This is a genomic window from Mogibacterium timidum ATCC 33093 (genome assembly GCF_000525775.1).
Taxonomy (GTDB): domain Bacteria; phylum Bacillota; class Clostridia; order Peptostreptococcales; family Anaerovoracaceae; genus Mogibacterium; species Mogibacterium timidum.
Map to the genome: position 1 here is coordinate 57,672 of NZ_JALU01000024.1, position 57,671 is coordinate 115,342.

The 57,671-nt window shown below is 41.3% G+C and carries 59 protein-coding genes and 1 pseudogene (2 of these 60 cut by a window edge); 7 read left to right on the top strand and 53 right to left on the bottom strand.

Features of this window, described 5'->3' with window-relative positions; genetic code table 11:
* The 7 genes from mutL to HMPREF0581_RS06580 form a co-directional block, all read left to right on the top strand.
* A protein-coding gene (gene mutL, locus HMPREF0581_RS06550; protein WP_009644809.1) for a DNA mismatch repair endonuclease MutL crosses the window boundary here: on the top strand, positions 1 to 1,471 show its 3' portion. It extends 473 nt beyond the left edge of the window; the window shows 1,471 of its 1,944 coding nt (coding positions 474–1,944); the start codon falls outside the window, past its left edge; the stop codon is at positions 1,469 to 1,471.
* 26 nt (positions 1,472 to 1,497) lie between these two features.
* Positions 1,498 to 2,427, top strand: coding sequence for a tRNA (adenosine(37)-N6)-dimethylallyltransferase MiaA (gene miaA, locus HMPREF0581_RS06555; protein ID WP_009644775.1), 930 nt, complete (start codon positions 1,498 to 1,500; stop codon positions 2,425 to 2,427).
* A gap of 11 nt (positions 2,428 to 2,438) precedes the next feature.
* On the top strand, positions 2,439 to 3,602 hold the full coding sequence (locus tag HMPREF0581_RS06560) for a tyrosine-type recombinase/integrase (RefSeq protein WP_009644671.1): 1,164 nt from the start codon (positions 2,439 to 2,441) through the stop codon (positions 3,600 to 3,602).
* Complete coding sequence (locus tag HMPREF0581_RS06565; protein ID WP_036381526.1) at positions 3,602 to 4,915, top strand: methionine gamma-lyase family protein; 1,314 nt, start codon at positions 3,602 to 3,604, stop codon at positions 4,913 to 4,915. Before HMPREF0581_RS06560 ends, HMPREF0581_RS06565 begins: the two co-directional genes overlap by 1 nt.
* A complete protein-coding gene (locus HMPREF0581_RS06570) occupies positions 4,887 to 5,699 on the top strand; it encodes a TVP38/TMEM64 family protein (protein ID WP_036381529.1) in 813 nt (270 codons plus the stop codon). Before HMPREF0581_RS06565 ends, HMPREF0581_RS06570 begins: the two co-directional genes overlap by 29 nt.
* Before the next feature lie 90 nt (positions 5,700 to 5,789).
* On the top strand, positions 5,790 to 6,278 hold the full coding sequence (ybaK, locus tag HMPREF0581_RS06575; protein WP_009644759.1) for a Cys-tRNA(Pro) deacylase: 489 nt from the start codon (positions 5,790 to 5,792) through the stop codon (positions 6,276 to 6,278).
* Between the two features lie 228 nt (positions 6,279 to 6,506).
* A complete protein-coding gene (locus HMPREF0581_RS06580; RefSeq protein WP_009644686.1) occupies positions 6,507 to 6,809 on the top strand; it encodes a LysM peptidoglycan-binding domain-containing protein in 303 nt (100 codons plus the stop codon).
* A 327-nt stretch (positions 6,810 to 7,136) separates the two neighbouring features.
* Here HMPREF0581_RS06580 and HMPREF0581_RS06585 read toward each other — a convergent pair whose 3' ends face one another.
* The 53 genes and pseudogenes from HMPREF0581_RS06585 to HMPREF0581_RS06835 all read right to left on the bottom strand — a co-directional run.
* Positions 7,137 to 7,319: a hypothetical protein gene (locus HMPREF0581_RS06585; protein WP_036381532.1), complete on the bottom strand. Its 183-nt coding sequence runs from the start codon at positions 7,317 to 7,319 to the stop codon at positions 7,137 to 7,139.
* A gap of 19 nt (positions 7,320 to 7,338) precedes the next feature.
* Positions 7,339 to 8,211, bottom strand: coding sequence for a hypothetical protein (locus HMPREF0581_RS06590; RefSeq protein WP_009644653.1), 873 nt, complete (start codon positions 8,209 to 8,211; stop codon positions 7,339 to 7,341).
* A 168-nt stretch (positions 8,212 to 8,379) separates the two neighbouring features.
* Positions 8,380 to 8,829, bottom strand: a complete 450-nt coding sequence (locus tag HMPREF0581_RS06595) for a hypothetical protein (protein ID WP_009644724.1) — start codon at positions 8,827 to 8,829, stop codon at positions 8,380 to 8,382.
* Positions 8,830 to 9,010: 181 nt separating this feature from the next.
* Positions 9,011 to 9,895 carry a LysR family transcriptional regulator gene (locus HMPREF0581_RS06600; RefSeq protein WP_169731150.1) on the bottom strand — a complete coding sequence of 295 codons (885 nt, stop codon included), beginning with the start codon at positions 9,893 to 9,895 and terminating at the stop codon, positions 9,011 to 9,013.
* Positions 9,896 to 10,000: 105 nt separating this feature from the next.
* A complete protein-coding gene (locus HMPREF0581_RS06605; RefSeq protein WP_009644629.1) occupies positions 10,001 to 11,188 on the bottom strand; it encodes a phosphoribosylaminoimidazolecarboxamide formyltransferase in 1,188 nt (395 codons plus the stop codon).
* 33 nt (positions 11,189 to 11,221) lie between these two features.
* Positions 11,222 to 12,658 (bottom strand): adenylosuccinate lyase, encoded by a 1,437-nt coding sequence (gene purB / locus HMPREF0581_RS06610; RefSeq protein WP_009644702.1) that lies wholly within the window; start codon positions 12,656 to 12,658, stop codon positions 11,222 to 11,224.
* The gene (locus tag HMPREF0581_RS06615; RefSeq protein WP_009644667.1) at positions 12,658 to 13,368 is read right to left on the bottom strand and encodes an IMP cyclohydrolase; all 711 of its coding nucleotides are present in this window, start codon (positions 13,366 to 13,368) and stop codon (positions 12,658 to 12,660) included. The genes purB and HMPREF0581_RS06615 overlap by 1 nt, the downstream gene beginning before the upstream one ends.
* Entirely contained in the window at positions 13,349 to 13,795 is a 447-nt protein-coding gene (gene ruvX / locus HMPREF0581_RS06620) for a Holliday junction resolvase RuvX (protein ID WP_009644727.1), read from the bottom strand. Before ruvX ends, HMPREF0581_RS06615 begins: the two co-directional genes overlap by 20 nt.
* A gap of 8 nt (positions 13,796 to 13,803) precedes the next feature.
* Complete coding sequence (locus tag HMPREF0581_RS06625) at positions 13,804 to 14,055, bottom strand: IreB family regulatory phosphoprotein (RefSeq protein ID WP_009644620.1); 252 nt, start codon at positions 14,053 to 14,055, stop codon at positions 13,804 to 13,806.
* 92 nt (positions 14,056 to 14,147) lie between these two features.
* Positions 14,148 to 16,748, bottom strand: coding sequence for an alanine--tRNA ligase (gene alaS, locus HMPREF0581_RS06630; RefSeq protein WP_009644799.1), 2,601 nt, complete (start codon positions 16,746 to 16,748; stop codon positions 14,148 to 14,150).
* A gap of 86 nt (positions 16,749 to 16,834) precedes the next feature.
* Positions 16,835 to 17,002 carry a DUF896 domain-containing protein gene (locus tag HMPREF0581_RS08610; RefSeq protein WP_009644681.1) on the bottom strand — a complete coding sequence of 56 codons (168 nt, stop codon included), beginning with the start codon at positions 17,000 to 17,002 and terminating at the stop codon, positions 16,835 to 16,837.
* 83 nt (positions 17,003 to 17,085) lie between these two features.
* A complete protein-coding gene (gene nifJ / locus HMPREF0581_RS06635; protein WP_036381543.1) occupies positions 17,086 to 20,622 on the bottom strand; it encodes a pyruvate:ferredoxin (flavodoxin) oxidoreductase in 3,537 nt (1,178 codons plus the stop codon).
* 94 nt (positions 20,623 to 20,716) lie between these two features.
* Positions 20,717 to 21,310, bottom strand: a complete 594-nt coding sequence (locus HMPREF0581_RS06640; RefSeq protein ID WP_009644655.1) for a sporulation initiation factor Spo0A — start codon at positions 21,308 to 21,310, stop codon at positions 20,717 to 20,719.
* Between the two features lie 48 nt (positions 21,311 to 21,358).
* Positions 21,359 to 22,006 carry a helix-hairpin-helix domain-containing protein gene (locus HMPREF0581_RS06645; RefSeq protein WP_050992655.1) on the bottom strand — a complete coding sequence of 216 codons (648 nt, stop codon included), beginning with the start codon at positions 22,004 to 22,006 and terminating at the stop codon, positions 21,359 to 21,361.
* Positions 22,007 to 22,376: 370 nt separating this feature from the next.
* Positions 22,377 to 23,660 (bottom strand): GTPase ObgE, encoded by a 1,284-nt coding sequence (gene obgE, locus HMPREF0581_RS06650; protein ID WP_009644854.1) that lies wholly within the window; start codon positions 23,658 to 23,660, stop codon positions 22,377 to 22,379.
* 50 nt (positions 23,661 to 23,710) lie between these two features.
* Positions 23,711 to 23,971 (bottom strand): 50S ribosomal protein L27, encoded by a 261-nt coding sequence (gene rpmA, locus HMPREF0581_RS06655; RefSeq protein ID WP_009644673.1) that lies wholly within the window; start codon positions 23,969 to 23,971, stop codon positions 23,711 to 23,713.
* 191 nt (positions 23,972 to 24,162) lie between these two features.
* Positions 24,163 to 24,468 (bottom strand): annotated as a pseudogene (gene rplU / locus HMPREF0581_RS06660) (50S ribosomal protein L21); the annotation flags it as partial.
* Between the two features lie 132 nt (positions 24,469 to 24,600).
* Positions 24,601 to 25,677 carry a recombinase RecA gene (gene recA, locus HMPREF0581_RS06665; protein ID WP_009644645.1) on the bottom strand — a complete coding sequence of 359 codons (1,077 nt, stop codon included), beginning with the start codon at positions 25,675 to 25,677 and terminating at the stop codon, positions 24,601 to 24,603.
* Positions 25,678 to 25,926: 249 nt separating this feature from the next.
* Positions 25,927 to 27,177, bottom strand: coding sequence for a competence/damage-inducible protein A (locus HMPREF0581_RS06670; RefSeq protein WP_009644670.1), 1,251 nt, complete (start codon positions 27,175 to 27,177; stop codon positions 25,927 to 25,929).
* 99 nt (positions 27,178 to 27,276) lie between these two features.
* A complete protein-coding gene (pgsA, locus tag HMPREF0581_RS06675) occupies positions 27,277 to 27,807 on the bottom strand; it encodes a CDP-diacylglycerol--glycerol-3-phosphate 3-phosphatidyltransferase (RefSeq protein WP_009644814.1) in 531 nt (176 codons plus the stop codon).
* Positions 27,808 to 29,130 carry a 30S ribosomal protein S12 methylthiotransferase RimO gene (gene rimO / locus HMPREF0581_RS06680; protein ID WP_009644741.1) on the bottom strand — a complete coding sequence of 441 codons (1,323 nt, stop codon included), beginning with the start codon at positions 29,128 to 29,130 and terminating at the stop codon, positions 27,808 to 27,810.
* A gap of 22 nt (positions 29,131 to 29,152) precedes the next feature.
* Entirely contained in the window at positions 29,153 to 32,416 is a 3,264-nt protein-coding gene (locus HMPREF0581_RS08380; RefSeq protein ID WP_009644680.1) for an FtsK/SpoIIIE family DNA translocase, read from the bottom strand.
* A gap of 120 nt (positions 32,417 to 32,536) precedes the next feature.
* Entirely contained in the window at positions 32,537 to 32,716 is a 180-nt protein-coding gene (gene rpmF, locus HMPREF0581_RS06690) for a 50S ribosomal protein L32 (RefSeq protein ID WP_009644811.1), read from the bottom strand.
* A 105-nt stretch (positions 32,717 to 32,821) separates the two neighbouring features.
* A complete protein-coding gene (locus HMPREF0581_RS06695; RefSeq protein ID WP_036381549.1) occupies positions 32,822 to 34,039 on the bottom strand; it encodes a tRNA(Met) cytidine acetate ligase in 1,218 nt (405 codons plus the stop codon).
* A gap of 10 nt (positions 34,040 to 34,049) precedes the next feature.
* Entirely contained in the window at positions 34,050 to 34,643 is a 594-nt protein-coding gene (locus HMPREF0581_RS08385) for an ATP synthase subunit B family protein (protein ID WP_009644712.1), read from the bottom strand.
* A gap of 17 nt (positions 34,644 to 34,660) precedes the next feature.
* Positions 34,661 to 35,149: a pantetheine-phosphate adenylyltransferase gene (gene coaD / locus HMPREF0581_RS06705; RefSeq protein ID WP_009644644.1), complete on the bottom strand. Its 489-nt coding sequence runs from the start codon at positions 35,147 to 35,149 to the stop codon at positions 34,661 to 34,663.
* A 56-nt stretch (positions 35,150 to 35,205) separates the two neighbouring features.
* Entirely contained in the window at positions 35,206 to 35,745 is a 540-nt protein-coding gene (rsmD, locus tag HMPREF0581_RS06710) for a 16S rRNA (guanine(966)-N(2))-methyltransferase RsmD (protein WP_051426963.1), read from the bottom strand.
* A 70-nt stretch (positions 35,746 to 35,815) separates the two neighbouring features.
* Positions 35,816 to 37,861 (bottom strand): ATP-dependent DNA helicase RecG, encoded by a 2,046-nt coding sequence (recG, locus tag HMPREF0581_RS06715; RefSeq protein ID WP_051426964.1) that lies wholly within the window; start codon positions 37,859 to 37,861, stop codon positions 35,816 to 35,818.
* A 3-nt stretch (positions 37,862 to 37,864) separates the two neighbouring features.
* On the bottom strand, positions 37,865 to 38,263 hold the full coding sequence (locus tag HMPREF0581_RS06720; protein ID WP_009644649.1) for an Asp23/Gls24 family envelope stress response protein: 399 nt from the start codon (positions 38,261 to 38,263) through the stop codon (positions 37,865 to 37,867).
* Positions 38,264 to 38,441: 178 nt separating this feature from the next.
* Positions 38,442 to 38,633 (bottom strand): 50S ribosomal protein L28, encoded by a 192-nt coding sequence (gene rpmB / locus HMPREF0581_RS06725; protein ID WP_036381550.1) that lies wholly within the window; start codon positions 38,631 to 38,633, stop codon positions 38,442 to 38,444.
* Positions 38,634 to 38,976: 343 nt separating this feature from the next.
* Complete coding sequence (locus HMPREF0581_RS06730) at positions 38,977 to 40,023, bottom strand: IS30 family transposase (protein ID WP_036381553.1); 1,047 nt, start codon at positions 40,021 to 40,023, stop codon at positions 38,977 to 38,979.
* Positions 40,024 to 40,163: 140 nt separating this feature from the next.
* Positions 40,164 to 40,592: a hypothetical protein gene (locus tag HMPREF0581_RS06735; protein ID WP_036381556.1), complete on the bottom strand. Its 429-nt coding sequence runs from the start codon at positions 40,590 to 40,592 to the stop codon at positions 40,164 to 40,166.
* Positions 40,592 to 40,894: a hypothetical protein gene (locus HMPREF0581_RS06740; RefSeq protein ID WP_036381559.1), complete on the bottom strand. Its 303-nt coding sequence runs from the start codon at positions 40,892 to 40,894 to the stop codon at positions 40,592 to 40,594. The genes HMPREF0581_RS06735 and HMPREF0581_RS06740 overlap by 1 nt, the downstream gene beginning before the upstream one ends.
* A gap of 76 nt (positions 40,895 to 40,970) precedes the next feature.
* Complete coding sequence (locus HMPREF0581_RS06745; protein WP_051426965.1) at positions 40,971 to 41,894, bottom strand: DUF3991 and TOPRIM domain-containing protein; 924 nt, start codon at positions 41,892 to 41,894, stop codon at positions 40,971 to 40,973.
* 16 nt (positions 41,895 to 41,910) lie between these two features.
* Positions 41,911 to 42,303, bottom strand: coding sequence for a hypothetical protein (locus tag HMPREF0581_RS06750; protein ID WP_036381562.1), 393 nt, complete (start codon positions 42,301 to 42,303; stop codon positions 41,911 to 41,913).
* Between the two features lie 26 nt (positions 42,304 to 42,329).
* Positions 42,330 to 43,682: a type IV secretory system conjugative DNA transfer family protein gene (locus HMPREF0581_RS06755; protein WP_036381564.1), complete on the bottom strand. Its 1,353-nt coding sequence runs from the start codon at positions 43,680 to 43,682 to the stop codon at positions 42,330 to 42,332.
* A gap of 12 nt (positions 43,683 to 43,694) precedes the next feature.
* Entirely contained in the window at positions 43,695 to 44,396 is a 702-nt protein-coding gene (locus HMPREF0581_RS06760) for a hypothetical protein (RefSeq protein WP_036381567.1), read from the bottom strand.
* 94 nt (positions 44,397 to 44,490) lie between these two features.
* A complete protein-coding gene (locus tag HMPREF0581_RS06765) occupies positions 44,491 to 45,306 on the bottom strand; it encodes a hypothetical protein (protein WP_169731151.1) in 816 nt (271 codons plus the stop codon).
* Positions 45,299 to 45,601: a DUF5592 family protein gene (locus HMPREF0581_RS06770; RefSeq protein ID WP_036381573.1), complete on the bottom strand. Its 303-nt coding sequence runs from the start codon at positions 45,599 to 45,601 to the stop codon at positions 45,299 to 45,301. Before HMPREF0581_RS06770 ends, HMPREF0581_RS06765 begins: the two co-directional genes overlap by 8 nt.
* Positions 45,602 to 45,679: 78 nt before the next feature.
* The gene (locus HMPREF0581_RS06775) at positions 45,680 to 45,862 is read right to left on the bottom strand and encodes a hypothetical protein (protein WP_036381574.1); all 183 of its coding nucleotides are present in this window, start codon (positions 45,860 to 45,862) and stop codon (positions 45,680 to 45,682) included.
* Entirely contained in the window at positions 45,862 to 47,727 is a 1,866-nt protein-coding gene (locus HMPREF0581_RS06780; protein WP_036381577.1) for a pLS20_p028 family conjugation system transmembrane protein, read from the bottom strand. The genes HMPREF0581_RS06775 and HMPREF0581_RS06780 overlap by 1 nt, the downstream gene beginning before the upstream one ends.
* A 9-nt stretch (positions 47,728 to 47,736) precedes the next feature.
* Positions 47,737 to 48,207, bottom strand: a complete 471-nt coding sequence (locus HMPREF0581_RS06785) for a hypothetical protein (protein WP_036381580.1) — start codon at positions 48,205 to 48,207, stop codon at positions 47,737 to 47,739.
* A gap of 20 nt (positions 48,208 to 48,227) precedes the next feature.
* Complete coding sequence (locus tag HMPREF0581_RS06790) at positions 48,228 to 48,908, bottom strand: CHAP domain-containing protein (RefSeq protein WP_036381583.1); 681 nt, start codon at positions 48,906 to 48,908, stop codon at positions 48,228 to 48,230.
* Positions 48,908 to 51,427, bottom strand: coding sequence for a VirB4 family type IV secretion system protein (locus HMPREF0581_RS06795; RefSeq protein WP_051426966.1), 2,520 nt, complete (start codon positions 51,425 to 51,427; stop codon positions 48,908 to 48,910). The genes HMPREF0581_RS06790 and HMPREF0581_RS06795 overlap by 1 nt, the downstream gene beginning before the upstream one ends.
* Positions 51,428 to 51,480: 53 nt before the next feature.
* Complete coding sequence (locus HMPREF0581_RS06800) at positions 51,481 to 51,705, bottom strand: hypothetical protein (protein ID WP_036381586.1); 225 nt, start codon at positions 51,703 to 51,705, stop codon at positions 51,481 to 51,483.
* Between the two features lie 11 nt (positions 51,706 to 51,716).
* The gene (locus HMPREF0581_RS06805; protein WP_036381589.1) at positions 51,717 to 52,028 is read right to left on the bottom strand and encodes a hypothetical protein; all 312 of its coding nucleotides are present in this window, start codon (positions 52,026 to 52,028) and stop codon (positions 51,717 to 51,719) included.
* A gap of 18 nt (positions 52,029 to 52,046) precedes the next feature.
* Entirely contained in the window at positions 52,047 to 52,742 is a 696-nt protein-coding gene (locus tag HMPREF0581_RS08390) for an LPD11 domain-containing protein (protein ID WP_051426967.1), read from the bottom strand.
* Positions 52,743 to 52,763: 21 nt separating this feature from the next.
* Positions 52,764 to 53,363 carry a DUF6036 family nucleotidyltransferase gene (locus HMPREF0581_RS06815; protein WP_036381591.1) on the bottom strand — a complete coding sequence of 200 codons (600 nt, stop codon included), beginning with the start codon at positions 53,361 to 53,363 and terminating at the stop codon, positions 52,764 to 52,766.
* A gap of 74 nt (positions 53,364 to 53,437) precedes the next feature.
* Positions 53,438 to 53,839, bottom strand: coding sequence for a hypothetical protein (locus HMPREF0581_RS06820; protein ID WP_036381594.1), 402 nt, complete (start codon positions 53,837 to 53,839; stop codon positions 53,438 to 53,440).
* 15 nt (positions 53,840 to 53,854) lie between these two features.
* On the bottom strand, positions 53,855 to 54,808 hold the full coding sequence (locus HMPREF0581_RS06825; RefSeq protein WP_051426968.1) for an ArdC family protein: 954 nt from the start codon (positions 54,806 to 54,808) through the stop codon (positions 53,855 to 53,857).
* Positions 54,798 to 54,923, bottom strand: a complete 126-nt coding sequence (locus HMPREF0581_RS08985; protein ID WP_276324513.1) for a hypothetical protein — start codon at positions 54,921 to 54,923, stop codon at positions 54,798 to 54,800. The genes HMPREF0581_RS06825 and HMPREF0581_RS08985 overlap by 11 nt, the downstream gene beginning before the upstream one ends.
* A 3-nt stretch (positions 54,924 to 54,926) precedes the next feature.
* The gene (locus HMPREF0581_RS06830) at positions 54,927 to 55,895 is read right to left on the bottom strand and encodes a hypothetical protein (RefSeq protein WP_036381597.1); all 969 of its coding nucleotides are present in this window, start codon (positions 55,893 to 55,895) and stop codon (positions 54,927 to 54,929) included.
* 60 nt (positions 55,896 to 55,955) lie between these two features.
* Positions 55,956 to 57,671 carry the 3' portion of a VaFE repeat-containing surface-anchored protein gene (locus tag HMPREF0581_RS06835; protein ID WP_036381600.1) on the bottom strand. It continues 1,389 nt past the right edge of the window, so the window shows 1,716 of its 3,105 coding nt (coding positions 1,390–3,105); its start codon lies off the right edge, out of view; its stop codon occupies positions 55,956 to 55,958.

A 57,671-nucleotide genomic window follows, 5' to 3' on the forward strand; every position in this document is an offset into this window, starting at 1 on the left:
CATGAAGAGCGATGCTGCTGAAGCTACTGTAATCATAGATATGATACAGAAGCTGGCTATATACTATTCTCACATAGCTTTTAGACTCATTAACAACAAGCAAACAGTAATATCGACTCCTGGAAATGGCGATAAACTCACTACCATACAGTCGATTTATCCGACTTACCGAGAATTGATCGAAATACAGGGGGAATATACCCATGGCTTTATATCTGATCCGGGCAGTACGAAGAGCAATAAACGCGGTCAGATATTTTTTGTCAACGGCAGGTATATCAACAGTCCCACAATCGAAAAGGGTATAGCAAAAGGATATGGTGATAGAGTGTTTTCGGGTCATCCGACTGCAATCCTCTTCATTGAGGTTAACCCGGAAGATATAGACGTCAATATCCATCCAAACAAAAAAGAGGTAAAATTTCTGCACGAGGATGAAATTGTCAGGGATATAGCAGCTGCAATCTTAAGAGTTATCAGCTCTGAAAATGCAATTCCCGCAGCAATCGGCTCCAGGTCGGAGGATAAGGCTACAGCCAGTGCTGCTTTTACGTCAACCTACCTTGATGATGACCGGAAAAAAGTAACGGAAGGCGAAAGCACCCAGGTCGACATTCGGTCATTTCTTGCGAATAGAACTCGGGTCGCAGATAATGATGATAATTGCAAGTCTTACGGAGCAGACAAGAGCATGATTATTGACTCTTCGGAATATTCAAAGGTATCGGAAGCAGCCGAATCAAACAATATAAACGAAGAAATCATCTCCTCTGTTTCAGCTGATACTGTCGGTTCAAAAAACAACTCGCCCGAGGTATCAAAATCCAATGACACTGCTTCCGATAATGATATAATTAGTAAACGTATATCACTTAAGACTCCATCGGTAAGAGCCTTTGAATTCGATCAGCTTATTTACAAAGGGTACCTTTTCGATACATACATCATCATGCAATCGTCTGATGTCGCTTATCTGCTCGATCAGCACGCTGCACATGAACGAATTATGTACGAGAGATTTATCAATATGTACAACGAGGCGGAACACATCTCTCAGCCGATGCTGGTGCCATTCTCGATAGAGACATCCAGCGACGTGTATTCTGATGAACGCTTCTGGATGGATGATTTAACCAAGCTTGGATTTGATATCGACGACTTTGGAAATAATACTTTTATTATCAGAGGTATTCCGACATACATGGATAGAGGAGAGGCTGAGACGTTCCTGCGCACCTACATTGAGGACCCGGAATCACGATCTGAGAGGGGCAACACTGTTGTGGTTGATAAACTGATCATGAGGTCATGCAAAGCGGCTGTAAAGGGCAATAATCGCCTCAGTACACGAGAGATCAATGAGCTGCTCGAGCAGCTTTCAGGCTGTGTCAATCCATTCAGTTGCCCACACGGCCGACCTACCTTTATAAGGTTCACTCTATCTGAAATTTCACGCGCATTTAAGCGATAATGCGTTTACATAGAAGGGAAAGAAATATGACGACACTTAATGCGAAAAAGGTGTATATAATAGGGGGTCCGACAGCCGCCGGTAAGAGCGTGGTTGCTCTGTATCTCGCCAAGAGAATTCAGGGCGAAATCGTTAATTGCGATTCGGTTCAGCTGTATAAACACATGGATATCGGAAGTGCAAAGCCCTCCCTGAAGGATATGGCGGCAGCTCCACATCACCTTTACGGATTTGTAGATCCGGCACATGACATCACTGTCGCACAGTATCAGAAGCTGGCGTTCGAGCAGATTGATGAAATTATCTCGCGCGGCAAGACGCCGATAGTTGTAGGTGGAACGGGTTTATACCTCAATTCATTGATTTACAAGATGTCATTTGCTGCGAAGCCAATTAATCTCAAGAGACGTAGTGAACTCGAGCATCTGGCAGCTGAGCGAGGCAACGAATATCTGTTCGAACTGCTATCAGCAGTTGATCCTGAGGCAGCCGCACGGATTCATCCCAACAACCTGCGCAAGATTATCAGAGCGATAGAAGCTTACGAGCTTGGCTCAAAGCTGGAATCTATGGACAAGCTGGAGCCTAACACCGAGTATGACTTCAACATCAATATAATAAGCATGGACCGTAAATGGCTGTATACCCGCATCAACCGGCGCGTCGACAAGCTGATGGATGAAGGTCTTCTCAAGGAGGTCGAGCACCTGCTCGAGATGGGCTACAATCAGGATACGCCTGCTATGAAGGGAATCGGATATAAGGAGCTGATTTCATACCTGAACGGGGATATAACGCTGGATGAAGCCGTTAAAAACATCAAGACAAACACCAGGCACTATGCAAAACGTCAGCTAACTTGGTTCAAACGTTATCAAAACGCTCACTGGATAGAGATTCAGAGGGGTCAGACGGTCGGCAACATCGTCGACAACATCCTTGAGACTGGTAAATAACTGGGGAAGATATGGCTATCAATAAGACTACCGGGGACACCGTTCAAGGTGCCAAGCGGCTCAAAATTCACAACAAAAGCGACAAGCCTGACAATGTGATTGAGCGTGAAAATGAAATATACATGCAATGCGAGACCGTTGAACGGGAGCTGCCGAGTTTTCTGCGTTCATATTTTGTTTATTTGAAAGGCAATGTTCTCCCTATGTCGAGACTCGCATACCTCCACGATGTGCGATTTTTCTTTGATTATCTCATTGCAAACACATCGCTCACTGACGCCGACGTGCCAAAGGGAATTAAGCTCGAAGAGATTCAGCAGATTACCGCCATGGATGTAAATCTCTACATCGATTACTGCCGCAAGTACACGGTCGATGACGGAGACAAAATAATAATTTACGAGAACAACAACAAGACACTGGCTCGCAAGAAGTCCTCGATTTCCGTGATGTTCAAGCAGCTATACCGAGACGGATTCCTCGAAGCCAATATTACAGATGGATTCGACCCCATAAGAGTTCCCAAGCCGGGCGAGCGTGAAATCAAGGCTCTGCAAGATGATGAGGTAATGGTCATGCTCGATGCAGTAACTACAGGTTCGCATCTCACGCCACATGAACGCAAATACTGGGAGAAGACAAGGCTAAGAGACAAGGCGATTTTAATGCTTTTTCTGACCTACGGACTCAGGCTTTCCGAGCTGCAGCAGCTCAACATATCTTCATTCAACTTTTCGCGTGGCGAATTTACCATTTATCGCAAGCGAGGTAAGGAATCCAAGATGCCGATCAACAGCTCGATCCAGCTGACACTTCAGGATTACCTAGGCAACGAGCGAAGTACCATAGCCGAGGAGTCCGAAGTGGACGAAGACGCGCTATTCCTGTCTTTGCAGGGAAGACGTATGACCGCGAGAGCAATACGTGAGCTTGTAAAAAAATATACGGCTATTGCGCTTAACACGACTAAACACAACGGCTACAGTCCACACAAGCTTCGTGCAACTGCAGCTACCAGCCTTATCGGACGCGGCAATTCAATCTACGACGTGCAGGCGCTGCTTGATCACGAACAGGTTACCACTACACAGCTCTACGCTTCCCACAAAATGAATGTCAAGCGAGAGCTGGTCAAGGATATGGAATGGGAACTGGAGAGAAAGGACAACGACTGATGACAAGCTATAACAAGCATCTAATTAAAGACTTTGGCATTAAGCCGGAGGTTCTGGAATTGATAGACAAGGCGGAAGCCAAGCTAAAGGACAAGTTCGATACACTTGAGGATATATGCGCTATTAACCAGCTTAAGGTGCTGAACGCATTTCAGGAGAATAACATCAGCGACACTCACTTTAGTTGGAACACCGGCTACGGATATGATGACGCCGGCCGTAATGCTGTAGAAAATGTATATGCGAGCATTTTCAACACGGAGTCAGCTCTTGTAAGACCTAACATCGTAAATGGGACACACGCTCTGTCGACGACTCTTTTTGGACTTCTCAAGCCCGGCGAAGAGCTGATATATGTAACCGGCAGGCCATATGATACTTTGCAAACCGTAATCGGTATTAACGAACACGAATACATGGGCACTCTGACCGACTATAGTATCCAATACAGCGAAGTTGCGCTAAATGGTGATCTCGATGTCGATCTCGAGGCCATCAAGGCTGCGCTTCACGACAATACAAGAGTTATAGCAATGCAGCGTTCGACAGGCTACGACTGGAGACCTGCTATCACACTCGATAGTATTCGCAAGGTCACAAAATTGATACATGAAATTCGTCCTGACATCATCGTCATGGTCGATAATTGTTATGGAGAGTTCGTAAGTGAGGAAGAGCCGACAGACTTCGGTGTTGACGTCATCGCAGGATCACTTATCAAGAATCCTGGTGGCGGCCTCGCACTTTCCGGCGGATATATCTGCGGAAGGAGAGAGCTCGTTGAGCGAATTTCGTACAGACTCACGTGTCCAGGTATAGGGGCGGAATGCGGACTTACTTTTGGGCAGAACAGGGCTGTATTACAGGGAATATTCCTCGCTCCAAAGGTCGTAAATGCAGCTCTTCGCGGTGCTATGCTGTGCGGTACGGTGTACGACATGCTCGGATATGAGGTATGTCCACCGGTGACGGCTGAAAGAAGCGATATCGTAGAGGCCATCAAATTCAACGATCCTGATCTCGCTATCACATTTATCCAGGCTATCCAGTCCGCAGCACCTATTGATGCCTATGTTACGCCAATCCCTTGGGATATGCCCGGTTACGACGAGCAGGTCATAATGGCCGCCGGCGCATTCGTACAGGGATCATCAATAGAGCTCAGCGCCGATGCGCCTCTGCGTGAACCGTACATAGCCTACTATCAGGGCGGGCTTACTTACGAACACGCTAGATTCGGTATCATCAAGAGCTTGCAGCAGTTAGTGGATAAGGGCTTAATCGATGTCAAGAAAGCACAGAAAAATATCTGAATACAGAGAACACATGCGAGAGACCAAGGAGAGTTGGCGCCTGTTCAAGGAAGACGTGCACGTCAACGTTCAGAATTCAACCTTTAAGAACCGTGTAATCGCTCTCCTCAAGCTCTTCGTGCTTATTTTTATAATGATAGGGCTTCCAATCATCTTATTTCTGATGTTCAGGAATACATTGTTTAATAAAGATTATCTGTTAAATATTCCAAATAAGCTTGAAGATTTTAAGACTTTTGCTTTCATTCCGCTGATTATCTTGCAAATAGTTCAGATTATCGTCTGTTTTATTCCCGGGCAGCCGATACAGTTTGCTTCCAGTTATTTGTACGGAATACTTGGTGGATATTTGATATCTATTATCGGAGCACTTATCGGTTCGACGATCACTTATTTTCTCGCCAGATTCCTCGGAAACGAATCGCTTCACCTCATATTTGGAGAGCAGAAGGTAAGCTCATATGTGCGCAAGCTCAACAGCAAACGCTCTTATATGCTTATCTTCCTTATATACCTGATTCCGGGTATTCCAAAGGACTTCGTAAGTTATGTAGCCGGAGTTTCTAATATAAGACTGCGTCCATTTCTTGTTCTTTCGACACTGGGAAGGACTCCTGGAATTATCGAAAGCCTGTTATTTGGTGCTTTTTTAGCCGATAAGAACTACATTGGTCTTGTAATAGTTGTCGCAGTAAGTCTTTCTATCCTTTGGTTCTGTATTACAAGGCGAGAAGCGATTATGAATTTAATAGGTTCATACGAAGATACTACCGATGATAACTGATTAGAAGTCTAAAACGGTGTACACCGTATAACGGATGACACCGAGATTGTTGCATTTATATTGTAAATTCATAATAAAAAGGAAAATATTATGTCGAAAAAGGACAAAATAGAAAAGACTAATGCGATGAGACAGCTTGATAGCGTCGGCATTGAACACGCAATAGGAGAATATGAATATGACGAGACAGAACTCTCCGGAGAGCATGCAGCTGAAGCGCTTGGCATATCAAAAGACGAAATTTTCAAGACACTCGTGACGAGGTCAAACACCGGAGATTACTTCGTGTTTGTAGTTCCGGTAGCTTCTGAGCTCAATCTTAAAAAGGCTGCATCAGCGGCCGGAGTAAAAAAGATAGAAATGATTCACGTCAAGGAACTTCTACCTCTTACAGGTTACGTACGAGGCGGTTGCTCACCGATAGGAATGAAGAAACCTTTTCCCACATTTATCGATGAAACAGCCATGCTATATGACAGGATTTACATTTCAGCAGGCAAAAGGGGAGCTCAGATAATTATTAACGGCGAAGTACTGGCTGATTTTATAGGAGCCTTATTAGTAGATATTACTGCGTAGAATGCGTAGAAAATATCGGTAAATGTAATAAAATTTAATATATACAGTCATAAAAGTGCTGCAATTACTGGACTGCAGCACTTTTTATTTTTTCAAACATTTGTTCGATTTTTTATTGACTTCTCCTGGGCATAGCGTTATACTATGAGTACTTCAAAAGAACATTTGTTCTTTTATTTAAAATATAAGGATTTGACTTTTAGCAAGTCTATCTGGGAGGATGTTATTATGAAGAAGAGATATAAGATTGTATCACCAGTTAGATTCTTTATTTTTGTTTTGATTGTTATCTTGAGTTTGACCGTGCTCGTATACAATTTGCTCGGTTTTGCAGCGACTGAAGCCGGCACGACAGATACATATAGACAAGTCGAGATTCATCAGAATGATACATTATGGTCAATTGCAGATAGATATTGTGGCAAGTCAATTGACCCTCGTACTGCTGTAGATAAGATATGTAATATAAACGGCATCAACGCATCTGATGTGCAGCCCGGGGATACCATTCTGGTTCCGGTAGAATCCTAATAGACGTCGTTATAAGCTATAAGATAAACTTGGATTTTTTGAGGCTTATATTTCGCTTTAGAGGCGTTTTTTTAGAAATTAGGGTATAGTTATCCACGTAATTTCTATATGGATAATCAGATTATGTACTATGTACATCTCAATTATTAATTAGGTATTGATACAGTGTTAATCACTTGTTGTCAAATACATAAAGCTCCATTTACACGGCTGCCGCAAGGCAGTCGCTTTCGAGCATTATATACTATTCCCAAAATTATGATTTTAGGAATAGTTATGCCTGTCTTGATCCCTTCTCTTCTAATCTAATGTGCCCACGCCCCTTAATTAATAAGACTTGGCACCATATATTCCTGTTGTTATCAGTGCTATTGGACCAACGTGTACTCCCAGATACGGACTTACTACCGCCCAGGTCGGCGGTAGTACCGCAACTAAGAGAGCAAGGGTTAACACCTCTCTGTGTTTACCCTTGCTGTTTTTATGATCAAATTCAACTCTTTTATTCATACAATATGTCTCTTTCCTACTATCTCATTGTGATATAGCCGTGATACGAAGTCATGTTGTCTGATCTGGCTATATCCGATAAGAAGATACCCGAGATTCCATACGACTTCTTGAGGTATGGGAAGTCTTGAGTTTCAGCCCATGCCGGCTTAGCCACCTTCTTGCTTGCGTTTTCAGTAGCTGTAACCCACGCAGACTGGCACGGAAACCACATCTCGACCAGGCGATCAAACTCACAATTATTTACTTCCTTGATAATCCTGCTGGATAGGCATCTTAAGCACTCATCCTGTTCGGTGTATGCCGGGATAAGCTCTTCCTTGATCCACTTGTCGCCTTCTTCCTGACTTATACCTTCAGGGTAACGAACCACGAACTGCCATCTGTAGTTAGGACCATCCTCAACCGTTCTGCCTTCCCCCTTGAAATCTTCTTCCCACCAAACTGGTACAAAAGCGAATATAAATGGAACTGTTCCAAGCTCCTCGTTCCCCTTCGTCGATCTGGCATCGTCACCTTCAAAGTTCTCTTCTTTTCCTTTTTCAATCAAGTGAGACTTTCCTTCATCAGGAATATTGTTCTGCCATACGAGTACGTCCTTAGGGAAGAACTCTGTCAGCGCCTTATGATGAACAAACTCTCTGATGTCATTTGGATTTGCCAGCCAGTAATGTTCAGTCATCTGCATCCTTACGGTTCCAAATCTCTCACCTCCCGGAGGTGTTGGAAGCGCCTGGTAGAATGCGTACTTAGATACATAAGGTCCAAACTGCGAAATGCTATCCGGAATGTGATATCTGTACAGCCAATTCTCAAGCTTTATTCTGTAATCTTCATGAGCCAAATCGACATAGATAAGGCTTCTAACTGGATAAAAATCAGGTCTCTTCATCGTGTTCTCTCCTCCTAATACGCCCCAAACTGCGTAAATTGCCAATCGCTTACAATCAATTAATTGATATCATTATTATAATTATAATAATATCTTTTCCAATTATCTTCTAAGCCGTTAATCATTTAAACGCAAACTGCTATTGGAAATTATATCCCGGTTCCTGCATTACTCGTGGCAAATCGCTCTTGATGCTTTGTCAGCAACCGGGTACCAAACCATAGCGATAATTAGCGTAGGGATGTAACATGGAATGAATCCAGCTACAACAGCAAACAAATACTCGCTCATTGTTCCGTGACCGGCAACAAATACTCCAAATGCAGTCATCACAAGATCAAGAATAACTACAAAGAATAGAGCAATAATCATATTTGCAAGTAGGCCGAACTTGAAGGTATTGTCCTCTGCGTGCTTACTTGCAAACTTAAACCCAATCATTCCAACTGGTAAGAAGTTAATAAAGAATGTCAGCACATAAGCTAGGCAAAAGCTTGGAATAAATCTTTCCATACTTAGGTTTCCACCGAGTGCAAGTGCAACGATTGTTACAACAATGCTCAATGGCAAATCCATAATTAGTGCATATACTGCTGTTAGTTTTTTACTCTTAGGCATAATCACCCCTCCATCCATCAAAGAAACTAATCAATAGTCCAAAATCGTTAAAATCAAAACGACCATGTTCGTTTATATTCTAAACAAACATGGTCGTTTTGTATAATTGAATATCGGGTATGCATTACATAACCGCGCTGTTATATTACATAGGCATATCAAAGGAAAGACTTGCAGTTTATTATAGGCCCTGCACCGCATCCTTTATTATCTGATAGAGCTCTCTCACCTCGTCATTAGTGCTGCTATTAATAATCGCTACACTTACATATTCAGCTTCAATAAGATCTAAAGCTCCTATATCCGCATCCTTTAGATATCCCGTATATTCGTCACAAATCGCAACACCAAGGTTATACCTGACGCAATTTACCATAGATTCAAAATTGTTTACGAACTGAATATTAGGCCGAATCCCGTACGGTTGCATAGATGTGTTGATACTCTTTACAATTGAATCGTCCATTATACTCCACGGTGCAAAGAATTTCTCATTTACGAAATCTTCAGGAGACAGCTCAGCCTTGGAAGCAATAGGATTATATTTACAATAAATGAGTTTTTTCCTCGCAGTCAAGATATTGCTGCTCTCTATCTCAGCAAATGAATCAAATGTACTCTTGAGAGAAATCGCAAGATTCACTTCATCAGTAAGGAGCATTGTCGACAGTTCCTTAGCTCCATAGTAATTAATGATGATATCGACATATCCATGAGAATCTCTGAATTCCTTAATCACTCTGGTGAGCCAGGGTGAAAAATCCCAGCCCTCAAGTATACCGACAGTTATAGTCTGACTCGTAACTCCCTCGAGCTCTGAGACCTCGTGCTTGATGTTTCCCATCTCTGCCTTGTATCTGCTAAAAAAATCATAATACCGCCTACCGGCCTCTGTAAGCTCAGTGCGCTTGTTATTTCTAATAAAGAGTTTAACCCCTAATTCCTTCTCCATAAGCGCAATCTGTTTAGAAATAGCGGGTTGAGAGACAAATAGCTCTTCCGAAGTCTTGGTAAAACTTGAGTTAGTAGCTACGGCCATAAAATAATCGATTTGAAGGTCATTCATGTCATTCATCGCCCTTTTACACACAAGTGATAACTTCAATTCATACAATGTACGCCTAGCCGCTACGTTCGTCAAGCAGCAGCTAGGCTTTTCTTCCTGGTGTTCCTAGTGATGGAATAATCTAAATCCTGTAAATGCCATTGCGATTCCGTACTTGTTGCACGACTCAATTACCAGGTCGTCACGAGTTGATCCGCCAGGCTGAGCAATATATGTTGCACCGCTCTCATGAGCTCTGTCAATATTGTCGCTAAATGGAAAAAACGCATCCGACGCAACAGAAACGCCGCTTATCGCAGAGAGGATTTTTTTCTTCTCCTCAATTGTAAATGGCTGTGGCTTTTCGCAGAAGAGTGTCTCCCACTCGATATCTCCACGTGACTCTGGCGTATCCTCCATAGCAATATATCTGTCGATAAAATTATCCTTATCAGGTCTCTTGACCCCCCTTTTGAATGGCAGATTCAGAACCATATCTGTCTGTCGCAGATGCCAGTTATCTGCCTTTGCTCCGGCAAGTCTGGTACAATGTACCCTCGACTGCTGTCCTGCTCCTACACCAATAGTCTGTCCATCAACAGCATATGCAACTGAATTGGACTGCGTGTATTTAAGCGCAATAAGGGCAATTACGAGATCCTCCTTTGCCTCCTCCGTAATATTCTTATTTTCCGTTACAACCTGCTCTAGGCACGACCTGTCAATCTTGATGTCGTTATGCTTCTGTTCAAAGGTTATCCCAAATACCTGTTTTGTCTCCACATCCGGAGCCTTGAAATCCGATTTAACCTTGAGAATAAGATAATTGCCCTTTTTCTTCTGCTTGAGAAGCTCAAGAGCTTCATCTGTAAATCCGGGTGCAATGATGCCATCAGAAACCTCGCGCTTGACGAGTCTTGCGCAGGTCTCATCGCACACATCGCTTAGTGCGATAAAATCTCCAAAAGATGACATTCTATCTGTACCTCTAGCTCTGGCGTAGGCAGTTGCAATTGGAGATTCATCGAGCCCGGGAACATCATCAACAAAGCAAGCCTTCTTAAGCCTATCGCTCATAACTCTGCCAACAGCTGCAGCGGACGGGCTAACATGCTTAAAGGACGCAGCAGCAGCCTTTCCTGTTGCTGCTTTGATTTCACTCACCAGCTGCCATCCGTTAAGTGCATCCAGCAGGTTGATATACCCGGGTCTGCCATTCAGAACCTCGAAAGGCAGCTCAGAACCATCTTCCATATATACAGAAGCCGGTTTCTGATTAGGATTACATCCATATTTTAGTTCGATATTTTTCATTAATTCCACCACCCTAACACTAATAAAGCGAAATCATAAGTTAATCTCTGTCTCGATTGCCTTTTGTGGATGACGCCCGATGATAGGATCTATCACATCGCTGATTAATTCCTCGACCTGTGAATGACTTCTACCCACATACAACTTCGGATCCATAGCCGCCATAATTTCATCCCTTGATAATCCAAAAGATGAATCATTGGCAATCCTATCTACAAGGTCGTTGTTGAGACCATCTCTCTTGACTCTTAGTGTTGCAGCATGTGAATGGATCCTAATCTGCTCGTGCAGCGCCTGTCTGTTGCCGCCCTTCTTAACGGCCTCCATCATTATGTTCTCAGTTGCAATGAACGGAAGCTTTTCCATTGTACGAGCATTTATTACTTTAGGGTACACTACCATATCACTTGTGATATTGATATACAGATTAAGAATCCCGTCCAAAGCTAAAAAAGCTTCAGGGACCGAAATTCTCTTGTTAGCCGAGTCATCCAGGGTTCTCTCAAACCACTGCGTAGCAGCTGTAATAGCCGGATTTAGCGAATCAATAATGACATATCTGGCAAGCGATGTGATTCTTTCGGATCTCATTGGATTGCGTTTGTAAGGCATCGCAGATGATCCAATCTGATGCCTCTCAAAAGGCTCCTCCATCTCGCCGAATGACTGCAGAATTCTAAGATCATTAGAAAACTTTGATGCGCTCTGTGCAAGCCCTGAAAGCGACGATAATATGTTAGCGTCTACTTTACGAGTGTACGTCTGTCCTGAAACCGGGACACATCCGGACACGCCAAAGGTATTTGCTATAATCTCGTCAAGCTTCTTGACTTTGGATTCATCGTTGTTAAAGAGCTCCATGAAGCTGGCCTGAGTACCGGTTGTACCCTTTGAGCCAAGCATGCGAAGATCCGTGAGTCTTCGCTCAAGCTCAACCACATCAAGGGACAGTTCATACATCCACAGCGAAGCTCTCTTGCCAACCGTTGTGAGCTGAGCCGGCTGAAGATGTGTATACGCCAGACAAGGCATATCTTTGTATTCTCTCGCAAATTTCTTGAGATTGATAAGCACCTGTACAGACTTCTCAAGAATCAGCTCAAGAGCCTTCTTCATCAACAGAACGTCGGTATTATCACCAACGTAACACGATGTAGCACCGAGATGAATTATAGCCTCTGCCTTGGGGCAACGCTTGCCGAATGCATATACGTGACTCATTACGTCATGGCGAACATCCTTCTCACGAGCTTCGGCAACCTCAAAATCCACAATATCCTTATTGGCTTCCATCTCCTGAATCTGTTCTTCAGTGATATCAAGCCCCAGCTCGCGCTCTGCTTTAGCTAGAGCAATCCACAGCTCATGCCAGGTAGTGAATTTCTTCTTTTCGGAGAAGATATACTTCATCTCCTTGCTCGCATATCTGGTCGACAGCGGCGACATATATTGCAATCTTGTAGTTTCCATTAGTCCCCCATCCTCTTATTGTAAATTTTAACTTCCCTCTCGAGCGTATCAAAATCAATCATCATAGTGCACAGAGCAATCTTATTGTCTGCATCCAGGCTGTTCCAGATTGTCTCGCTAAATTCTTCAAAGGAATCGGGAATTCTGAACAACTTTGGTTCCCCTTCAAATGTAGGTAATGGCGAATCATTGCCCTCATAGGTATGTATGAAATGTCCTGTGTTATCTCGAGATGCATACTCATAGAAATATCTGCTGCAATCAGTTCCATGACCATCTGAATCCTTGAGAATGCTGAGCTTGTAGGAACCATCTACCATATTCAGAATGCTGCTGATTCTAGGAGTGAAGTGCGGAGCGTCCGGCTCAAAGCATCTAGTTCTGAGAGCTTCTTCAAAAGTTTTTCCCTCGTTGAGGAATTCCTCGACTGTATCGGTTTGATCGCCATTAGTGACAATAAGATTTCTACCGTTAGTCTTAACGGGATAATATATGATGAGTGTTGGATCTATTTCGGCATTCTTATCAAACGGTGCGATAGCAATCATATCGGCATCTTGGTAAAACACTCTGTTACGGCTATTTTCACTTCTTCCCATTATAAAATAGGCAACGGCAATCCTCCTTGATGTTTTTCCAATCAGGATGCCCCTGCCCCAATAGTCATTAGAAGCGAGAAAACTAAGTTCGTTAATTTGTATCTTGTTCATTGCTCACCCTATCTAAATAACTCTGCAATATTATTATAGCTGCCTGCTTATCTATTACCTTTTTGCGGTCGCCCCTTTTAACATCGCCGGCTATGAGGATATTTTCCGCAAGTTTGGTTGTAAATCTTTCATCTTGCCACACAAGCTTTACATGTGCAAGACCTGAACTTCTAAGCTTATTTTCAAGCATAGTACGGAATTCACGTACTTTTTCAGTCTGTATACTGTCGGTTCCGTCAAGGCCAAGAGGAAGCCCTACCACAATAGTATCACACTCGTATTCGCGCACTAAACCAAGCACCTTGGTAGTGTCCTTTCGAATACCAACACGCTCTATCGTAGTGACTCCCTGCGCAGTGATATCCAGCAGATCACTTACTGCAATTCCTATCGTCTTATCACCGACATCAAGTCCTATTTTTCTCATAAATAATTCTATTTATCCAGTTCAAGATAAGACTTGAGGATCTCCTCAAGGAGCTCGTCTCTATCAATCTTGAGAATCAAATTTCTGGCATCATTGTGGCTTGTAATATAAGATGGATCACCGGATGTCAAGTAGCCTACCATCTGATCGATAGCATTATAGCCTCTCTCCTGTAGGGAATCATAAATCTGATGAAGCGCTTCTTTATTGGAAAGCTGTTTCATCTTTGCGCTTTCAAACAAAATAGTGTCCTTGCTCATATCTGCCTCCTATTTTATAAAATCATATAAAAATATATTTTAGTTGATAGGCAAATAAGTCTGTTACACATCTGCCCATCGACTTGCTAACTTTATTTACTTACTACCAGCTTCTCTGCCAGCGCAAATGCCTCATCCAGCTTGCTCACATCCTTAGCCCCAGCCTGAGCCATACCGGCCTTGCCACCGCCATTTCCACCAGCCACCTGAGCTATTTCCTTAACAAGCTTCCCTGCATGGAAGCCATCACTTACAAGCTCGTCACTTACCGAAACTATGATAGCAATCTTGCCATCATTAACTGCAGCTGCCACAAATATAGATTTGCTCTCCCTGGATTTGATAGCATCAGCCATCTCTCTGAGCTGTTCTACGTCCGTATTGTCAAATCTTCTCGTAATTAGCTTGATGCCATTGATATCAACGCCAGCCAAGATAACGTCGTCAAGAGCCCCCGCAAGCTCATCTGCTTTTAATGATTTAACTGTCTTCTCCAGCTCCTTATTATCGGCAACTAGCTGTGCAGCCCTCTTTTCCAGATCATTTGGATTAGATTTAATAGCTGTACATACGTTTGAAATCAGGCTTTCCTTACTCTCAAGATAATCGATAACCTGAGTTCCGGTAATCGCCTCAATTCTTCTAATTCCGGATGCAATACCAACTTCAGCTGTAATCCTGAAGGCTCCGATTTTGCCGGTATTATCGATATGAGTACCACCACAGAACTCGACGCTGTAGTCGCCCATGCTTACAACTCTGACAATCTCACCGTACTTTTCACCGAAAATTGCCGTAGCCCCCAGCTTCTGAGCTTCTTCAATTTTCATCTCCTGCATGCGGATAGGGAGAAATGCATCAATCTTGGCATTTACAATATCCTCAACCTGCTTGATCTGTGCAAAACTCATCGCCTCAAAGTGATTGAAATCAAATCTCAAATACGCTTCGTCCACGTATGATCCGGCCTGGGCTACGTGATCGCCCAGTACATCCTTAAGAGCCTGCTGCAAGATATGAGTAGCGCTGTGCCCTCTAGCGGTTCTGTTTCTGCAAACAGCATCTATCTTAAGCATCGCCTTATCTCCGGCACTTACAGCATCAGCCGATTCATCGACAAAGTGCAGATAAATGTCATTCTCTTTTGTTACATCCACTACATGGTAGTCATTTCCTGCGACAGTAATTACTCCGGCATCGTGTAGCTGTCCGCCACCCGTAGCGTAAAATGGAGTTCTGTCAAAAATCAGTATATCCTTGCCATCGTTACTGCTGGAATACAGCACCTCAGCTTCGGCTTCAGTTTCAGTGTATCCGAGGAATTCAGTCTTAGGCAGCTTGTCGTACTCTGCAGCATCCTTCCATGCTACCTCAGCTGTAGACTTCTGACCCTGACGAGCCAGTTCCTTCTGCCGATTCATGTTATCCTTGAAACCATCCATATCCACAGTGATGCTTCTATCGGCAAGAATTTCTTCAGTCATCTCAACAGGGAAGCCATATGTATCATATAGCTTAAACGCATCTGCACCATCTAGCACTGTCCTTCCGGACCTTTCCAGTGCAGCGGCGTACTCTTCGAGAATCCCCAGGCCCTTATCCATCGTCTTTGCAAACTGTTCTTCCTCGATAGTAATTATTTTCTTTATATAGTCATACTTGTCAACGAGTTCGGGGTAAGCACTCCCGGAAACTTCAACTACAGAATCCATCAGCTCTGCCAAGAAATTTTTCTCTTTGATTCCAAGAAGCCTCCCTTGCCTGGCAGCTCTCCTGATAAGACGTCTAAGCACGTATCCTCTGCCCTCGTTGCTGGGCATAATACCATCAGCAATCATAAAGACCATAGAACGCAGGTGGTCGGTAATAATTCTAAGACTGACATCAGCTGTGTCATCACCGGCTTGATACTTCACATCCGCCATCTTCGCAACAGCATCCAGAATTCTTCTGATAGTATCTATATCAAAGATAGAATCAACATCCTGCATGATGCATGCAAGTCTCTCAAGGCCCATTCCGGTATCGATATTAGGATGCGCGAGGTTTGAATATGATCCATCCTCTTCCTTAGAGAACTGTGAGAACACATGATTCCAAAACTCGATATATCTATCACATTCGCATCCAGGCTTGCAGTCAGGATCGCCACAGCCGTATTCCTCTCCTCTATCATAGTAAATCTCTGAACATGGTCCGCATGGACCAAGTCCAATCTCCCAGAAATTGTCTTCCTTACCAAGTCTAACGATTCTCTCTTCAGGCATTCCCAGCTTAACCCAAATATCGTGCGCCTCATCGTCATCAGTGTAGATAGTAGCCCATAGCTTGTCAGTTGGCATCTTGAGATACTGTGTTATAAATTCCCATCCCCAAGTCAGCGACTCTTCCTTGAAATAGTCTCCAAAGCTGAAGTTTCCGAGCATTTCAAAGAAAGTCCCATGGCGAGATGTCTTACCGACGTTTTCTATGTCTCCGGTCCTAATACACTTCTGGCATGTAGTCATCCTCTTTGAGGGTGGAGTTTCAACACCTGCAAAATATGGTTTAAGTGGTGCCATTCCCGAGTTGATGATGAGCAAGCTCTTATCATTCTTAGGAATAAGCGATGCACTACCTGCCGCATAGTGACCCTTACTAACGAAGAAATCACGGAACATATCTCTTATTTCGTTAAGACCCAGTTTTTCCATTCAACAACACTCTCCCTTATATACAATGCCTATATTGTATACTGAAACTCCAATATTCTCAAGCAATTAGCACTCCGGTATCTCAATTAATCTACTATTTCTATGCTTTCAAGTTGACTTTTCACATCAGCCCTTATTTCAGCTAAAAATTCTCTTCTGAGTTCAGCTTGCTCAAGCACTTCATCAGGAGTAAGGCCCTCAGATTTTTTCTTGTGAGCAAGCTCATTGATTCTATCGATTTTTTCCTTTTTCATTGATCCTCCATCATAAAATATCCTATTATGTAAGCATGTCATACTCACTTTTGTGAGTATGACATGCACGCGACGTATACGTACTATTTATCCATCTTGCTTCTCTTAACAAGAGTCTCGTATCTATCGTTCGCCTGCTTTGCAGCTTCAGCGAAAAGCTGCTTAGCTCTCTTAGGATTAGTCTGCTCTAGAGCCCTATATCTGACCTCACCCTTCAAAAAATCATTGTATTCAAGAGTCGGCTTCTTGCTGTCCAGCATCAAGGGATTTTGGCCATTTGCCGTCCTTCGAGGATCGAATCTAAATAGATTCCAATATCCTGACTGTACAGCCTTCTTCATCTCGTTCATCGAGCAATTCATACCGGCTCTAATGCCATGATTAATACATGGTGAGTACGCGATTACAATCGATGGTCCATTATATGACTCGGCTTCTCTAAGAGCAGCAAGCGTCTGACTTGGATTTGCACCCATCGCAACTTGTGCAACATATACGTATCCGTACGACATCGCAATCTCAGCGAGATTCTTCTTGCCTACAGTCTTACCAGATGCAGCAAACTGTGCGATAGCACCGGCAGGTGTCGCCTTTGAAGCCTGCCCTCCGGTATTGGAATAAACTTCAGTATCAAATACCAATATATTGACATTTTCGCCGGATGCGATTACGTGGTCAAGACCGCCGTATCCGATATCGTAAGCCCAGCCATCGCCACCAAAAATCCACATTGATGGTTTTGGCAGTAAATCCCGATTGTTCATCACAAATTTAGCATCATCGTTGTCGCTGCCAGAGCATACACTTATCAGCTTGGCTGCCGCCAACTCAGCTACACGGTCATCATCCATGGCTTCGATCCACTCTGTTGCCTCCTTGTGGAACGCCTTTTTGTCAGCCAATCTCTTAACCGCTGATCTCATTTCATTTCTGCGGGTTTTCATTGAAATAGCCATACCTAAACCAAACTCCGCATTGTCTTCAAACAGAGAGTTGGACCACGCCGGACCTCTACCCTCACGATTGATGGTATAAGGCGTACTTGGAGCGCTTCCGCCCCAGATTGAGGAACAACCAGTAGCGTTAGCGATAAACATTCTATCACCAAATAGCTGTGTAACAAGTTTAGCATACGGGGTCTCACCACATCCCGGGCAAGCTCCCGAAAACTCGAGTAGAGGCTTGATAAATCCGATATTCCTTGGATTTTCCCTATTGCCATCAAGTATCCGCTCGTCAGTATGGTCATTTGCATATTCAAACACCTTCTGCTGAGCAGCGGAACGCTCGTCTTCATAAGGAATCATCTTTAGCGCCTTTTCCTTTGCAGGACACACATCGACACAAGAACCACAGCCGGTGCAGTTGACAGTAGATACGGAGATCATGAACCGGAAGTCGCCATTAGCCTTTGATTGTAAGGTGATTCCACCTGCTGCCTTCGCATCCGCATCGCTGAGAGCAAAAGGTCTGATTACACCATGCGGACACGAATATGCACAGAGATTGCACTGTATGCAGTTATCAGCTATCCATAGTGGAACATCTATTGCGATCCCTCGCTTTTCAAATGCTGCGGTTCCTGCCGGAATAAGTCCGTCTGCAAAATCAAGGAACTTAGAGGTAGGAATCTCATCGCCCTTCATAGCAGCGTCTGTAATCAATATATCATTGAGATACTTAACCATCTCCGGTCTGTCTGATTGAAGCTCTACCTTGTCGTCACTAACGGTTATCGACCTCCAGAGGTCAGGCACTGCAACCTTGTGAACATGCGAAACACCGGCATCTACAGCTTTGCAGTTCATAGACACGATATCATCACCCTTGCTAATATAGCTCTTCTTGATTGCGGCCTTCATGTAATCTACCGCCTCTTCGATAGGCATTATATTAACAAGCTTAAAGAACGCTGCCTGAAGTACAGTATTAGTTCTTCTAGATCCGAGACCGACTTCATTGGCAAGCTTGACAGCGTCACACGTATAAAACTGAATGTTGTTTTCAGCGATGTATCTTTTAGCAGCAGCAGGCAGATTCTTATCTAGCTCCTCATCAGACCAGCTACAGTTTAGAAGGAATATGCCGCCGGGATTTACATCCTGTACAATGTCATACTTATGCATGTACGACGCACTATGACATGCGATGAAATCAGCAGAGTTAACATAATAGGTTGATCTTATTGGATTGTCTCCAAATCTCAAATGAGAAATAGTAACTCCGCCAGACTTTTTGGAATCATACTGGAAGTAAGCCTGAACATACCTGTCTGTATGATTTCCTATAATCTTGACACTATTTTTATTAGCTCCAACAGTTCCATCAGCACCAAGTCCCCAGAACTTACATGCAACTGTTCCCTCAGCCGAAACTATTGGGTTTGATTTTCTCTCCAACGATAGATTTGTCACATCGTCTGTGATGGAGATGGTAAATTCTTTCTTAGGTATGTCAGAAGCCATGTTGTCATACACAGCAATGATATCGCCAGGCTGTGTGTCCTTTGATCCGAGTCCATAACGACCTCTTGTCAATTTAACGCGAATATCCTCAGCATCTGCAAGCGCAGAGACAACATCCAGATAGAGGGGCTCACCATTTGAACCCGGCTCCTTTGTTCTGTCTAAAACAGAGATATTCTTAACTGTATTAGGGAGTTCTTCTACAAAACATTTGCTAGAGAACGGTCTAAACAGCCTAACCTTTATCAATCCAACCTTTCTACCGTCGTTTTTATTAAGGTAATCAACAACTTCCGCTGCAGTTTCGCATACGGATCCCATCGCGACGATTACATCTGTGGCATCAGGTGCTCCATAATAGTTAAATGGCTTATAATCAGTGCCGATACATTTATTAACCTGATCCATAACGCCTTTAATTATATCAATTGATTCATCGTAGGATTTATTTCTAGCTTCATTATGTTGAAAAAATGTCTCTGGCTGTTCAGCAGATCCCATTAGATGAGGATGACATGGATTGTTGGCGCGATTCCTAAATTTGTCCACTGCATCATAATCCAGCAGAGATCCCAGCGTATCATAATCCCATACCTCAATCTTCTGCTGCTCATGGCTCGTCCTGAATCCGTCAAAAAAATGAAGTATTGGCATGCTCGACTTAATCGCAGCAAGATGAGATACTGCAGCGAGATCCATAACCTCTTGAGGACTATTCGCAGCAATCATTCCAACGCCAGTTGCTCTAGCAGCCATGACGTCGGAGTGATCTCCAAATATGGATAGTGCATGCGTAGATACAGCCCTTGCTGCTACGTGAAATACGCCAGGTAACTGTTCACCGGCGATTTTATACATATTGGGAATCATTAGCAATAATCCCTGAGATGACGTATATGTGCTTGTTAAAGCGCCTGTGTTGAGAGCTCCGTGTACAGCTCCGGCTGCGCCGCCCTCTGACTGCATCTCCACTATGCAAACCTTTTCCCCAAACAGATTCTTCCGTCCTTCTGAAGCCCATTTATCAATATTTTCGGCCATGACTGAAGATGGCGTGATCGGGTAAATCGCGGAAACTTCCGAAAAAGCATATGCAACATGAGCCGCAGCCGTGTTGCCATCCATAGTCTTCTTTATCCTTTTTACTTTATTCATCCTAGATGCCCCAACTTTCTTTATTTCAATGGCTATAGTTTAACATGATTCATATATCCATTCAATGAAAATGGATACTGCAAACACTTGTATTTTATGCAGTTACAGCCTCTAAGAAATTCTGAATTCCCAAAACATTCATAGCCATAAATGTTATAATTTCTTTGTTAGTCGGTGACGAATATATGCTAGGAAATATGTAGTCATAAACAACGGTATCCTTCGATCCACATCGATAAGTTTCCCATAAGACCTTCATAGTCTTACGAATAGATTTCTCTACGGCTTCCGGTGATACATTGAACTTCTCAGCAACACACTTGTATACTTCGCCAACGACAACAACACTGTTATCAATGAGTAAATACTTACAGACAATCACGGCTTCAACCAAGTAATATGTACCTATTCTATCTGGCATCAGAATTAATCCCAACAAAACTTTTCTCAGCAAATGCTCATCGACAAGATAATCTAAATCATAAACACCTTCCATTCTGTAAAATATTAATTTTTGAATTTCCGCAAAGATAATCTTGAGTTTAAAATCTCCAAGATGCCTCTCCGGATTTATGAAATTTAATGCTGAACTTATGGGCTCATTTTTTAAAAAGTCTATGCCGCATAACGGATCTGGAATTTTTTTAGAAGAATTAGAAACTTCATTTAGATTTAGTTTGGTATTCATAGTCAACCTGTCCTTCTCAACATACCTGCTAATGTCCACACTCTGACATTAGACTGTAATCATACCTTTTAGCTTTTCAAATGTCGCTTCTCCAATCCCTTTTACCTGTTTAAGATCTTCAATTTTAGTAAATCTGTGTCCCTTGCGATAATCTATAATCCTCTGAGCAATCGCGTCTCCTACACCAGGAAGCTCAGTAAGTTTCGGCTTATCCGCCAAATTAATGTTGATCAGACCTCCCTTTTCGGATTTTCCCGCGGTGCTTCTGCCGGAATCACATTCAGAGGCATCACCGCTGTCGATTTTGCTCGGTATCACAAGCTTTTGTCCGTCCTGAACAAACTCAGCCTGATTAATCGCATCAAGATTAGCACCTTCTTTAAGACCGCCGGCTTTTTCGATCAACTCAAAAACTCTGGTCTTCTTCTCCACCTTATATACCCCTGGTGAATTCACTGCCCCGCTTATATCAATGTAGAACTCTTCCTTGTGCTCTGCTACCTCCTTAGTTTTGACTTTATCAGCTTTGTCAAGCTTTATCGTATTAGCGTTACTCGACTTAATATGCAGCACAGCGGCACCCACCAAGATTACTATCAATATGCCTATCTTATACTTGAGCTTCCTATCCTTAGAAAATTGAAATTTTATGCACTGAACTGCTCGACTCACTTGGTCACTATCAAAGATTTTCATATTTTGCCCTTTCTTGGGGCAAGATTCAACTATAAATATAATACAATTTAGACAATTATTTTTCAATATATTTGAATATTGGTTTGTCATAAAATTTAACCATAAATTATTTGTTAATTAGACATTATAATAGTGTGATTTAAAGGGATTGATCATATGTATATACCATGCATGCCGTAGAAATTATAAAAAGATCTCATAAAAAAGGTGAATACAGATTACAAATAATGCAATCTCGTATTCACCAATTATCGTAAACATATCTAACTGCACAGCATCTAGTGGATGACAGCACACGCCTCCATATATTTTGTATAATTATTCAATTAGGCTCATATATCGTATTTTCTTATGTTTATCCGCACGGGCACTAATCTTCATAGTATTCGAATTCATAGTCCTCGATCCTGACAGTATCGCCTTCCTTGAGTCCAAGCTTCTCAAGCATCTTAATCCCGCCTCTATCAACTATAAACTTATATAGATATCTCATCGAACCAATATCGTTGAAATTAGTAGATCTAAATATCTTGGACAACTGCTTGCCTTCCAGTACATACACTCCGTCCAAATCTCGATAAGCTTTTAGCTTCTTGAAATCCTCATCTATTTCATCCCGCACAAAATCAAAATACTCAATCTCATCACTTTCAGGTTCAATGTAATTCTCCAGCTCATTAAGTGCGGCATTGAGCAGTTCCTGCACCCCTTGTCTAGCTACGGCCGAAATCTTAAAGACACGCTTACCATCCGCTTCAACAAACTTTACAAAATTTTCAAGCCTTTCTTCGTCGCAAGCAGCATCGATTTTATTTGCAGCAACGAGCATCGGTTTTGACAAAAGTTTTTCGTCGTACTGCCCGAGTTCTTCAATTATCTTCTTATAATCATCAATTGGATCACGGCCTTCACTTCCGGAGATATCAACGACATGAATAAGAACCTTTGTGCGCTCTATGTGCTTTAGAAACTTTAGACCAAGCCCCATACCTTCATGAGCACCCTCAATGATACCGGCAATATCAGCCATTACAAAACTCTTATCATACATATCAACGACCCCAAGATTAGGATCTATAGTAGTGAAATGATAATTAGCAACCTTTGGTCTGGCGCTTGTCGATACAGAAAGCAGTGTAGACTTACCAACATTAGGAAAACCTACTAAACCGACATCCGCTATAAGCTTAAGCTCAAGAATCACAGTCCTTTCCTTGGGCAGTTCTCCAGCCTCAGCAAAATTAGGTGCCTGTCTGATAGAATTCTTGAAATGAACGTTTCCTTTTCCGCCTTTTCCACCTTTTGCGGCAACAAGTCGGTCACCCTTATCCGCCATATCTTTCATAAGAAGTCCGGATTCCTTATCGATAATCATTGTTCCTATGGGAACCTTAATCTCCAAATCCCGGCCGCGCTTTCCGTACTTCTTACGCCGCATTCCGTTTTGACCATTTTCAGCTTCATATTTGCGTTTGTATTTGAAATCCATCAGCGTGCGCAGGTTGCTGTCAGCAACGAAAATTATATTGCCGCCATCTCCGCCGTCTCCTCCGTCCGGACCACCCTCAGGAACATATGGCTCTCTTCTGAAGGTTACTGCTCCATCTCCGCCCTTTCCGGATGTGATTATAATTTCTGCTCTATCTACGAACATATCAATCTCCAATACTAAAATTGACCCCTCATAACAAAGGGTCAATAAGTTTACGCTTCTTCGCCGTATACGCTGATCTGTTTTCTCTTCTTGTCAAATCTCTCAAACTTAACGTTTCCATTGATCTTTGCAAACAGAGTATCATCTCCGCCAATACCAACGTTGTTACCAGGGTGGAACTTTGTTCCTCTCTGTCTAACAAGAATGCTTCCGGCACTTACATACTGTCCTGCACCTATCTTTAGCCCCAAACGTTTCGACTCGGAATCGCGACCGTTCTTGGAACTACCTACTCCTTTTTTACTTGACATGACTAGTCACCTCCTATATTGAACTGATTATATTACTTGGATTCAATTGCCGAAAGAATATCAGCCTTAGTAGCCTTAGCCGGAACCTCAACTCCAAGCTCATTAGCGATTGCAAGAAGCTCATCCTTCTTCATTGAAAGGGAAGCCTTAATCTCCGCTTTGGCCTTAGCCGGCGCTGTCTTCTTAGCTACTGCGCCGATGCCTGTAACCTTAACTAGCGTGTATGGCTGTCTGTGCCCATTCTTTCTTCTGTAGTCCTTCTTAGCTTTGTACTTAAAGATAATAACCTTTTCGTTCTTACCCTGCTCCAGTACCTCGGCTTGAACTGTACATCCTTCAACAAAAGGTGCACCTACCTGAAGCTTATCTCCTCCAACAGCTACAACCTCGTCAAAGGTAACTGTCTCTCCTACTGCAGCGTCGAGCTTTTCTATCTTAAGTACATCATTCTCCTGTACTCTGTACTGCTTTCCGCCTGTCTTAATTACTGCGTACATATTAAAATCCTCCTCAAACCAGACTCGCCAGAATCACGGGTGCTATGCTTTATAACCCATTCTGAGCGGCTAACCAACCAAGTATAACATGTTCTAGTATTTATGTCAAACCCTAGAACATGTTATGCATAATTACTCAATAACTACACCATCTTCATCAACTTTGAGATCATCTTCATCCCTGCCGTGAATTTCATCCATAATCTTGATCTTGAGAGTCTCAAGGATATCTGGATGAGAGATAAGGAATTCCTTGACATTCTCACGCCCCTGACCAATTCGCTCACCTTCGTAACTGTACCACGAACCAGCTTTATCGATAAACTTCATATCTGTTGCTGTGTCAAGAACATCTCCGGCGATGGAAATACCTTCTCCATACATGATATCGAACTCAGCAAGCTTGAATGGAGGCGCAACCTTATTCTTGACAATTTTAACCTTGGTTCTATTACCGATGGTCTCATCCCCTCGTTTGATCGAATCAGCGCGTCTAACATCAAGGCGCATGCTGGCATAGAATTTAAGTGCCCGACCGCCTGTAGTTGTCTCAGGGTTACCAAACATAACTCCAATCTTCTCTCGAAGCTGGTTGATAAATATAACGCAGGTATTTGTCTTGTTAACTGTTCCCGCAATCTTTCTAAGCGCCTGTGACATAAGTCTTGCCTGTAGCCCTACGTGTGAATCTCCCATATCACCCTGAATCTCTGCCTTAGGTACAAGAGCTGCAACGGAGTCGATTACAATCAAATCAATAGCTCCACTGCGCGCGAGCATATCACAAATCTCAAGCGCCTGCTCTCCGGTATCAGGCTGTGATACAAGTAAATCATCAACATCTACGCCAAGATTCTTGGCATAAACCGGATCAAGGGCATGCTCAGCATCGATAAATGCAGCCTTTCCTCCCGCTTTCTGAGCCTCTGCAATACAGTGCAGCGTGAGTGTTGTCTTACCAGAAGATTCCGGTCCGTATATCTCAACAATACGTCCACGCGGTACACCGCCGATACCGGTAGCAACATCCAAGGAAATAGATCCTGTAGAGATCGCTTCTATACTGTTGTTAAGCCCATTGTCTCCGAGCTTCATGACGGCGCCCTTGCCAAACACCTTCTGTATCTCATCAAGAGCATGCTCTAATGCCTTCTCCTTGTCATTTATATTGCTAATGCCCTTGTCTGATTTGCTTGATTTACCTGCCATAGTTCCTCCTGTATCACATCGAACATTCGTTCGTATTCTATATGCAAACTTTTCATTTGTCAAGATTATATAATCTCATCTCGATTACGGTCAAATTAAAAATGCCCCTAATCCTGCAATATCTGCACTTTTATCTAATATAATTATAATTTTCCCGTCAGAAAACGATATCAGAGCAACCGGAGCTGCATTGCAGAACTAAAATCGAATCCTAAAAATATCACGGATTAAACTATTCCACCTTCAAACTTAAAGCTTTTCATTCAAAATATTATATACTGTCAGCAGCATCCGCAGCTTGAAGTAATTCCGATTCCACTTTCTATCATTTCTCTTGGTATTTAATTCTATAAATCCACGCTTATTGCCGAGCTTACCTCCGCAAGAATACCCGATAAATGCATTACCGTTCTCTCTGCCTTCGTCCGCTTCAGGGCCAGCATATCCGGTTATAGAAACTGATATGTCGCTTTTTGATTTTCTCCTGGCACCATCTGCCATCAGGACTGCAACTTCACCGCTTACAACAGAAAATTTATCAATCACAGCCGTATCTATACCCAAAATCTCGGATTTTGCCTCTACACTATATGTTACAAATCCCTCTGCAAACACCGACGAAGCTCCGGCAACATCTGTGATACACGAAGCAAACATTCCGCCGGTACACGATTCTGCAGATGACAGCCACAGTCTTCGTCTCTGAAGCTGATGAACTACAACCTGATTAAGCTCATCGTCATCATAGCTATAGATGTATTCGCCAATCAATCCATCTATCATCTCAATCATCTCATCAACTGCATACTTAGCCATTTCGGCAGTATCTCGTTGCGATGCAACTCTAAGCGCGCATTCTCCCTCCTTTGCGTAAGTTGCAATAGTCGGATCACTCTGGTTATTAATCACAGGCATCAGTTTGGTCTCGAGGTCAGATTCTCCTATTCCTATTGTTCTGATGACCTTGTAATACATTTCCTTGCTAGAAAATCTCTTCAGGTAATCCACAACGCAGTGCTTAAACAGCCACTTCATTTCCCTTGGCGGACCGGGCAGGCAGATTGCACATTTTCCATCCTTCTCCAGTCCAAACGCCGGCGCCGTACCTGCCTCGTTATGAAAAATTTCTGCACCAACCGGCATGTACGCCTGTTTGCGATTATTTTCTGCCATACTGCGATGCCTCTCGTCAAAATACGACTTAATTTCCGCATAGCATTTCTCGTCAAAGTACAGATCGACCCCCATGGCCTCCGCAACGATTTCCTTAGTCAGGTCATCCTGCGTAGGTCCTAGACCACCGGTACAGATAACCATGTCCATTTCATTAAGTGATGCCTTTACAAGCTCCTTAAGCCTCACCGGGTTATCACCAACAACATGGTGATACATAACATTAAATCCCATGTGGTTGAGCTGATTCGAGATATAGGTAGCGTTAGTATTAACAGTCTGACCAAAGAGAAGCTCGGTACCAACTGCAATTATTGAAACATCCATCGAAATATTACCCCTTTACGCAATTATCGGCGTACCTTCAAGTACACCGATAATGTTTTATATAATTTATATATGCATCAGCTTGCATGTAACAAATAGCTACATCGAAAACACATCCTTGTTCTTGATGATGTATTCGCACCCTGAATAAACAGTCGCGATAAGCGATGCCCAGAATACCCACATGCCCGCGCTCATTAATAGATATACCGAATCAAATCTCAAAGCGAGGATAAGCAACGGAACCGCAATCATCTGAAGAACAGTTTTGAATTTCCCGCTCATACCGGCCGCAATTACCCTGCCCTCCGAAGCTGCAACGGTTCTCATCCCGCTCACTGCAAACTCCCTTGCCAGAATAATTATCAGCGCCCATGCAGGGATAGTTCCCTCCCCAATCAGCAGGCACAAAGCAGAATACACCAGGATCTTATCAGCAAGCGGATCCATAATTTTTCCAAAGTTAGTAACAAGTCCCCTCGCTCTTGCAATTTTCCCATCAAGCATATCTGTAAATGATGCCAATATAAAAATGACGAATGCCACAAAATAATAATGCATCATAAATGCACCGACAAAAAACGGAACAGCTATCATACGACCAACTGTCAATTTATTAGGTAAATTCATTTAAACCTCCTCGCCCACGAGGTCATACTCATAGGCCTCTGTAATCTTGACGTTAACTATATCTCCCAGCTCATGCAATCTCTCGCTGACGAAGCTGACCTCGTTGTCGATCTCCTGCGCATCGTATTTAGTCCTACCAATGTAGCTGCCATCATGAATTTCATCAATCATAACCTCATAGGTCTTGCCCAGCTTGGCTTGATTGAGTTCCTCACTGATCGACAGCTGAAGCTCCATGATGCTGTCTCTACGCGTCTCCTTGACGTCCTCAGGGAGCTTATCATCCATTGTATACGACAGAGTTCCCTCTTCATCGGAAAATGCAAATACCCCTAATCTATCTATCCTTGCTTCCTTTACGAATTCCATCAGCTCTTTAAAATCATCTTCGCTCTCTCCCGGAAACCCGACAAGCATCGTAGTTCTGATATGTACATCAGGAATATTTGCGCGGAGCTTCCTAAAGGTCTCCCTGATTGATGCTCCTGTCGACTTGCGCTTCATCCGGGATAGGACGTTATCAGCGATGTGCTGAATCGGGATATCGAGGTAGTTGCAAATCTTGTCGTTAGCAGCTATAGTCTCTATCAGTTCATCTGTAATACCATCGTCGTACACATAGAGTAGTCTAATCCATTTAATCTCATGAATTCTACATAGCCGTCTGAGCAGTTCCGGAAGCATAGCCTCACCGTACAGATCCTTGCCGTAATACGAGGTATCCTGAGCGATAATTGTCAGCTCCTTGATTCCCTGCTCAGCCATGACCTCAGCTTCCTTGACTGCGTCCTCGATTTTCTTGCTGCGGAATGGACCGCGAATCTTAGGTATCGCACAAAAGGCGCAGGTGTTGTTACATCCCTCCGCAATTTTGAGCACTCCGGAATATGATTTACCAGGTAGCACCCTCTCCTTATATGGTAACACTTTACCGACTCTACCCTTTACGCTATCAGCCATGACCTTATTGTCGGACAACAGCAAATCCGGAAGCTCATCGTAGTCATTTACACCTGTAAAAATATCAACTTCCGGAATTTCATTCACCAAATCCTCGTGATATCTCTCAGAAAGACAACCTGTAACTACCAGCTTCTTGGTCTTACCCTTGAGCGATGCCATGCTGAATATATGCTCTATCGACTCAATCTTAGCTGATTCGATAAAGCCACAGGTATTCACTATCAAGATGTCCGCAGCCTCCGGTGCTTCGGTCAAAGTGCAGCCGCGCTGCATCAGCAGAGCGGCGAGCACCTGAGAGTCATAGTCATTCTTGGCACACCCAAGAGTATCTATATAGAACGTCTTGTTCGTCTTATTCATCAAACATTGTCTCCATCATTATCTAATCGTTTTCTATAGGCTCATCACCATCTAAATTTACTGCTTCTGCATCAATTGATTCATCTACAAAAACAGTCTGATCCGGCTGACCATAGTACTCCTCTTCTGTTGTTAGTACCTGTCTTGGTCTTGACCCGTCAGATGGTCCGATAATTCCCATCTCCTCGATTTCATCGATGATACGTGCAGCCCGATTATATCCTATTCTGAATCTTCTTTGCAGCATCGATACAGATGCTTGCTTCTGCTTGAGAATAAACTCGATCGCGTCCTCTGTCAGTTCATCAGAAAGGCTGTCACCTTGAGCGGCAGGCTTGTCAGAGACCTCAATCGTTCGGATTACATCATCCCTGTACTCGGTTTCACTCTGCGACTTAACGAATTCAATTACTGCAGCACTCTCAGCTTCAGAGATAAACGGTCCCTGTATTCTAATCGGCTTATTGGCATCTACAGGCGAGAACAGCATATCTCCCTTGCCTAGCAGTTTTTCTGCACCGGCAGTATCGAGGATTGTACGAGAGTCAAATTGCGATGATACACTAAATGCAATTCGTGATGGTATATTTGCCTTGATAAGTCCCGTAACTACGTCAACCGAAGGTCTCTGCGTAGCGACGATTAGATGCATCCCTGCAGCTCTAGCCTTCTGAGCCAGACGGCAGATTGCCTCTTCAACCTGCGAAGAGGCTGCCATCATGAGGTCTGCAAGCTCGTCTATTACAATAACAATCTGCGGTAATACATTATCGTCCTCTCCGTTCGTCGACACAGTGTGATTGTACGACGCAAGATCCTTTGCCCCAAGCTCAGCGAATTTATTGTATCGTTGCTGCATCTCGTTGACTGCCCAGTTAAGCGCCGCTGCTGCTTTCTTAGGATCTGTAACAACAGGTATGAGCATGTGAGGGATGCCGTTGTAGCTTCCAAGCTCGACTACCTTAGGGTCGATAAGAACAAGTTTAACTTCATCGGGAGATGCTTTGTAAAGAATACTTGTTATTATCGTGTTAATGCACACACTCTTACCTGAACCGGTCGCTCCGGCAATAAGCATATGAGGCATACTGTGTAGATCTGCGACAATATTTCGTCCTGATACATCTTTGCCGACAACAAAGCTGATCTTGGATTTAGCGCGTCTGAAATCGTTAGACTCAATGAGCTCGCGAATCAGAACCGGCGCCGCCTTTTCATTCTCTACCTCGATTCCGACAGCAGCCTTGCCCGGTATAGGCGCTTCAATACGGATGCTTTTAGCACGCATGTTGAGTGCTATATCATCGGCAAGCCCGGTAATCTTGCTGACCTTTACGCCTGTAGCCGGCTGAACCTCATATCTTGTAACCGACGCCCCCTGTGTAACATTGAGAACTGTCGCCTCTACATTGAAATCATTTAAAGTCCGCTCCAGAAGATGTGCTTTCTCCTCAAGCTGTTGCCCGCTCATTAGATTATTGCCGGGTTTAGGTCGATTGAGCAAATCTACCGATGGGAATACGTAATCATCATCCCTCCTTGACTGCCCTGCCAGAGCCTGTTTAGCGATTTCATCGTGATCCGCCTTGGTCGGTCTGTTATCCTCTTTCTGCTCGTGCAGAGCTTCATTAGAAGATGTGGAATATGTCATATTGTCGGAGCTGCCAATTGCGTCCGCACTACGTTTATTGGCAGCAGCAATTGCTCCTGCTGCAGTGACTCCAACACCGGCTCCAAAGTCTCGAGAAGCACCTGCGCCATATAAATTATTTGAACCGGGGGACGAAATAAATGCTGAATCACCGCCACCTGAAGCGCGTCCGCGGTACTCCGCGACCTTTGATTTCCCGGAAGGCTTTCCGCCGTCCAAGCCAAATCCCCTTCCCTTTGGTGCAGCTCCATCTTCAGGAGCACCGTCATATCCACCGAGACCTGTTGTTTTCTCTGTACCGGCTTCTCCTGATTTGCCATCCAATCCATAGCCGGTGCCTGTAACAATACCATCATCAGAGCTTCCTAATCCAGTACCAATTTGTCTGGCCGCTCTACCTCTATACCCATCATATATTCCTGACTCATCTTCTTCAAAAGGAGCATTGCTATCCAGCATACTTGCAATTTCACGTCTCGTGCTCTCATCAGGGAAACCCGTTGCCGTTTTTTTCTCTTTATAAGCTGCATCCACAGATGAATATGCCGAACCCCCTACATCGGTTGTACGATTACCAGCAGCGGCGTTAACAGGATTTGCAGTAACCGTACCAATTCCCGCATCTGTTACAGACTTCTGTTTCTTGGAATTAAGATGCTTTGCCAGCATTCTTCCAAACAATCCTGAGGTTGGTTCTTCGTCCTGCACATTTGGGGAATATCCCACATAGCTGTCATCCACCGAAGCTATGTGCGCATTAGAAGTAAAGCTTGTCCCGGAAGCAGGATTCGGTGAAGTAGCTTTCGTACCCATTCTGTGATCATGCAAACCAAATTCCATCTGCTCATTTACACTTGGACGAGCAGATGAAACGGCTGTATCCGTAGATATATTTTCGTATTTAGAAGCGACAGGGCTCACTGTTCCTCCTGAACGCTCAAATTCCTTTATGAGCCTCTTTTCTTCACGAGCCTCCTTAAACGCCTTGATCTGCTTGGAAATAGGAGTATTCGCAACTAACAGAATTGAAATTATTATCGCTGCCAAAGCAAAGATAATCAGCCCCGGACGTCCGATAAACTTGACCAGAATGTTGGCAAGCTCCATTCCAACCGCACCTGCATTGTTTCCTCTGACACCGCCTCTGTAATACAGCAGTATATCTCCAAAACCGAACTTAGGCTTACCTGAATTGACAAATCTGTATCCATTTAGAGCGCACATCATCAAGTACACGAGAGCTGTAAGTGAAGCGGTCCTCGCGTTGAGATGTTGCAGCTTCTGAAAAAACAAGCATACAGCAACAACAATCAAAAAATAAGGCAAGACATATGACATTCCCCCAAATAAACCTCGAAGGACATTGTGAATCCCATGTCCGAAGCTTCCTGTGCTGTTGTTCTTCATAGTGAATACTAAAAAAATACCTATTGCAAATATGGCAATTCCCCATATCTCGTCAATAAGCTTTCTATTTGAGTTGCGCTTCTCCTGCATCTCGCGAATCTGCTTCTGTTCGGCAGTCTCCGCCTTGCTGCTGTTCCTCTTATCAGACGAAGAAGTGCTATTCTTCTTGGATTTATTCTTGCTGCCGGGAGGCCTTCCCGGACCGCGCTTTTTCTTTTCCTCAGCCATAATTCCCCATATATATTATAATTCAATCAACCGATATACTGATTAATTATACTATTTACGCCGTTTTTTTGCAAAAAAGAAAAAAGACCCGAGGAATCTCGGATCAATGGCTTAACTGATTTACTCAACATTAACAACGTCTTTGCCGTCATAATAGCCACAATTAGGGCAAACTCTGTGTGGAAGCTTTGGCTCATGACACTGAGGACAAATTGAAAGTCCCGGAGCGCCCATCTTCATGTTAGCAGCCTTTCTGCCAGCAGTCTTTGCTTTCGATGTTTTCCTCTTTGGTACTGCCATTGTCGACACCTCCTTACAAATGTGATTATCTTAAAATGTCTGGATTGCATTTTACGCACTACAGGATGATAGTATATACGCAAAACCGTAGTATGTCAATGAAAATTACAGTAATATAGGTCTTTTCACATGATCCGACTCTTCGTACATATCATTCATCGTCAGAATATTGTATGTATCTGCCGCCCTAATGTCAAGGAGAAGCTGACTGTTCGCAGAATCAGACAACTCATTTGCCTCTCTGTTGATATTGGTAATGATCGGAATATCGTTAAGACTATTTTTTTTTGCTTTTTTGATTAATTTCCGCCCAGTCTCATTTGCTGCCAGCACTCTGAGGTACCCCGGTTCGCAAACTCCCGGTTCATCGCGCTTGATATTGAGCAATAACTGCAGCAGCAGTCGTGAAATCCTGGTATAAGTGTAGCGCTTGCTCTTCGCATGCATGACGAGTTCGTCAAAGCTCTTGCACCTTGACACAGCTTCAATAAGCCTTGTTCCGATGCCTTCGCCGCCTTGCGGAGCCTCATCTACCTGCGAAGCGTTAAGATTAAGAAGCACATATCTAATCAAATCGAACAGCTTATCATCGATCGTATCGGCGCGTTCTGAGAAACATGAGCTGATCAGCTTCGCCGATTCATCAGGAACGAACTCGGATACATCAATCCCCTGTCTCGCTGCCTGTCTTATGCCTGAAGCACTCTGAAATTTCCGACTGGTATCGAACCTCGCAGAATACCCGGCAGCCTCACGTTTAATAGTGTGAACTTCAAGCTCATGTTCTGTACATTTATTAAATTCCGTAATAGCTCTTATATATTCGATAGCGAGAGTATCATTGGCTCCATGGAGAACCGATTCTCCATCGTCACCAAAAAATTCGCTGTAAGCTGCCGCTCTGGACCGGGGATAACTGTATCCCTCTCTGGCGAGCTCCACCATCCTATCTGATATTCTCGAATCCGAAAGCCTTTCCGCTACCATAGTAAGCTTGTCTATGTTACCCGATTCACTCCCGAACGATATCACATCTACAACCCCTATTGCAGCTAACAGTTTAATTGCCGTAGACGCATAAACAGACGCATTGCCGAGACACGCAAAAGCCGGTATCTCAAACACTGCGTCTATTCCATTCTTAACTGCGGACTCTGCTCTGTCCCACTTACTTGCGAAAGCAAGCTCTCCTCGCTGCACAAAATCGCCGCTCATCACAGCGATTACAGCATCGGCACAAGCTTCTCTCTTAGCTCTATCTATGTGGTAAAGATGTCCGTTATGTAGAGGATTGTATTCTGCAACAATTCCCAGAACTTTCATCGGTAAAGGCTTACTCCTCAACGCCCTCTGCATGTTCATCAGCTGTCTGTTGCTCTTCAGTATATGTGGAGCCGCCCTGAACACGCTCTGCCAAGGCCTTCATTTCCTGGCGATTGCCATTTACTCTGTTGTTCATCTCGCCGACCATATCGGTGAAATAATCGTTCATTGGCTGAATGAACTCCGTAGCAACCTTAGCAATATCATTTTGCATATCGTACAGAAGCTTGTCTACGTATTCATAAGAACGGAGCTTAATGTATCTGCTGTGATTCTCTGCCTCAGAGATAAGAGCGTCAGCTCTCTTTTCAGCCTCCTTCTTGATGATGTCGTTCTCAACTAGATACTCAGCCTGCTTCTTGGCAGCTACGATAACCTTATCGTATTCGCTTCTAGCTTCGTTTAGGATCCTATCCTGCTCATCCTTAACCCACTTTGCCTGCTGAATATCCTTAGGCATGCTAAGTCTTATGTCATCAACGATGCTCCTAATCTCATCGCTGTCGACGATTGCCTTCTCTGAAAAAGGCACCTTCGAAGCGTTGGATAAAATTTCTTCGAGATCGTCAAGTAGTGTCATAACTCTAATCGATGCGTCGCTCATAACGATTTCCTCCTAGTTTATTGATTATCAAATTTAGTTTTAATCATCTCGTTAGCACACTCTGGTAGCAGGCCATCGACGCTGCCGCCATAAGAGACTACTTCTTTGATGAGAGATGAACTGATAAACGAATACCGAGGGTCTGTCATCAAGAAAACAGTCTCCGTCCCACCCGTGTATAAGCGTGCATTCATCTGCGCCATCTGGATTTCATATTCAAAATCGGTAGTAGCCCTAAGTCCTCTGACTACCGTGTCAAAACTATGTTTATTGACATAGTCAGCAAGTAGCCCATTGAACACATCGATTTTGATGTTCGGGATATGTTCAGTCACCTTAGCAATGATGTACTTGCGTTCTTCTAATGTGAACAGAGGTTCTTTGGAGCTATTAACGGCTATGCCGACAGTTAAGCTGTCAAACATATTAGCTGCGCGTTCAATAATATCCAGATGACCATTGGTAACAGGATCAAATGAACCCGCATAAATTGCAGTCCTCATCATACTAATCACCATCTCTCCAGGGTATTTTAACAAACAGATATTGTATTTGCAAGGCTTTAAGGTCTTGCATAAAAGTCTACAGCTACAGTTCCATACCTCTTTTTCTTGAATTTGACGAATCCCGACAATGCATCAGGTAAAAGATTATCGTCAAGATGTTCGACGATAATCACACCGTCGCGCGTCAAAATCCCGTAACCATCAACGAGTTCAAATACTTCACCATAATATCCTGCACGGTAAGGAGGATCTACGAAGATGAGGTCAAACTCCTTATTTGCAAGCGTTAGAGACTTTCTAAAATCATTATTAAAAGTTGAAGATTTTTCTTGCGCTTTGCAATTTTTGATGTTTTCCTGGAGGATTTTATAATTTTTTCTATCTCCTTCGTTGAATACACAGTGCTTTGCACCGCGGGAAAGCGCCTCGAGACCAAGCGAACCCGAGCCGGCAAATAAGTCCAGAACCAGCGCTCCTTCCACTTTGCCAATGAGAATGCTGAAAACGGCTTCACGAACCTTCTCCGTAGTCGGTCTCGCGTTCTCGGGAACCTCTATACTTCTATATTTATATTCTCCTGAATTTATCCTCATCATTAATGTACCTCATACTCGCTTCTCGGCAGTTTAGTACCGCGAGCAAAACTACCCGAGCAGGTAATTCCTTCTATATTATATTGCTGTTATCTTGTAATACCGCTTTTGCTGACCTAAATTTAAGCTGAGATATATCAACCGTGCTCTTATCTTCTCTATCTGATGCAGTTGCTATCTCCTCCGCGTCATTAGTCGCAAGCTTAAGTATCCTCTCGTAGCCAAACAGATCATAAAAGCTATTTCCGGAATACCCATGCTGCATTGTTCCCATCAGATCTCCGGCGCCTCTCAGCCTATAGTCTTCTTCACTTATCTCAAACCCGTCACTCATGGTGACCATAGCATTCATGCGATTTACGGCATTCTCCGAATCACTATAGCATATCAGGTAACAATAAGATTGTTTATCACTTCTACCGACCCTGCCTCTGAGCTGATGCAGCTGGGCTAAGCCGAAGCGCTCTGAATTCTCAATCACTATAACCGTAGCTTCAGGCACATCAATCCCTACCTCTATGACTACAGTTGATACAAGCAACTCGATTTCACCAATGGCAAACTCATTCATAATGCGTTCTTTCTCCAGCTTGTCAAGTCTGCCGTGAATAAGACCAAGGTTAACGTCATTAAACCTACCTTGCAACTCCTCATATAATGATGTTACGGAAGCTATATCACTATCATCGTTCTCATCAATAGCAGGTGCAACTACATAAGCACGATATCCGCGTTTTATTTCCTTGTAAACCTCTGTATAAGCCCGTTCACGCGATTTGTCGGTAACGTATCTGGTGATAATTTCTTTTCTATTTGAAGGCTTGCTCTTGATAACAGAAAAATCCATATCTCCAAATACCGTAGCTGCCAGCGTTCTAGGGATTGGAGTTGCCGACATAACAAGCACATTTACGGCCTCTGCCTTACCGGCGAGAATCTTTCGCTGATTAACACCAAACCTATGTTGCTCGTCAGTTATAACCAGTCCGAGCCGTTTAAATTCGACATCATCCTGTATAAGAGCATGTGTTCCGATAACCACGTCGACATCGCCATGCGCTATTTTCTCAATCAAATCTCTACGTTCAGCTGCCTTTAGTCCGCTTACCAGCAACACCACTCTGATCCCGTAATGCCCCAGCTCTTCGCTAAGCTTATTGAAGTGCTGTCTAGCCAATATTTCTGTCGGTGCCATAAATGCAGACTGCCATCCTGCGCGAGTAACACGAAATATTGCAGCTTCCGCGATTACTGTTTTACCACAACCCACGTCTCCCTGAACCAGTCTATTCATAGATATCGGGCTTGTCAAATCCTGTTCTATATCTTTTATTGCGATCTGTTGACCTTCAGTTAGAACAAAAGGCAGCTTTTCATAAAAGCTGTGCATATCAACCGTGTCTATAGCAGAATCGCCATAAGCGTTATCCCTGAGCATCCTGTTACGGATTATCGAATACTGAAATGACAGCAGCTTATCATAAATCAGTCTAAAACGAGAACGGTTGTATGCAGCTGCATTTTCCGGAAAATGTATATTTTTGTATGCGTAGGATTCCTCAACCAGCTTATTGCGCTCTATGAGCTCACGCCCGATCCATTCGCATGATTCATCGAGTTCATCACAGACGCTTCTTATAAGCTTAGTCAGTTCATTAGAAGTAATACCGGCAGAACGTCTGTATAAAGGAACTATGCCTCGGACGTCTCGAGCACTTCCGGTTAGAGCCATCTCCGGATTGACAATGGTTTTGGCACCATTTCGCCATTTCATCTTACCGAACAACGTATATTCAGCACCGAGTCTGAGATTTTTGTCTAAAAAGGGCATATTAAAGAATATCGCATGGAATACCCCGCTCTCGTCTCTCAAAGAGCACTCGAGCATAGTGCGTCCACCACCTATCGAACGTAAACGTTTATTTACCAGAGAACCGCCGATTAAAACGTCTTTATCCTCCTGAACATCCATAAATGGTACGCGCTCTATCCTATTCTGATATCTAAACGGGTAGTGCTCCAGCAGATCATATACGTCGACAATCCCCATTGACTCTAGAATTTGCTGTTTTTTGGAACCTACGCCTTTAATTTTTGTCACGCTGTCGCTTAATTTCATAAACTATCCATTTGTTCTGACCAGTTCTATATCACGTTTCACCAAACGGTCAGACATTACCCCTTTTATGCTCGCTTTAATTTCTGTTGGCTTATCGAGAGCCAATATCGCAAAATCACGTTCTATGTTGTCAAACACCGCATTAGCGACATCGTTAATGCTCTCCCCAAATTTGACTATAATATAGAAGACAACCTTGATCCCTTCATCTGTCTCCTGCACATCAACCGAGGGCAGCATATCGCTTATGCCTGAAAAAAAGCCTCGCTTTAGCTGCTTACCATTACGACTGCATGGATATATGATATCACTGTATTTCAGTATCTCATCCAGGATCAACTTGCTAAGCACTTGCTTACCGATATTAACTGATCCATATTCAGACTTTGTGAGTAGAGCCATCTCCGCCTCCGTTATAATGCTTGTAAAGCTTCCCGCATTTAAAATGCCGCACATCTTTATTACTTGTTACCATGAGATTATATATTAATATTGATACGTTAGCGATTGGATTACTCAGTTTTTCATAAAAAAAGTCTTAAACGGCGAGCCGTTTAAGACCAAATCTCGGGTATATTGACTAAATGGCACGGTTTACTTTGCCAGATCTCAGGCAACTCGTGCAAACGTTTGCCTTTCTGACCGTACCGTTCTCGTTAATTCTTACAGACTGAATATTAGCATTCCACTTTCTTTTAGAATGTCTGTTAGAATGAGAAACAGCGTTTCCCGAAGTCTGACCCTTACCGCAAACTTCACATTTTCTGGACATTTGCCGCACCTCCTTGTTTATAAAATAGTCGCGTTCATTTGTAACGCGATGAGAATTATAACATAATAGTTGCACTGCGTGCAAGGCTTTTTTGTATCATTAACATGACCCTTAAATGTCAATAGTAAATTTCAAAATAATTTCAAAATTATTAAATTTAGTAATTGTATTATGCTATTTAGTCTATTTGATTTATTGTTTATTTGAATTTATTACTTATAACAAGGTAAAATGCATTACATGAATGTAATAATCTATAAAACTACACGTAAATAATAGAGATACTAATGTGAATATCTCCGTTTTTTCTGATACATATAAATGAACTGTGAATAATCATAATTTAACGTAACTTAGCTAATTCTTCTTCAAAAAGCACGTAGGAACATTTTCCCTTAAATAACCTTCTCGGGTAGAAGTTTATCCATTCTTCTACGGTCTTAACTTTGTCTCTGGTAAGTATCTTGTCAAAGTCTGCTCCTTTTGGAAGCCATCTCCTTATTAAGAGGTTGGCGTTCTCATTAGACCCTCGTTCCTGTGGTGCTCTTGCATGACAGTAATATACTTTTGTTCTTTTACCCACTCTATTAATTGCCTTTTCCAGTCCTTCAAAGTCTTTAAATTCGGATCCGTTATCTACAGTAATTGTTTTAAAAACCAAATAAAAACGAGCACCAAGACGCTTTTCTATTCGGTTAAGAGCTTTAGCCACTTCATCAGCAGTATGAGATTTCAACACTTCAATAATTTCATATCGTGTTTTTCGTTCTGTTAAGGCAAGCGCTGTTTTTCTGTTAGTGGATTTTCCAACCACGGAATCCATTTCCCAGTTTCCAAAGGTCTCTCTACCAAGGACAATTCTATCTCTCTTTTCGATAGATGTACCAGGAGCAATCCGTTTTTGGACAACTTTCTTTTTCTTTCTTTTGTTGCTTTTACCATGTCTAGGTAAATCAACCATGCTAAGGTTCTCAAAGTATCCTCTCTTTATTCCTGTATATAAAGTTGTATGCGAAAATACCATTTCATCAAAATATAGCCCATCTTCCTTAATACCAAGAAGTACGGCTTCAGGGCTATATTTGTACTGTACTATCATGGTTTCAACGTATTTTTTAAACTCAAGATTACGCACGAGTTTAGGTGTTCTTCCCTTTGCTTTTAATGCATCCCTGTAATTGGCATGAGCAATTTCCGGCGAATATCTAATTTCAGTAGTTAAATCTGTATTTGTATGCACATAAGTTGCTCTCTTTATTTCATAATAGATTGTCCTTAAGCTGCAACCTATAGCATCAGCTATATCTTGCTTCGAGAATTTATTTTGTAGCAGCATCCTCTCAATAGTGAGGCGGTCACTATATGTCAAATGTTTAAATTTCCTTCCCATGCGAATACCTTTATACTAAATTCACTATTTACGTTCACACTCATATTTTATATTAATGAAGGCTTTTCATTAATGTATTCCATTCGCAAATCCATAAAAAAAGAAGGGGAAGGCATGAACCTTCCCCTTAGATATCTAGTCTATATTTGAACAAGTAACATTTTTAAAATACTCTGTACAAGTTCTATTTCATCATCTGCACGCATTAGCGGTCTATGAATCATCCTCCATTTACCGCCACTCTCTACTGTAATAACCCCTATGTATTTTAGTTCCTTCAAATAACTACTGTATTTATTCTGTATAAGATTTTCCTTTTCAGATGGAACAACTATCCAAGATTTATGTACATATCTTGAGTTTTCTTTTGCTTGAAGAATAGCTTTTTTAATATCTGTTAGCTTAAACTCAAAAGCGTTGAACTGCACCTTATCTTGAAATGTTTCAACAGTAACAAGATCTGCATCTCCATTTCTAATGCTGCATTCAAACTGATATCTTAATGCTCTTCCTGAATAGTTATAATTCTTCCAGAAAGAGTCCTTTAGTTTCTGCTCTGTTAGAAACATTACTCATCTTCCCCCAGGAGCTCAAAATCAAAGATTGTCACGTTAAGATACAGTTTTTCCTTTTCTTTATCATAGTTATTTTCAACCTTTGCATTTGTTAGGATAATCTTATCCTTGTTTTCAAGTTCTGTAGCCTTATCATAAGCATCACCTACAAAGGCTGCATTCCAAGATGAATACTTTGCTTTTTCGTCTTTTGTCTTGCCCTCATAAGTAGAAATCCTTGCTGATACGGTATTCTTCCTATTTTCAGCTTTCTTTACATCAAATACTCTTGCTTCCTGTTTGCTGCTTATGTTCATAAATTTACCTCACTTTCCAGTAAAAAAAGAATTTTTCCCAATACCATAGTTACCTTAAAAAATACTCAAATACCTTTCAGAAAATCAATATTTCACCTTCTTCATGCCGAAAGCACCCCTTCTCTTTCTGTAGCTCTTCATTCCAGTCCTTAGCTGCTTCAGGAATGAGCATGGAGACAGAGATATCCTGGTTAATACTTTCTATGTGCTTTTTCATTTCTTTAGCAATTTCTCTTCCTTTGTCATCGTTATCAAAAGCTAGGAAGACAATATCATAGAGAGTCTTCCCAAGGTGATATCCCAGTGCTTCCCTGCTCTTTCCAAGTCCGGACACAGATAAATAGTTATATTCCTGGTGGTTTTCTCCCTTTTGCTCTTTAATATCCATCATTGACATTGCATCTATAATGCTCTCTGTCACTATGAGATTCCTAGAGCAGTTATCAATAAAAAAAGAATGTGAATAATCACATCCGGATACATCTCCTACCCACTTCTTATCTGTATTTGTTCCACGAACTGTAGCAAATACAGACTTTCCGTTTTCGTCTCTTGATACGAATACACAGTTGTTACGTTCATCCTGATACAGCATATCCCTATCTACCATTTCCTGGACTATTTTCTGATTAATGCATCGTGTCTTTACAAGATATGCAAATACATTCTTCATATTTCTGGCTTTCGCTGGTAGGATTAGTTCTTTTTTCTTTTGCGGAACACTATCCTGTTCTTTATATACTTTAGGAAGCTCTATCTCATCACATAAAAGCTTGATTGCTTCACCGCACGAAACACCTTTAAATGCCATAACAAAATCTATTACAGTTCCCCTATCTCCTGTCGAGTTTCGGAAGAATATGTTCTTCCTGGGATCTATCCTTACGCTATCATGTTCCTTTAAGGTGTAGTAGCTACCAATCTTAACCGGAGTAAAGCCCATCTGCCTTGCATACTCTGTGATGCTTATTTTCTTAATTTCCTCTAAATCGGTTTTCATATCTAGCCTTTCTGAATTAATCAAATAGCAGTACTATTTCATCGCCTGTCCAAACAGCGGTTGCAGTAAATTTACACGCTTTCTTTGTATTCCAAAAACTATCTATTGTAACCATTTCGCCTCTATATAATGCTTCCCTCTCTTCCTTTTTCCATGCGTGATTTTGTGTCATAAGGGGGATTCCTTTCTTGAAGTGCCATATGAAACTGCCCCTATAAGCTTCCTTCACAAGAAGACCTATTACATTCTCTCCGCTTTCTAAGGTAAGTTTAACCTCTTTTCCCTTTAGTAAATCCTGGATATCTTCATCATCAAATTCATAACCTTGCCATACCTTAGGGAATCCATTCTCAAGTATTTCACCTGTTGGTTCATATATCTCACCTTTTCCAATTAACTGTAAACTCATTTTTCTTTCCTCTCAATATATTTTATCTATTTGAAGTAGAAGTTCTTTTTTAGCTTTACATATCCGCCGGCATGAATGACTACAAGATGATTAGTGAACTCTTTCCATTCTTCCGGCTGCACTGCAAATTCTCTCTTCTCATTCCCACGTTTATCATGCCCCTGTTCTCTTCCTACAAGCTCTGAAAAATACTGCCTTGTCGAGCTATCATTAGCAGATAGAACCACTATATATGCTGAATTGTCTAGGATAACTCGCCTCTCTTTTTCACTATATACAAGGTCAATATCTGCAAGTGACTGTGTGAGAATGCATATGTTAGCTCCATTTTTCCTAAACTTCCGAAATGGAGACAGAACCTCAAAGTGCCCGATAGAAGCAAATTCATCCAGTGCTACAAGAATCCTCTTATCTTTTCTTTTGTCGTAAATACGCCCTGAAATATATTCCATCACTTGTCCTGAAATAACCCTCATAAATGTCGAATAATATTCCTGTTTCTTATCCGGGATCTTGAGAAATAGGTGTATATCCTCAAGCCTTGCCGGGTATATGGATTCTTCCCTTTCATATAACGGTCTTCGAAGAATTTTTTCCATTTTAGGGTTATCTGCAAATAGGCGTATCTTCTCATCTAGGAGAGATTTAGCACCTGCCAGATTTTTTTCATTCTCTCCTCTTAACGATTCTATATATCCTATAGCCCTCTCATGCTCCGTCAATTCAATCTGATCCCATAGTTCCTTATAGCCTGTAAAGTACACCTGCTTGCAGATTTGTATAAAGTCCATACCAATACTATAAAAAGCTATCATTGCAGCTCTAAGCATCTTCCTAGCTGTGTCCGTAAAGTATGCTGTAGCATCCGCTGCATTTGGCTTCTTGTCAATAATTATATTTACAAGCTCCTCTATCTTCTCTCTCTGCTCATTTATATCCGCTATTCTGTCTATTGAGTGGAAAATGTTATATATTCCACTCTCATTCGGATCATCAGGAGATAGTATTACCTTGTTATCACAATCAACATTCTTTGATATATCTCCTGAAATATCTATTGCAAAAAACGAACCGATCCATGCTCTTAAAGATGGAATCAGAAGTGCAGATGTTTTGCCTTTTCCTGAACCACCAAATACAGATATGTGTCCTTCAGCTGAATCAGGTAAATAGACCTCTTTTCTTCCCTTCTTTCCAAAGATAAAACCGTTTCCATGTTTATCTTTAGATAAATCGCTTCCCTTTAAGCTCCTGCTTATCTTATTTTGTCCTGTTATCTTAGATGCACTATTCAGCATGAATCTAATAAAGGCTGCAAAGAAAAAAATAAGAACAGCACAGATTATGCACAGCATGTATAGCTTATATACGTTAGTCATTAGTTTTCCTCTCTATATCATATTCTGTATCTCTAATAATATTTCGTTAAGAACCTTAAATAGAGCTAGCCTTGGTTCATCATAAATAAGAGTTATAACTGCAAGGCTCATTAACACAATGCTTATAACAGTAAAAATAACACGAAATAGACCCTTTACAGTATCGATGGCTACTTCACCATTTCCCTTTTTCTTTATAATAACTGTTCGCTCTTTCTCTTCTTCTCGCTGCTTTGCATCATAGAGATTCTGAACGAATTCATTTACAGTCTTGTTCTCTTCGGTAATTATTTCCTCAGCAGCTTCCAGATCTTCCCTTCTGTTATTTTCATAATATCCTACAAGTATCTTTTCAAGCTGATCCTTCTGCATAGATAGGCTAAGTCCAGCGTTAATAAAATTCCTTATCTGCTGCGCCAGGCATTCCTTTACTATCTCGTTACCTGGATTATCTGTATCAAGAACGAGTATTGGAACAGCCTTATTCGTCCTGTAGATACGCTTTATAGTATCGGCAATCTCCTTGCCATCGTTATAGTATTCCCGGCAGTCATAGAGGATATATCCTGCTTCTTTTGCAGAATGCAATATATCGTTCTCTTGCTTTCGTATATCAAAGTATTCAGGCAGATATTCAATCTGTTCATTTAATCTATTAAGCATGACTTCTGCTAGTCCGCCAAGCTTAATACTATTTCCAACAAATAAGATCAAGTAAGTCCCCCTCCTTTCACAGTGCTATTAGGCGTATATTTTAGATATGACGGTCGTTTCTTTTCTTATCATATGGATACATGCCTTTATAGCACTAATTCTCTCTCAGGCTCTTTAAAAGCTTTTTCTGCGCTTTTATCCGTTCTATATATTCCTGTTTTTCGCTCTCATAATTTTCCTTATCTTTTCCAAGATTTATTATCTCTGCTTCTATATCCTGAATTTTTCCCGTTGTCCTTTCCTGTTCATCTGCTGTCTGATACTTCATATCCCTTTTAAGAGCATTTATTTTCTTCTTTGCAAGGGTTATTTTTTGCTGAGTTTTCTTAGCTGCTACATCCTTTTTTTCCACCTTATATTCATATCCCTTTATCCTACACCTGGAAGCATATATTCTATAATCCTTATTGCTCCTATTCGAAATCTTATGAACCTTATGCATCACCCTATCCTGTGAATAAATGCTACTACTCGATCCATTGCAGCGTATCATTAAAGATATGTCTGTAAATCTTGATGGAACTTTCTTAGTTCGAATAACAAGGATATTCCCCTCTATATCCCTATGCACTTCTGTAGGGAGTATGTTGTCTCCAGATCTACAAGTAAAATTCCATTTTGTCTTCTCTGTAACATTAAGATTATCCACATCGAAGACTATCTCAAACATCTTGTCATTAGGTGAGTAATCCCAGGTATCCAGGGTAAGTGTAAGATTATCGAACTCAACAGAATCTCCAGCTATGGTTAGTTCCCTTGTTTTATATACCTTTGGGAAGGTGTAATTGCTTGTGTAGAAAAAGATATAGCCTATCAAGAATATACACATAAATATCTTTAAGTTTCTGTCGCTCTTCTGTCTTCTCTTCTCATCCGTCTTTATCTTTTCTTTTATGAATCCGTTACTCATCTTCTTCACCATCTTTACCGTAATACGGTCTATATACTAAAACATCCTTTTTCATCATAACTGCAAGGCTCTCATAGTTCTTTCTTCCTTTGTTATATCTAGACGGCATAATTAAATATGCTGCATTAAAAAGGGAAAACAGCATATATGGGATAAATAAAAGCTCGTGTACTGCTCCTTTAAACATATATGCAATTATTAAAAACCCAGTTAAAAAGAATAGATCCGATAGATTGAAATGTTTGGTTGCTTTAGTCTTGGATTCAATATTTGTAATAACATTGGTATTTGCCATATTCTATCCTTTCTTTTCATAGTAAAAGGGATGGCAGTTGCCATCCCTTTATCTAACAATACGTAAATTTAATTTAATCTAAAGCACCCTAAGCGACCCATGCATCTTATCCAGTTTGTTAAGGATAATATTCCTATTTTTTTCGTTAGCTTCTACAAGTTCAAAGTTCTGTTTAATAAGAATGTTATTTTGCTTAACTATTACATCCATCATCCTTAAAAGTTCAGCAAATTCCTCTTTATAACACTGTTTTTCTTCCATTACTCTTTCTCCTTCTTGTTCTTATTCTTATCTAACGAGTTATATACCTGCATGGCGTTGTTATAATTTCTCTCTTTATACTCTGCCCTTGCATTCTCAGATGGTTTCTTAGGCTTTTCTCCATTAAACACCCTGTCCATATGTGAGTGCCAGTCTTTCCGCTCTCCTATAGGAGCTGAGTTGTCCGGAGCAAGCTTTTTAGACAGCTCCCCGGCAGACATGTTAGAAAATGCATCTGTTAAGTTTTCTTTTCCGCCACCCATAGCAGCATCCATAAAGCTAGTATCCATACCATGCTCCTTTAATGGATTGTCACTGTCCATGCCCTTAGGCGAATTTCCGTTGTTATCTCCTGTAAATCCATTTTTCATATCTTCGGTGCTTCCATTAATTCCGTCTTTAATAGTAGCTTTAAGATTATCTCCGTTCTTTGCGGCATCCATTTTCTTGCTTGCCTTTCCGGCTAAGCCCATAAGCCCATGACCGCTGTGTCCCTGTTTCCCTGCTTCGTAAGACCTCGCAGCCTGTGATACTGTATTATTTCCTGTAATCGCACCTTTAATAGGACTTGTAAGTGCACTTTTAGCCATGAAGCCTATTCCCATAGCTCTTGCTACAGAAGACTGAAGCCCTGCATCCATGCCGAGAATTCTCTGTGCTATGTTCGGTCCATCTATAACTATATATGCTAGAAACAGCAGAAGTATACCTCTTGTAAGTCCATCTGCTTTAGTAGTTATATATGCTGAAAATACATTGTATAGCTTTATAGATAAGACCGAAATGCATAGTGCGATATATGTATCTCGTATAAATCCCAGTATCTGCTTCATACGTTCTCCAGATGTAACTACGCCCGCATACATATATGACATTATTCTAGCAGTTACAAGCTCGTAGGCAATTCGCATATTTTTGTAAGAAAGCCCAAGATATAAGACAACAAGAGAACCAAGCTCCAGAATACATGTCCAGAAGTCAAAAGTGTATCTATAATAGAACTCATTCCCTATAGTCGTGCCAAGCACGCCTGGATAATTTTCAACCAGGTTACCACCAAGTTCCCTGTACTGGATGACATTGTTAAAATCACTGTTCCAACCATATGCATTTTTGCCTACGCTCTCATCTTTCCAGTTAAGTGTTTCCGCATAGTTTATCTGCTTAAACGTATTTTGAGTCTTTATTGCTTTCTTTGCTCCACCATATTTTTTAAAGTTAAGACCTTTAGATGCGTTTAGATTCTGAATTTTAGTCTTGTTTTCAATCTTTACTAGATCAAATATATTATCGTTTACAGTCTCATATGCTTGTTGAGACTTAGCTGTATCATAAACACCATCTTTAAAGGATGTCACAAGACCATTCGCTGTTGAAAATAGCCATGCAGAGCAACTGACCGCAAGTACAAAATATATGAAGTGTGTTGCAATCTGCGGTTTATCTTTTCTGACCATTATGGATATACCTAGTAGTATTATACATAGAACAGTTATTGCCACAAGCACTGGTCTAAGCTTCACAAGTAGATTATTTATCTCAGGATAATTGGTTAAATCAATAAATCCAAAGGTCTTATCATATACATTTTGGCACGCATCTACCATTTTACAAAACAGTCCTATGATTCCCCAAGCAATCTTCCTTATTCCGGTTGCCATGGCACTGTTGTTTTCTAGCAAATCTGCATTATTCATATACCAGTTTTTACCGAATATGCTCTGCACTGCTGCTTGCTCGGAATACCTAGCAAGCTCTCTATCTACTTCTGCAAAAGAAGAAAAATAGAATGCACTCATAAGTACAGTGCCAACTGCAAGAATGATGCGCCAGTACATTCGGTGTTCTTTAATTCGTTTTATCATCTTACCCCCTTAATTCTCCCATGCGGAATCATCATATCCGAGGTTTTGCCATTTCTCATAGCTAGCTTTATGGTAAGTCTTTCCGTCAAATATAAGAGTATTATCATCTACGATTTTAACAGTATGTTTTCCCTTATATTTCGAATGTTCTATTACCTCATCTCCCGGCATAAGAGTTACATTTATAGTGTTTCCGTCTATGACCTTATATGTGCTCCAGCAGCTTTTAGATGTAAGTTTTTCATCTTTACTTTTTTCTGCAATTAAAAGATCTCCAAATGGAGTAAATAGTCTTGCTTCTTCACCATCACCGCTATCTCTTTCCCAAGCTGTCTCTTTAAGACTTTCCTTAAGTTCATCTGTTGTCATGTGATTTTTATGAAGCATTGGGAAGTAAGCCATAACAGCAACAAGGATTAACATAATTATCGCTCCTGTTAGCTTAACCTTTTTTCCTTTAATTTCCGTTAGTGTCACCATTTGTATTATGTCTCCTTTTCTTACGGCTGGTATATGAAGCCTTGGAATCTGAATTTACCACCGGAATACCCTGAAGCCTTTGTCCAGGTCTGCATCCAAAATAGTCTTGTTCCACTCCAACCGCTATTAGAAGTAACAACATCACCATTTGCTTTTACTTCTTCTACTATTGCTACATGACCGGCTCCACCTGTTGAATAGTACCAACATATAACAGCTCCTACTTTAGGTGTACTGCCCTTTTTATATGTATGGCAGTTAGGATACCATGTCCCAGCGTTTCCCGTAGGAAGGGTTGGTCTTTTCCCTAGTATTTCGCCAAACCGCCCAAAGGCATACCATGTACAATTATGGTATCCTGGTTTTGCCCCAAGCTGTACCCATGGGTTGTACGATGCACTGAAGAAAAATGGATTACCTGCTTTTGGATATGATGTCCTTGCATCTTTCATAGCTCCTGCACTTATTTCTTCATCTGGTGCAGCTTCTTCCGATGTGCTGCTTTTTTGGTTTGAAAGTACAGCTGTCATAGAAGATATCTCTGTTTCAACACCAGCTGTTAAGACAAGAAGAAATATACCCATAGCAAAGATTGGAACTCCAACAAACACCATCAGTTTTTTAATTAAAAGAAGTACTCCCTTGCCCGCTACTCCTGCACCTTTTGTGCCATATCTAGCCAGATTTCTTTCCCTGTCCATTATCTTCCACCTGAGAACAGCTGCTCTTCATAGTCTTTAGACAACCATTCTTTGAATGCTATAGATCTGTCTCCTGCTATAGAAAGCACCGTCTCACCTGCTTCGAGAAACGGTATGCTTTCTATCTGTGAATAAGTCATTCCGTTTCCAAATATCTTACGTATATGCTCTTTAGCAGCGGAATCCTGCTTGAACATGAACTTGTACTGTGAATGTTCAAATAGAATTCTAATCTTCTCAAGATCCTTGTCTGATGCTTCCGGCATAAAATCACGGATAGACTGAGAAGCTAGGATTATGCCTGCAAAATATTTTCTCGCTTCTCTCATGTAGCGGATTATCATGTCAAGTATAAGCGGCATCGACGTATTCACCCATCGATGCGATTCATCTATTAATATAATGAACTTGGTTATATCTTCCGACCTTACAGTTCCAGATTCCCAACGTTTCTTCATGACAGTGCCATTAGAGATAGCGTTGTCCCAACATAACGACACTATGTTCTGCATCTGAGCTGTAAAAACTTCTCCCAGGTCTTTGATATCTGATATATCAAAGGAGACTATTTTTTCATTGGTTATATCTACTATTGCCGTATAACCATCAAACATATTTCCATAGTTGTTTATAAGCATATCTACAGCTCTTAAGATGTCGTTAATATACTTTGCTTTCCCCACATTAAGACTCTTTTCAACTCCTGTTTTAGACACTTTATCCATATCATTTACAATAGCTAAAGCTTTAGCCAGGTATACCCTAAAATCGGATAATGTTGGATATTCGGACGGTTCCTTACCGGTAATAATATTTCCGTTATCCGGTAGTAAATCAAATATTCCGTATAGTTCTCTAAGCTGATTCGCAAGTTCCTGCATAAGGTCATCTGCCATAGAAGGAATAATGCATTTAAAGAATGACTTTAGTTTTGCTAAATGATTAGAATAGCTTGTAAATTCATCTTCTCCGGAACGTAGTATTTCAAGCGGATTTAATATTCCGTCAAGTCCGTTGCATTTTATTACCTTTCCACCAAATTCCTGTACAAGCGGAGTAAATTCTCCTGAAACATCAAATACTCTTATGAAATTCCCTATCGATGCATGATGTTTCAATCTCTTCTTAAGGTGTGTTGATTTGCCAGACCCCATATCTCCACATACTATAGCGTTATAATGTTTACGCTTTGCTGTTTTTGTAAATTCATCGAAGAGTACTGCCCCTCCAGCATTGGAAAAGCCAAGCAGTGATGCTTCTGGATCTAAAAGCTCCGAGTAATTGAACGGAAAACCATTACCAAGCTGCTCACTTGTGAGATTAAGTCCTCTCATCATGAATGGCTTTTTGTGTGCTTCTCTATATGATTCATAGAGAGAACAAAACTCTGTCTTCTGTTCATTTAGAAGTGTGGTAGTCCTGTATCCTTCAGCTTCTAGATTCTTAAATATCTCAGAGCACCTTTCTTCAAGTTCTTCCCTGGTTTTTGCTTTTACAAAGATCCTAAAGTCACAGAGCTTTATAACCTCACCCATTCTGGTGAGATCATCATATAGATCTTGTAATTCTCTTCTTCTCTTTTCAGCATCGTATAAGTCCATATAGTCTTTAGCGTGTGCTCCCCTGGAGTATTCTTCTGTGATTGATCTGTTTATATTCTTTTTTACCTCGTTCATATCCTTGGAAGACACATCAAATACGCATATGCTGCTGGGCACGCTGAACAGCTTTGCTATCCAATAGAAATTGATTGTATTCGGAAGCTCGTATATATGCAGGCACCTTATATATCCATCGCCTGCTGTTATATATGACGGTTCCTTGAATGTTATTCCTCCTTTAGGCTGAATAACTGTAAATAAATTCTCATCTAAAATATCTTCATTTTCTTTTCTCTCTACTATATATTTGTCATCTTTCTTCATGGCTTCATCCATAAGGTCTATAGTTGTATTCATATTGTTAAACTTGGTAACTATCTGTATTTTTTCATTTTTCGTAATTTCTGTTGTTAATCTTACCGTTCCAGCAGCCGTATATTTTTCTAAAAGCTCCTTATTCTTGATAAATTCTTTCTCGTTATCTGCAAAGAAAAAAAGATAGAAGTTTCTGGTATTAATGTTGCTGTCACACAGTTCAAGTTCCCTTATCTGCCGGTCTATCCATTTTATTCTGACTTCATCTCTTGCCTTTTCACGATATTCAAGAAGAACACTTTTCTGCTTGTTCGTATTCAATGGGAAATTCATAGATACAAACTTCATGTCTATCTCAACTGTCTTAAATGCCTTATTTAAGTTCATCCTCTCAATCTGTTTCTCATCCTCTGACATATTTCCCAAATCTCTAGGTATGATTTTTCGTATATCCATATATCTTCCATTTTCAAGCTTAAAGGTTTCTAAACTATCATCGTATTCACGGATAGGAATAATATCTAGGCAGTTTCTAATATCTTTTTTCTTCCCTTCTTTTTTTCTCTTTTCTTTTTCTTCCTTATCCTTCTTTTTAAACTTCATAAATAATCTCCTTATGAAAAAGGGCGACAAAATTGCCGCCCGTCCTCTGATATTTACATGAACCATCCCATTACAACTTTACCTAGTGATGCTGCTCCAAAAGCTAATGCAGCACCTATAAGGGTATATGTTATATGCGACTTAAACCTTCCTCTTCCTTCAGCTCCATCTACCATAGTGCTGATTCCACCTATAATTATCATTAGTACAAGTATAGCTCCAGCAAGTGGCTGTAGTGCTGAGCAAAGATTATATATTCCATTGATTAATCCGTTCATTATTTTCTCCTTTATTTAAGTTCTTCTTCGAGAGTATCTTCACATAACTCTCTATAATAATTTTCTTCTTCCATCTCGTTTACTAGTTCGGAGAGTCTTTCAGCCTCGTAGATAGCCTTCAAGGCTATTCTTGTCAGAAACTGTTCATAAGAACAATTTGGCTGAATACTTCCTAGAAATACTCCACGCTCTGATGTAACCGTGTAGTATTTTACCTCTCTATCAGCGTGTTTTTTGCTGTACTGGTCTCTATCGTAGTGACCCATAATGCACACGCCTTGTTCTTCTGCGAACTTTTCTATTTTCTTATTTAGCTTACTCATTTTTGTTTCTACTAACTTTTAGTACGTTATTTCTTCTGTATACTCTTTGGGGCAAGTCTGATGTTCTCTTTTCTTAGATTCCATGTATTCATAATTGGCTGCATCCACCGCTTTCTTAAGCTCGTCTATATCTATCCTAATAGATTCAAAATCCTTCTTCTCACGGTCATATATGGAGACATTTACAGCATTGTCTTTTAGGTAGTTCCTGTCATATTGTGCAACTACCATATTTGAATTGAATTTGTCCTCATATACAAGTTTCGGAAAAATGGTTGCTCCAGATAAATCCATATCTCCAACCACTACTCCCTTTGGCATCTTGAGAGCGTTATATTCCCTGTCGTTAGATGGGTCTATTCCTCTATTAAGATATTCCTTATACACTTTTATTCTTACATATTCACCAGATGAGGCTTTCTGCTGCTTTTCATTGACATTTTCTATATCTTCTGTTGGCAGTTTTGCTTCTTCTTTGTATCCTAATAACTGTTCTTCATACTCCTTTAGCTTCTCCGGTGGTAGCCACTCTGGTATTTCTGGAAGTTCATCATACAGTTTTTTCATCTCTTCTATATGCCTAACTTCATCGTGATAATATAGGGCATGATTCGCATCTCTTCCGCCATTACCCAGGTAATATTCACAGTCTTGTTGTAGCCTTCCAAGCATCCTGTACTTAAATTCCATTCTATTTTCATCTAAATCAATCATTCGTATTACTCCTTTCTTAAGTTAAAATTCTATCTCCATTTCTTCATTCTTATGTTCCAGTCCAGGTTCTTCAATATGGTATCTTTCAGAATATTCATTAAAAGTTTCCAGTGTAAAATACCTTGTTTTGGCTGTTAAAAGCTGCTCTGGCACTGCATCTTCTAATATCTCCAGGGCTTCTTTTTGACTTCTTATATCAAGGTGTTTCATAAGCTCAATAGCATCCTCTCTATCTTTGCTATATGATCTTCCCGAACTCAATTTCATGGCAAGCAGCTTATCTGCTGGCACTGAGTAAACCGTAAGATTAGATAATCCTATAGGTATAAATTCTCTTTGCCAATTAAAGTCTATATACCCTTTTACAGCATCGTTTAGCCAATCTTCTTTTAATCCGTTTTCCGTTCCAACTTCTGAAACTACATTTCTAAATTCGCTTCTATCACTGCTAAGAAGCACAGCATCTACATCTTGAGTGACCCTATCTCTACTAAAAAGAAGAGACATTGAGGCACCGCCGGAGAGAAGTATACTTGCGGATTTACCCCGTTCATGTAACTTGTCATTTACTTCAGACAGCAGATTTAAGATATCTTTGTCTGTAAGTTCCTTCTTTTCCATATGCTTTCCCTTTCTTGTTGCACTAAAAAAGGACGGTTTCCCGTCCTGTGCTACTGTCTATTGAATTGTAAATGCTATGCCCTGCTCATGCAGTTATCTCCAAGGAATAGCTTCCTCTTCTTAAACTCTGGTATAGCCGTATCTTTAAGTAACTTCCTGTATTCAGGTATCTTAGCACCTGCATAGTATTCCTCATCCAGGAAGCAGTTACTGTCATACACCCAGTTAGGAACAGTAATATTCCTTTCTTTTGCCAGAACTTCAACAGAAGCTGCTATAACCGAAAGCTCAATTGGTTTCATTGTACCGTTTAACGGCTTATCCTTAATGATATACTCCTGCATCTCTCTTCCGCCATCTTCTCTATCCAGTTCTCTAAACCTATCTAGGAAGTTACCGTATGCAGTATATCTATCTGTCTCGTCTATTTCTTTCATATAGTTTTTCGTCTCGATGATATATGGTGGAAGTATCATAGCTGCTCCTCTTCTTTAAAACTCAATTTCTCCATCTCGCTCTATTGTAACATTTTCCTGTTCAAAGGTCACCTCACAAACAAACTGCTGCATATAATCCGCAGCATCATTTGCCTGTGAAATTGCTTTCATGAGAACTTCCGGATCATCCTTAATAGATTCAATCCAACTGTTTACGTATGCTTTATGATTATCCATGTTCATATCTTCTATGGAAATCCCTGTTGTTTCAGCCATGAATGCAGATGTAATTTCTGCTACAAGTTCTTCCTTTGCATAATCAGGTGAACCAAAAAATCCGCTCATATCTCTACTAAGTCTAGATTCATGCCCTGTTGCGTGACCTAGTTCATGAAATGCTGTAGCGTTATACTCAGTGTCACTATCAAAGACTTCAGGAAGCGGCATATGTATATCATCTGTACTAGGTCTGTAAAAAGCCCTGTCTTCACCATCATTATGAATTTCCACATTCATCCCTTTAGAGATTTGCTCCAGAACCTTACTAGGCTCTATCTCATTTTTAGGGAGTTCAAGTTCCGGGATTCCATTAATATTATCTCCGTTGAAAACGGTGTAATATCTTGCAGTCAACGAGAAGTCATCGGGTTTACGTTCTCCTTCAGCAATGAGTCTATCTCTTTCCTTAAAAGATATACCCTTCTTTTCTTTTAGGTCGTAAGGAAACCAGTATTCAACCTTTGCACCTTTCGAACCTTTTTCCAGGTGATAGTCGGCATCTTTAATTTGCTTAAATGTCATCCATCTAGGGTCTGCATACCCTCTAACCACAGAAATCATGCTAAGGTAGAATTTGTTTAGTCCTTTATATGGACTATTTGTATTAGCGTTTCTCATAGCTCCGGCAGTAACCCATCCACGCTTCCAGTTTAAGCCTTCTTCAGAAAGTCCTTTTACAAACATGTCCGCTACTGACTTTCTAAACTCTTTGGTCTGATTACTTGCCATCTTCATCTCCTTCTAAATCATCCGGAGAAAGGTTCTCATCATCAACAAAAACTGTGATGCCTTCTTCAATCTCGTATTCTCGAATTAACCTCTTTGTGTCATCTGAAAGTGTCATGTTTTACACTCCTTCCTCTTCCTCTCTTTTCTTTCTTTTGAGGAAATACAGAATTAAAGCAATTGCTATAGCAAGAACCAGTATTCCTGCCCCAATCAGAACTTTCTGCATTGTTGTTAATCCAGCCTGCTCATATGTAGCAATTGCTTTTACCTTATAAGGACTTAGATAAACTGCATTTGCGGTATATCCATCCCCATCTGTTCCATCTACATATGTTGCGGTATAATCGCAAACATTAGATGTTCCTGTAAACCTAGCGGTTCTGATTAATGTATTTCCACTAACTCTGGATCCAGTCCAGCTGCCGCTGGTAATTCTATATGCACTTGCATCAAGATTCAGATAATTTAGTATGTCTGCCTGGTAACCATTCCATACCGGTGCGCTTGCATTATAAGGCCATAGCGTGCCGGTGTTGGCAAAGTAGAAATACTGCGCTCCAACATCTCCCCTAAATTCACCATCTATTGTTATAGGTTTTCTGTAAACAGCCCCTTTAGATACGGATTCGAGAGTACCGGTAAAGGTGTTACCTTCTTTATCCTTGACCGCTCTAGTCTGATCTGCTTTGAAATTTTTAGGGTCTCTAGCTGAATATACGTAGATACCCTCTTTCTTATTTTTCTCAAACTTGGTGTTGTCTTTATCTAAAATAAAAGCAACTTTCTTACCTTTTACCTTGAAATTCTTTGTTCCCGGAGCTTTTTCTTCGGTTAAATTCTCCAGCTTAACATTCTTTATTTCAGCTCCCTTATCTGCTACAAGCTCATACTTTATATTCTTAAGCTTGTATGTTTTGCCGTTTTGCCTTATTTCCTTATCTGCTGCATAGTTATAATCTTTTGTTTTGCTATAAAAGATATCGGTTTTTGTAATATCCGTGTTTGCCGCATAGCTTAATGCTGTACTTACAAAAACCATAATCAATGCAAAAAATAAGGAAACTATCTTATTTGCTTTTGATTTCATTCTCAAACTATCCTTTCTACAAGATAAAAGGGATGCCGAAACACCCCTTAAATATATTAGTTATTCAAGCTCTCTTGCTCTTTTCTTAGCTCTAATTGTAACTACCAAAAGCATTGATGATAATCCAAATACCATTAATGCCAATCCCAGTGCAAGAGGATCACCTGTTTTAACTAGACCGTGACCGCCATATGGATATCTGACATCCAGTCTACCTATAGATACCGTCTGGTTACGGTCTGTTATATCACTATGTGTAGCAATCTTAACACCATCATTATACATATCTTCAAAGACAACAGTTGTTTTACCCTGAAGAACCTTTGCTGGAAGTGCAAACTCCACTTCAATGCTGCCAGTATTACGTGTAGCAGTAAATGTTTTTTCAGCAGTAACTTCTCTACCATTGACAAGAAGCGGCTGTCCTGTAGCCTTATCCATCAGCTTACCCTTAACTGTGTACACCTTGCCAATAGTTAGGTTTTTGTAGAACACTTTATCCACTATAGTGATATTACCGTCTTTAAGCTTTCCAATCTGCTTTACATCTGCTTTTGTATGAATATTTGGATAGTCAATAGTCTGATTGATGTCGGTTATATCGCTGTGAGTAGCAACTAATTTGTCATTATGATACATATCTTCAAAGACAACAGTTGCCTTACCCTGTCTATTAAGTGAGTTGTAGGTGTATTCAAGATCCACACTTCCACTCTTTGATGTAGCAGTAAAGGTTTTAGATGCTGTGATTTCATTTCCATTTTCATCTTTTATTGGCTGCTTTGTAGCCTTATCCATCAACTTACCCTTAACCGTGTAAACCTTGCCAACAACAAGATTCTCATACTTAACGGTATCTACAATAGTTTCATTAGCACGTGGCATACCCAGGTTGCTATTTGTTTCTCTCGATTTAGCAGTTGTGCCAACTTTTGGGAAATGTACAGACTGTCTTTGAGCATCTATATCTGCATGGGTAGCAATTTCCTTGCCATCATAATATAGATATTCAAAGACAACAGTTGTCTTGCCGGCAAGTACAGTGCTGTCTACCTCGTATTCCAGGTCAACGCTACCACTTGCACCGTCTCCGGTAATGGTAGAGTTATTCTTTGTTACAGTAAATGTTTTTTCAGCAGTTATTTCCTTGCCCTTAACTAGCAGTGGCTGCCCTGTAGCCTTATCCATGAGCTTGCCCTTAATGGTATATGTTTCACCCTCAGACAGCTCCTTATATCTAACAGTATCTATAATCTTAATTTTCTTACCATTTGATCCAACATTATCTGTTGTGGCAGCATCCATAGCAGTAGTGCCAATCTTAGGCACTAGTGGCTGGTTGGGTTGCTCCGGGGTATTGCCAAAATTCAGTTTCATCAACAAATCATTGGTATCTTTATCAATCTTATATGTGTAAGTTTTAGAATCGACCTTGTACCCTTTAGGAGCTTTAGTTTCCTGAACGGTGATAGTTCCTCTTGGGATGACAATAGCTCCATGTTCATCTTTAAAAAATTCGTCGCTACCCCCTAAAGCATACTTGTCACGCAACTGTGCAAGGAATTTTCCATTGTTTGATCTAATCGTTTTAAGTTTCCAAGTTCTAACTGGTGTCAATCCAGATACATCATTAGCTATTGCATCATAATATTTGATTGTAAATTCAGCATTTGACATATCTGCATTTGGATTTAGATACCCACTTCCATCAGATGTTTTTTCAAGCAAAATACTAATAGGATCAAACAGCGGTTCATCTTTAGATACTACCCATGA

Bases quoted from the DNA above. Each gene is read 5' to 3' on its own strand.
- HMPREF0581_RS06615 (WP_009644667.1), bottom strand. From the start codon at position 13,368: ATGAACAAGATACAAATTAACGAACTTAGTTTTCTCGCTTCTAATGAC.
- HMPREF0581_RS06735 (WP_036381556.1), bottom strand. From the start codon at position 40,592: ATGTTTCTAACAGAGCAGAAACTAAAGGACTCTTTCTGGAAGAATTAT.
- HMPREF0581_RS06625 (WP_009644620.1), bottom strand. From the start codon at position 14,055: ATGAGCAAGGACACTATTTTGTTTGAAAGCGCAAAGATGAAACAGCTT.
- HMPREF0581_RS06580 (WP_009644686.1), top strand. From the start codon at position 6,507: ATGAAGAAGAGATATAAGATTGTATCACCAGTTAGATTCTTTATTTTT.
- HMPREF0581_RS06805 (WP_036381589.1), bottom strand. From the start codon at position 52,028: ATGAGTAAGCTAAATAAGAAAATAGAAAAGTTCGCAGAAGAACAAGGC.
- HMPREF0581_RS06780 (WP_036381577.1), bottom strand. From the start codon at position 47,727: ATGATAAAACGAATTAAAGAACACCGAATGTACTGGCGCATCATTCTT.
- ybaK (WP_009644759.1), top strand. From the start codon at position 5,790: ATGTCGAAAAAGGACAAAATAGAAAAGACTAATGCGATGAGACAGCTT.
- HMPREF0581_RS06730 (WP_036381553.1), bottom strand. From the start codon at position 40,023: ATGGGAAGGAAATTTAAACATTTGACATATAGTGACCGCCTCACTATT.
- HMPREF0581_RS06585 (WP_036381532.1), bottom strand. From the start codon at position 7,319: ATGAATAAAAGAGTTGAATTTGATCATAAAAACAGCAAGGGTAAACAC.
- HMPREF0581_RS06560 (WP_009644671.1), top strand. From the start codon at position 2,439: ATGGCTATCAATAAGACTACCGGGGACACCGTTCAAGGTGCCAAGCGG.
- HMPREF0581_RS06765 (WP_169731151.1), bottom strand. From the start codon at position 45,306: ATGAGTAACGGATTCATAAAAGAAAAGATAAAGACGGATGAGAAGAGA.
- HMPREF0581_RS06775 (WP_036381574.1), bottom strand. From the start codon at position 45,862: ATGGAAGAAAAACAGTGTTATAAAGAGGAATTTGCTGAACTTTTAAGG.
- rpmB (WP_036381550.1), bottom strand. From the start codon at position 38,633: ATGTCCAGAAAATGTGAAGTTTGCGGTAAGGGTCAGACTTCGGGAAAC.
- purB (WP_009644702.1), bottom strand. From the start codon at position 12,658: ATGGAAACTACAAGATTGCAATATATGTCGCCGCTGTCGACCAGATAT.
- HMPREF0581_RS06745 (WP_051426965.1), bottom strand. From the start codon at position 41,894: ATGAAAACCGATTTAGAGGAAATTAAGAAAATAAGCATCACAGAGTAT.
- HMPREF0581_RS06740 (WP_036381559.1), bottom strand. From the start codon at position 40,894: ATGAACATAAGCAGCAAACAGGAAGCAAGAGTATTTGATGTAAAGAAA.
- recG (WP_051426964.1), bottom strand. From the start codon at position 37,861: ATGAAATTAAGCGACAGCGTGACAAAAATTAAAGGCGTAGGTTCCAAA.
- HMPREF0581_RS06770 (WP_036381573.1), bottom strand. From the start codon at position 45,601: ATGGCAAATACCAATGTTATTACAAATATTGAATCCAAGACTAAAGCA.
- HMPREF0581_RS06590 (WP_009644653.1), bottom strand. From the start codon at position 8,211: ATGAAGAGACCTGATTTTTATCCAGTTAGAAGCCTTATCTATGTCGAT.
- HMPREF0581_RS06750 (WP_036381562.1), bottom strand. From the start codon at position 42,303: ATGAGTTTACAGTTAATTGGAAAAGGTGAGATATATGAACCAACAGGT.
- recA (WP_009644645.1), bottom strand. From the start codon at position 25,677: ATGGCAGGTAAATCAAGCAAATCAGACAAGGGCATTAGCAATATAAAT.
- HMPREF0581_RS06825 (WP_051426968.1), bottom strand. From the start codon at position 54,808: ATGGCAAGTAATCAGACCAAAGAGTTTAGAAAGTCAGTAGCGGACATG.
- ruvX (WP_009644727.1), bottom strand. From the start codon at position 13,795: ATGAGAAAAATAGGACTTGATGTCGGTGATAAGACGATAGGAATTGCA.
- HMPREF0581_RS06595 (WP_009644724.1), bottom strand. From the start codon at position 8,829: ATGCCTAAGAGTAAAAAACTAACAGCAGTATATGCACTAATTATGGAT.
- coaD (WP_009644644.1), bottom strand. From the start codon at position 35,149: ATGATGAGGACTGCAATTTATGCGGGTTCATTTGATCCTGTTACCAAT.
- HMPREF0581_RS06570 (WP_036381529.1), top strand. From the start codon at position 4,887: ATGTCAAGAAAGCACAGAAAAATATCTGAATACAGAGAACACATGCGA.
- HMPREF0581_RS06695 (WP_036381549.1), bottom strand. From the start codon at position 34,039: ATGAAAGTTCTGGGAATTGTTGCAGAATACAATCCTCTACATAACGGA.
- HMPREF0581_RS06755 (WP_036381564.1), bottom strand. From the start codon at position 43,682: ATGACTAACGTATATAAGCTATACATGCTGTGCATAATCTGTGCTGTT.
- HMPREF0581_RS06600 (WP_169731150.1), bottom strand. From the start codon at position 9,895: ATGAATGACCTTCAAATCGATTATTTTATGGCCGTAGCTACTAACTCA.
- rpmA (WP_009644673.1), bottom strand. From the start codon at position 23,971: ATGTCAAGTAAAAAAGGAGTAGGTAGTTCCAAGAACGGTCGCGATTCC.
- HMPREF0581_RS08610 (WP_009644681.1), bottom strand. From the start codon at position 17,002: ATGAAAAAGGAAAAAATCGATAGAATCAATGAGCTTGCTCACAAGAAA.
- HMPREF0581_RS06830 (WP_036381597.1), bottom strand. From the start codon at position 55,895: ATGAAATCAAAAGCAAATAAGATAGTTTCCTTATTTTTTGCATTGATT.
- miaA (WP_009644775.1), top strand. From the start codon at position 1,498: ATGACGACACTTAATGCGAAAAAGGTGTATATAATAGGGGGTCCGACA.
- HMPREF0581_RS06605 (WP_009644629.1), bottom strand. From the start codon at position 11,188: ATGAAAAATATCGAACTAAAATATGGATGTAATCCTAATCAGAAACCG.
- HMPREF0581_RS08390 (WP_051426967.1), bottom strand. From the start codon at position 52,742: ATGATTGATTTAGATGAAAATAGAATGGAATTTAAGTACAGGATGCTT.
- HMPREF0581_RS06820 (WP_036381594.1), bottom strand. From the start codon at position 53,839: ATGATACTTCCACCATATATCATCGAGACGAAAAACTATATGAAAGAA.
- HMPREF0581_RS06790 (WP_036381583.1), bottom strand. From the start codon at position 48,908: ATGGACAGGGAAAGAAATCTGGCTAGATATGGCACAAAAGGTGCAGGA.
- HMPREF0581_RS06800 (WP_036381586.1), bottom strand. From the start codon at position 51,705: ATGAACGGATTAATCAATGGAATATATAATCTTTGCTCAGCACTACAG.
- pgsA (WP_009644814.1), bottom strand. From the start codon at position 27,807: ATGAATTTACCTAATAAATTGACAGTTGGTCGTATGATAGCTGTTCCG.
- HMPREF0581_RS06565 (WP_036381526.1), top strand. From the start codon at position 3,602: ATGACAAGCTATAACAAGCATCTAATTAAAGACTTTGGCATTAAGCCG.
- HMPREF0581_RS08985 (WP_276324513.1), bottom strand. From the start codon at position 54,923: ATGACACTTTCAGATGACACAAAGAGGTTAATTCGAGAATACGAGATT.
- HMPREF0581_RS08385 (WP_009644712.1), bottom strand. From the start codon at position 34,643: ATGAGCGACGCATCGATTAGAGTTATGACACTACTTGACGATCTCGAA.
- HMPREF0581_RS08380 (WP_009644680.1), bottom strand. From the start codon at position 32,416: ATGGCTGAGGAAAAGAAAAAGCGCGGTCCGGGAAGGCCTCCCGGCAGC.
- rsmD (WP_051426963.1), bottom strand. From the start codon at position 35,745: ATGATGAGGATAAATTCAGGAGAATATAAATATAGAAGTATAGAGGTT.
- HMPREF0581_RS06670 (WP_009644670.1), bottom strand. From the start codon at position 27,177: ATGGATGTTTCAATAATTGCAGTTGGTACCGAGCTTCTCTTTGGTCAG.
- HMPREF0581_RS06640 (WP_009644655.1), bottom strand. From the start codon at position 21,310: ATGAATACCAAACTAAATCTAAATGAAGTTTCTAATTCTTCTAAAAAA.
- HMPREF0581_RS06720 (WP_009644649.1), bottom strand. From the start codon at position 38,263: ATGGCTCTACTCACAAAGTCTGAATATGGATCAGTTAATATCGGTAAG.
- HMPREF0581_RS06815 (WP_036381591.1), bottom strand. From the start codon at position 53,363: ATGGAAAAGAAGGAACTTACAGACAAAGATATCTTAAATCTGCTGTCT.
- alaS (WP_009644799.1), bottom strand. From the start codon at position 16,748: ATGGAAAAACTGGGTCTTAACGAAATAAGAGATATGTTCCGTGATTTC.
- HMPREF0581_RS06645 (WP_050992655.1), bottom strand. From the start codon at position 22,006: ATGAAAATCTTTGATAGTGACCAAGTGAGTCGAGCAGTTCAGTGCATA.
- rpmF (WP_009644811.1), bottom strand. From the start codon at position 32,716: ATGGCAGTACCAAAGAGGAAAACATCGAAAGCAAAGACTGCTGGCAGA.
- HMPREF0581_RS06795 (WP_051426966.1), bottom strand. From the start codon at position 51,427: ATGAAGTTTAAAAAGAAGGATAAGGAAGAAAAAGAAAAGAGAAAAAAA.
- HMPREF0581_RS06785 (WP_036381580.1), bottom strand. From the start codon at position 48,207: ATGGTGACACTAACGGAAATTAAAGGAAAAAAGGTTAAGCTAACAGGA.
- obgE (WP_009644854.1), bottom strand. From the start codon at position 23,660: ATGTTCGTAGATAGAGCAGAAATTATAATCACATCCGGAAAGGGCGGA.
- nifJ (WP_036381543.1), bottom strand. From the start codon at position 20,622: ATGAATAAAGTAAAAAGGATAAAGAAGACTATGGATGGCAACACGGCT.
- rimO (WP_009644741.1), bottom strand. From the start codon at position 29,130: ATGAATAAGACGAACAAGACGTTCTATATAGATACTCTTGGGTGTGCC.